Here is a 57,671-nt window from a genome sequence, read left to right as displayed (position 1 = left end):
TACATTGTGATAAACAGATTTAATAAGGTCTTCAAAATTTAGAATAGCTGTTATTTCTTGTCCTATTTCAGCTAATAATTGTACATTTTTATGTGCCTTTTCTACCTCTTCTTTTTGGATACTTAGACTTATATTTAATTCTTTTTGATTTTCATTTTGTGCTTCTATTTCTTCTTTTTGTTGATTTAGTTGAAAGTTTTGTTGAACAATCTCTTCATTGCTTTCCATAAGTTCGGCTGTGCGTTCTTTTACTGTATCTTCTAACCTTTGATTTGCTTTTTTAAGTCGCTGTGTATTTATCCAAATCAGTCCCCAAACACCCAAAGCTCCCACCACAACATAAATTAGATATGCCCACCATGCTCTAAACCACGGAGGAAGAATTTTGAACGAATAGGTTGTTATTTCACTTTCTACATTATAAATATTTTTTGTCTTTACTTTGAATGTATAATTTCCTTCATACAAATTAGTATACGATTTTTTAGATTCAGTTGTCCAATTCGAAAATTCTTTGTCATAACCTTCTAATTTGTAGCTATACTCAACCCCTTCTTGAAAAATAGTTGCAGCAAAATGAAAGGTCAATGAATTATTGTCATAAATAAAAGTTGGTTGTGCTTCTTTAGGTTGTGCTTCTAAAAACAACCCTTCTGAATTTGCATAATTTCCTCCAAAAAATAAAGAATCTTCTCCTAAAAATACTTTTCTGATAATTGGTTTAGAAATTTTGTTATACTTATAACTTTCTGCTTTTTGAGGATAGTATCGATATAACCCTTCGCTTCCCCCTATCCAAAGTGTATTCTCATCATCATAATAAATAGATTGTGTAGACATGACAGGCAATCTCAAAAATGGTGTTTGAATAAGTTGTCTTTTTCCATTTTCATCTGCTCCTATCAGATTTACTTTGTCATTCAAACTTGTGCCTACCAAATAAAATTCGTCATTGGGAGTATGGGTAAAACGAAAAACAGAATATTTTTTTGAAGTATTTTTTAAAGAAGAATGTAGCTCAAAGGTGTTTTTTTCTGAATTAAAGGTATAAAATCCTTTTGTACTCCCCACTAATAGGTCATTATTATAAACCCAAGCACTTAACTCGCTACTTTTATCAACTGTTGGAATGCTATCTACATGAAAAATATCAGTAGTATTCAAAGAATCTGAAGTATAAGAAACTTTATAGAGTCCTTCTTGAATTGTCCCCAACCACACTTCATTTTCTAAAATCGCAATTGTTCGCACTTGCGCTCCTTCTATAACTCCTTTTTGAATAAGCTGTGTTTTTGTGGGTTCTTCAAATTGCATTACTGTAAATCCTCCTCTGCCTGCTAAAATAGCTTTATTTGGACTTAATTGCTCAAAAACATTGGCTGAATTAGATTCAATAATAGGTAGGGCTTTTTGTGGTGTTACATGAAACAAATTATCTTGTGTAATCGCATAAAGATGTTTTTCGCCATTTATTTCTAGCGTTTTTATATCCCAACAAAAACCATTTAATCCTTCAATTTTGACAAAAATATTAGCTTCATTTTTATAAAAAAGCCCTTTTGTAGTTCCTATATACAGAATACCATTAAATTTTTTAATAGACAAAACAACACCTTCAAACCCTGCTTTTTCTTCTTCAAAAAATCGAAAGGGAGTTTTTAATTCTAATTTTGCTATTCCTGCATCTAAAGCAAGCCAAATATTTTCATTTTGGTCTTCAAAAGCATAAGGAATAGTTTGGGTGGGAAGTCCAATAGATTTGTCTATTTTTTTGATTAACTTTCCTTGTCTGTCTATCAAAAAAGCTCCTTTAAAAATGGTAGAAATAAGAATATTTCCATTTTTGAGTGTAATGGCATGATAAACAATAGTAGGAGGATTGTTTTGTATAAAAGTATCTATTTCTGTTGGAAAATAAGAAATGGATTGAGTAGATAAATCATATTTCCAAATTTCTCCAGGCTGACTCAAAAATAATAGTTCAGTAGGACTATAACTCAAAACTCCTGATAATGTAAATTTTTTTAGGGTATCTGTATTGGCTAATTGTTGAGTCTTTTGAATAGTTGGATTAATAAACCCTATACCTTCTGTATTATGAAAATAATAATTTCCTTGATGTAAAAGTCCTCTAAGAGTTGTTCCTAAAACAGGTGTATTAGTTAGTTTTTTGGTTTTGAGATTATAAATAAATACCTGTTTGGTAGTAAGAAAATAAACATGGCTATCATTGCCTTTAATGTCCCATACATCTCCAAACTCTTTTATAGAATCATTCAAATTTTGAGTTAGGCTAAAGTATTCCATTTCTGAGGTAGAATCAGAAGGAGCTAAATAACCAAAATCATTTCGTGTTCCGACATATATTTTTCCAGTAGCATCTCTCCCCAAAGTTCTGACCACTACTGAATTAGGTATTACAATACTTCGCCAAGCAACTCCATCATAGGTATAAACAATTTTCCCACCAAAATACATCATTCCATTATTGTCTTGTTCTATTGACCAAATTTGAGGGTGTCCATTATAATCCTTTGGAGAGAATAAATCGATAAAAGGAGTGCCAATATCTTGTAGTTCTTGACTCTGATCAAATTTTTGGGCAAAAGAAGAAATAACAAAACAATAAAATAAAATTATAAAGAAGAAGGGTTTCATTCTATTTTTAGAGAAAGTAAGGAAATAATTATAGAAAATTACAGAGGAATAATTTTCTAGTAGAATAATACGAAATTTCTGAGAATTAAAGAAGATATTTATATAATTATTTTATTTAACTAACTATTTTATCGTTTCTCATCAGAATTTTATCCAAAAAAGACCTACTACAAAAGAATAAATCGTATTTTCGTATCTTCAAATATAGATAACCAATTATATACTTCTAGTGGAAAAAACTACTTCTTTTACACCTCCAGCTTCTCATAATCTAAATGTTTCTGAAAAAGATAAAAAACGCTCTGCACAAGTTCCAATTTTACTTTCTTCAATTTTTATAATTGCTGTTTGTGGTATTTTGTATGAACTTTTGATAAGCAGTATTTCGACCTATTTTTTGGGAAGTAGTATTCTTCACTTTTCGATTACGATTGGGCTTTTTCTTTCTGCTATGGGTTTAGGCTCATTTTTGAGTAGATATGTTTATCGAAACCTGTTAGATTGGTTTGTAGTTATCGAAACTATTCTTGGTCTTGTTGGAGGATGTTCTACACTAATTTTATATTTTAGTTATACAGTTTTAGATAATTATTATGCTGTTGCACTTATTATTATTGTTTTTTTGGGAGCTTTTGTAGGTTTAGAAATCCCGATTGTTACACGTCTCTTAAAGCAACACGATAACTTAAAAGATACTATTTCCAATGTTTTGGCCTTTGATTACTTGGGTTCTTTGGTGGCTTCTGTTGCTTTTCCAATTTTACTTTTGCCTTATTTGGGACTGATGCGAACGGCTTTTTTTATTGGAATAATAAATCTTTTAATTGCCATTTTTAATGCTTGGGTTTTTAGAGCAGAGCTAAAACAAGCTGCTGCAAAACTTGCTTTTTCAGCAATTTCAATGGCTGTTTTATTAATTGGCTTTATTTATTCGTTTCAAATAAGTGATTTTTTTGAGCAAATGATGTATCAAGATGAAATTATTTATTCTGACCAAACACCTTATCAACGCATTGTAGTAACTAAATACAAGAAAAACACACAACTTTTCATTAATGGAAATTTACAGTTTTCTACTTTAGACGAATATCGTTATCACGAAACACTTGTACATGTTCCTGCACTTATGACAGGACATTTAGAAAACGTTTTGATATTGGGAGGTGGCGACGGTTTGGCTGTTCGTGAGCTTCTAAAATATGATGAAATTGAAAGTATTGACTTAGTGGATTTAGATAAAGCAATTACAAATTTAGCAAAGCACAACCGAATATTTAGAGAAGTAAATCAAAACTCACTCTCAAATCCGAAAGTGAAGATTCATAATGTAGATGCCTTTAAGTTTGTAGAAGAATCTGAAAAACAGTATTCATTGATTATTGTCGATTTGCCAGACCCTCATGAGGCTTCTTTGGGCAAACTCTATTCAGTAGAGTTTTATCGTTTGGCTAAGAAAATTTTGTCAAGAGATGGTGTTCTGATTACTCAATCTACTTCACCTTATTTTGCGCCAAAGCCGTTTTGGTGTATTCAAAAAACAATGCAAGAAGCCTTTCCTTCTGCATTGCCTCTCAATGTGTATGTTCCTGCTTTCGGAATGTGGGGATTTAGTATGGGAATAAATAATCCAAAGTTCAATCAGAATGACAGTACAACTATTGGATTGCCTTCTCAAAATCAGTTAGACAAAATTTATACATCACTTACTCAAAAAATGGAAAAACGAAAGCTAGATTTGAAATACCTAGCTCCCGAAGTTTTGCCTAAACTTTTTGTTTTCGATAAAGATATGTTTCTAGGAATAGATATTGAAGAACAGGGAGAAGGCGATTCTGTAAAAGTAAATCGCTTAGACAACCAAATTTTGATTCAATATTATGAGCAAAGTTGGAAGAGATGGGAATAAAACTCAAAGGCAGAATATTTTTTACGTAAGCTAAAACATACGATACAATTTACTCACTACATTATTTCAAAATCTGATTTGAAAGAATATATTCCATTTTCTCAAATGTTTTTTCATTATCAATTCCATTTAATTCTTCTCCAAAAATAAACTTTCCTTCTTTGCTCAAAATCAAAATAACAGGCTGGTTTGTCGTTGGAATATATAAATCTTCAAAAATAGAATTACTAGTTGGAATAATATCAGCATAGAAAGGAATTCCTATCAAAAACTCTTCTACTTCTTTTTTCTTATTTTCTGTAAAACCGTAAAAAGTAATATTATTTTCTGAATAGGTTTCAATCATTTCGTTTAGCTTTGGAATTGCTTCAATAGATGTTGTAGACGTTGGCGACCAAAAAACAAAAATAGTCAGTTTATTTTCTAAATTTTCTTTCACTATTTCATTTTCTGAAATGAGCTTAAAATTAAAATTGGGAAAGGCTTCAAAAAGATTTCTTTGCATTGTAAAACCCTCAAAAAGAGCTTGTTTTTCATTTCTGTTCATCTTTGAAAATGGATAAGCTGCACTAGGTTTCATGATTTGAGTAGTATCAATAATTTGTTTTTCCTTCTTAAACTCATCAAAACCATAACTTTCAAGCTGTGTAAATTTTGCACTCGTAAAATCACCATATCGAACGAACATATTCATAACAGAATCTTGTTTTATTTCTAATGTTGAATCAATCGAAATCTGATTCACTTGAAAATCATCTTGACTTTTTCTAAAAAACAAATAAATAGGTTTGGCAACTGTTTCATAAGACGTTGTTCCAACTCTCTTTTGTAGTCCATTTTTCACCAAAAAAGTATTGGGAGCAGTTTGATAAATAGGCGAAATATGTTGATAGTTTTTGAGCCATAATTTTCCTTCTTTAAAAATAATTTCTTTACCCAAACCATAATTTCCTAACAAGTCTTTTGCATTTTGTGGCAGATTATACGGATTTGGGATAGGTTTAGTAATTTCTTCAAACTGCTTAAAACGCTGTCCATATTTTTTGATATAACTAAAACTACTCTTCAAAACACTTTCTTCATACGCCATTTTATAGGCAATATCAAAAGCCTTATCTGTGCTTGTAGAATCATAAGAAGAAACAAAAACATCTGGTTTTACCTCACTTTTTTCTGTTGTTTTAATCTCCATATCTGGAATATTGAGCCAACTATACGCACTTGTCCCTATTCGCTTTGTAATTATTGGTTGTCCCTTTGTTGGCTCTCCTATCACAATAGCATTTCTATGCTTTTGCAAAACCTGTACAATCCATTCGGCAGCGTCAGAAGTATTTTTATCTGTCAGAATATAAATTGGACGCTCAAAATATCGAAGTGTATAGTATTTTTCATAATTTTTATCAACTTCTAAAGGATAACCTGAATGATACCAATAATTATCTCTCTTAAAAAATGGTTTTACTTCTTCTGTTTTGGTAGTTAATGAAACAGTAGGATTCTCATAACTTTTACGGCGTGGTTTTCCACTATCTTTTAAGTATTCTCTTGTATGAAAAACTTTTGCAGTTCCTAAATTGTAAGTAGTATCTGGTCGTAAAAAACGCTCTACAAACCAAATAGGAACACTCATCTCATTTACTTCTTTGTCTTTTGTAAAAAACTTACTTTCAGATTCTAATACAGAACTTCCTCTCAAGTCTAAAATCAATGCATCTGTAAATAAAAACTCTTCTATCAAATCTTTCATAAAACGCTCATTGATATAATTAGCAGAAGGCAAAAATGAACACTTTAAATAGCCAATATTTCCTTCTAAAATTTCTTTTTTATCAAAACCATTTCCTAAATAATCTAAATTGAGTTTTTTGTCATTATAAGCTCCTCTAGTCCAATTATAACTTACTTTTCGTCTTGCTCTTTTCAAACCTCTCTTTCTGCTTAAACTTTTACCTTGAGCCACCCTTTTATTAAATCTTTTCTCACTTCCCAAAAATCCATATCTCCAACGCCAGAATAAACCTCTATTATATACATAATGAATTTCTTCATCTGATTTGTATTTTTTTCGTTCATTTCTCCACCATCCCCAATGCCATTCGTGTTCTCGTCCACAATTACATAAGCTAGACTTTCTATGAAAACCAAATTTTCCATTATTTCCATCCATCATAAATCCCTCCTGTGGCGCAGTATTTTCTAAAGAAAGAACCGTGTTTTTATCCAACTCATACCAATAATGATTCAAGTAAAAAGCATATTCTTGCAAATTATATTCAATCAAAGAATCCAAAAAAGGATTATTTCCAATTTCTAAAATAGGTTTTCTATACAGTGAATCTGTCGTGTAAAGACAAAGAGCAGAATCTAGCGTAGTTTTGAATTTCTCAACCTCTTCTTTTTCTATAATTCGTTCGGGTTTGCGTTGTGCCAAAACAGAAGTAGAAAAAATGAATAAAAATAAAATGGAAAGCAGAAAAGATAACTTTGATTGAAAAGAATACATATATTTATTTTGTGAAAAGCATTTTTGAGTTGAATAATTCCACAAATCTAAGCAAAATAATTTAACAACTAAAAAAATAGTTGAATAAATTGTTTTTTTAGTTACTTTTCAATTAGACAAAAAAACTCCTCAAAACGAATATTTCATTTTGAGGAATTATATATTTTCTTCCAAGTAGTTAAGTAATTTCACTTACAACTAACCACTTATAATTTATCACTATTTTTAAAAGTGTTTTTTAAAGAATTTAGAATTTTTGACTTTAGAAGCTGTTGAGCTTACTGTATCTTCAAAACGAGATTCTACATTTGCCATTCTAGTTTTGAAACTTTCTTCTTCTAAAAATGATGGCTTTTCTTCTAAATCAATTTGTTCTTGAAGGCTTTTTGCTACTGGCATAGCAATCCAAAGAGCCAAATAAGCTAAAAGTCCGAATCCATCTAAAAATAAAGTTGCCACAAAAAGTAAACGTACAATAGTTTCGTCTATACCAAAATATTTTGCAATTCCAGAAGCAACACCAGCTACTTTCTTGTCCACCATACTACGCATAAAACGTTTTGTTCTGCCGACTAAAGAAGTAGATTGTTTTTCTTCTAGCATTCCTTCTTTTGGATCTTTAGGCATCGCAAGCCAAGAAGCTGCATACAAAGGAATTCCGAAGCCTCCAGCAAAAACACTGGCTACAAAGCCCAAACGCACAAAAGCAGGGTCAATATTGTAATAGGCTGCAATTCCAGAAGCAACACCAGCTACTTTTTTGTCTCTTTTCTGAAGCGTAAATTTCTTACCTACATTACGCAATTCACGTTTAGGTTCAGCTTTTTTGAGTGTTTGCCATTGGTCTTTTCTTTCAAAATATCCTAAATCTAAATCAATTCCTTCTGCAAGAGCAATTTCTTTTGCTGTTCCTACTTGCAAAACCATTAATTCAACATCATTTTTGTCGATTGTTCCTTTATCAATACTCAAACGCTCTAAAAGCACCTCTGCCATACGTGTTTCTATGTCTTCTATAGTAAGCGAATCTTCTGGAAAACAACGTTTCAAATCCATTAAATAGGCTTTCAAAGCAGGATAAGCTGTTTGTTCGACATGAAATGAAATAGAAGCAATATGAACTTCTAAAGTATTGTTGATAGACGAGTGGTTGTGTAGTGGAGGCATGATGGAATAAAGTTAGAATTTAGATTTCAAAATTTAGAACTAATAATTATTTTGAGAGTCTAAATTTTTGAATATGGTTGATTAATAGTTAGTTAGTAATAGGTAATGGCGAAAAATTACAGTTTTGAGTAAAATTATATTTTAGAGGTTGTTATAGTTGTATTACTTCTAAAATCTTAATTTTAACTTTTAAATTGGTTTTACCCTGCTTGTCTTTGTTCTTGTCTGTTCTGATTAGTATTTTCTAAAATAGTAGTGGCAGAAAAAACAAGTTGATGCCAAGAAAGAGTTAGTTCTTTGAGAAATTCGTGTCCATTATCAGTCAATCGGTAGTATTTTCGTGGTGGTCCTCCTGTGGATTCTTGCCAGGCATAAGTAACCAAACCTGATTTATTTAGACGATTTAGAAGTGGATAAAGTGTTCCTTCAACCACTAATAACTGTGCATCTTTCAAATGACGAAGTAAATCTGAAGCATATACTTCTCCATTAGCAATTACATTCAAGACACAGAGTTCTAAGATTCCTTTTCGCATCTGTACTTCAGCGTTTTCTAATGTAATCACATTTTATTGGGTTAAATTTTAATTTTTTTTAGTAGGAATTGAAAGAATTTGAAACACTAACAATGTCCGTATGTCTTCTTATACGAGAGAGTTGAAAAAAGGTTACTATGTTATGCAAGGTAGTAGGTAAAAGATTGTAAAAACCCAATTGCCAATGCCTAAATTACAGATGATTATTAAAGAAGTAAAAAGCAGGGAAATATTTTTTTGCTAAAATTAAACTGTATTTGCAAAAAATAATGTATATTTAGCTAACTTTGAGCAAACTAAATGAGAGTCATCATTTTATTGTTTATGAGTTGATAATTTTCAAAAAACTGAAGAAAATAGAGTTATGTCAAAATCAAATACACCTTTCGGATATATCAAAACATCTATCAATCAGCCTGTCAGCATTCTAAAATATGCTATCGGCGTGATTGCGATTGCTGCTTTGGTGGCTTTTATTTTTAATACAACTCAAGGTTCTGATAAAAAAGATGTAGAAAATACATTTTTATTAGAAGATATTCGCAAAACAAATGAAGAACATCTAAAGACAATTGCAGATTTACAAAAAGAATTAGACGAAGTAAATAAAAATGCTGCAAAAGTAAAGGAAGAGTTAATCCAAAAACAAGCTCAAATAGACTCAAAAGGCGCACAAATAGATGCTAAAGAAGGAAGTATCGGAACACTTCAAACACAACTTAGTGATTTGAAAAATGATAAAATGCGTTTGCACCAAATTATTGATGAACGAGGAAGGGAACTTGCACAAATGACTGAGCGAAACAAAGAACAAAATTCGCTTTTAGAAACTACTCAAAATAACCTTCAAAAATCACAAGAACAAACACGTCAAGACCAACAAGCCATCAAAAACCTTCAAGAAGAATTACGTGGACTGAATGAAAAAGTAAATATTGCTTATAACCACGAAAAAGACCTTCAAAGTCAAGTCAATAAATTGCTTACTGATTTGAATCAAACTAGAACAGAACTCAATCAGTCAAGAATGGATTTGAGTGATGCAAAAGCTGAATTACGTATTTTGAAAGAACTTCATCCAATGAACAATAATGTTCCTGTTCAGCAAATAACTGTTTCTCAACCTCAAGAAGAAAGTAGTGCCAATGCTCTCAAAATGGTAGCTATTGTTTCTGTAATCGTAATGTTTATTGTCTTTGTAGTTTATATGCTTAGAGACTAGATATTTTTCAAGTAATTATATGTAAAAAGCAACTTTAAAAATGGAGTTGTTTTTTTTGTGTCGCCATTTTTTAGCTATTATGAGCTTAGAAATAGCAAATCTTTTAAAAAATCAAGTTTTGCAACTCTTTTTTCATCTAAAAAAAATCAATCTTTACCGAGTAGAGTAATTTGTTCGTCGATTGCTCTTTAGTTGTTATGTATGATTTTTTGCAAATATAGGTTGCTTCTTTCTATCTTTATAAAAACACAAATTAGGCTTTCAACCCTATTTTATAGCTTATTATGAGTAAAACAGCTAGTTTTATCTAATAAACTATCTACCTATAGTCTCTTATTTGATTGATTATTTAATTCGTTGTTTGAGTTTTTAGGCTACTTAATGAGTGTAAGCATTATAATCAAAAAGGTATAGTTCTTGAAAGTTTGATAGTAGCTTATCTCTACTAGATAATGTGCTAATTTTAGATTTATTCTATACTCTAATTTGGAAGTAGGCTAACATTCTATAAACCTACTATTCTTATTCTATTCTCATTTGATATCAAGATTTTACGCATATGAATTATACTACTCCAACTAACGAAGAAAAAAATATAGAAAAAATACAGCAAGAACTAGAATTAGAGCTAGAATCTAATTCAATTCATGATGATTTGAATACAGAAAATTTGAACATAGATAATTCATCTATTACAAACAATAAAGTTGATTCTATTTCAGACTTGCCAAATGAAAGTCCGATTGCCTTTGATAAATCGGCTATTTTGCCTTTAGAAGAATTAGAAGTAAATTACGAATGGATTAGCACAAACGAGCAATTTAATCAAACCCACACACAATTACATGTCTCAGAAGATTTGGATGCAGAATCTGATTATCTTGATGAGTCATCTACCTTATCAAAAAAATCTTCCCTATCAGATATGAAATCCAAATCTAATTTATTTTTAGGAATTATACTCTCATTAGTTGGAGCATTAGGAGCAGCCTACACGTGGGGCAAAACGACTATGCTTATAGACGAATATATCGAACAACATCACTATGCTTTTATGGCTATCTTAGTTGGTCTTTTAGCAGCACTAGGAATGAGAATTGGAGGTAGGGGGCATCGTCCTATTTTTGGAATAATGGCTATTTTAGTTACCATTTTAGGATTCTTTATAGGCAATGTATTAGCAGCTGTCGAACCTATCGTACAAAGTTTTCAACTTTCTTATATAGAAACCTTTACTACTTTTGATATTTCTCATTTGTGGGGATTCTTAAAAGACCGTTTTGAATATGTAGATATTGCATTTTATGTTCTTGGATTATTTTTCGCTTATTATTTTTCTTTCAGTAAGCCAAAACATTTATTTAGATAAAATATATTCTCTCAATTGTAGCAATAAGCATTTTACTTTATAGAGGTAGAATGCTTTTTTTTGTAGCTTTGTTTTTTCATTTTAAAATAAAGAAAAAAGTAAGATACAACTTCAAAAATTTCCCTTCTCAACTCATTTTTTGTGATTTCTCATGTTATACTATCTATTTCGTTTTTTGCGTGAACAGTTCGAACTCTCTGGAGCAGGTCTTTTTCAGTATATTAGTTTTCGTGCTATGTTGGCAGCTTTTTTATCACTTTTGATTAGTGTTGTTTTTGGTAAAAAAATAATTCTCTTTCTCCAAAAACAGCAAATTGGAGAAACTGTCAGAGATTTAGGACTCAAGGGTGAAAACCTAAAAGCAGGAACGCCCACTATGGGGGGAGTAATTATTTTGGCTGCCACACTTATTCCTACACTCCTTTTGGCTCAACTCCATAATATCTATATTTTACTTCTCATTATTTCTACTATTTGGCTTGGGATAATTGGTTTTGTAGATGATTATATAAAAGTAATCCGTAAAAATAAAGCAGGACTTTCAGGAAAGTTTAAGATTTTAGGACAAGTAGGAATAGGAATTTTGATTGGTATAGCTATGTATTACCACCCTGATGTTTTGATGAGAGAATTCAGTACAGGTATAAATGCTGCTGATGATTATACTAGTTATGTAAACTCTAGTTATGAAGATATAAAGTCTCTGAAAACGACTATTCCATTTATTAAAAACAATGAATTGGATTACAGAACACTTGTTCCCGACTTTCTAGGAGAATATGGCGTAATAATTTTTTATATTCTTGTAGTTACTTTCATTATTACAGCCGTTTCGAATGGTGCAAACCTAACAGATGGCTTAGATGGACTAGCAGCAGGAACAACAGCCATTATTGCCACTGCTTTGAGTGTTTTTGCGTATGTTTCAGGAAATTTAATCTTTGCAGATTATCTCAATATTATGTATTTACCTAACACAGGTGAAGTTGTTATTTTTTGTGCTGCTTTTATGGGGGCGTGTATTGGATTTTTGTGGTATAACTCTTTTCCTGCACAAGTTTTTATGGGAGATACAGGAAGTCTTTCATTAGGTGGAATTATTGCTGTTTTGGCAATTACGCTTCGAAAAGAACTTATGATTCCGATTCTTTGTGGTGTATTTTTGATAGAAAATTTATCTGTAATGATGCAAGTAGCCTATTTTAAATATACAAAAAAGAAATTTGGAGAGGGCAGACGTATTTTCTTGATGTCGCCTCTTCATCACCACTATCAGAAAAAAGGATTGCACGAAGTAAAAATTGTTACTCGTTTCTGGATTGCAGGAATTTTACTTGTTATTATTGCTTTAGCAACTCTCAAGATTAGATAGTGATAAAAACAACAACTAGAAAAGATCATTAACTATTTTTGTAAGAATACTATTCTCAAAATAAGTAACTTTGAAGATAGCAGAATTGCTTTTGTTAATAACTAATAATTAAACACTAATAACTCAAAAAATGGTACTTGCTCTCTTTCGTTTTTTATTTCGTTTTCGTGGTTGGAAAATTGTTCATAGTGAAGAAGTGACAAAAGAAGTATTAGAACGTTGCGTAATTATTGCAGCTCCACATACCACTAACTGGGATGCCGTTTATACAATTGCATGGTTTGATATTGCAAATATAAACTGGCGTTTTACTATCAAGAAAGAATGGATAAAACCTCCTTTTGGCAATATGTTATTAAAAATGGGAGCAATAGGAATAGATAGAACTCCAAAAAAAATAGGAGAAGAGCGTCCATCAATGGTACAAGCAATGGCAAATCTTTTTACAGAAAATAAAAAACTAGCTGTTGTTTTTACACCTGAAGCGACACGCAATAAAGTAACAGAATGGAAAATGGGTTTTTATCATGCTGCTAAATTAGCCAATGTGCCAATTGCACTTGGTTACTTGGATTACAAAAAAAGAGAAGCAGGAGTTACAAAATTAGTCATGCCAACTGATGATATGGAAGCTGATTTGAAAATAATCATGGATTTTTACAAAGATAAAATAGGTAAGTTTCCAGAAAAATTTTCAGTTGATTTGAGGTATGTCTAATTTCTAAATTTACTCAAACTTGTATATAAAAAATCCTTATCAATGCTTTATAACTAAGAAGTTGTTTAAGAATGTTTTTTTCTAGTTCTGGCAAATATTAAAGTAAAGGCTAAATAGTGTAAACTTTGCCACGTATGAATTTTAGTTTCGTACCTCATAATTAAGGCTTTGAAAGCATCTAACCACGCATTAGTTCTTTCAATAACGAATCTCAATTCATACATTTCTTCATCTTTAAATGGTTGATTATCAAGGTCTTTTTTATTTCTTTTATTAAAATCTATATTATCTACAATATCTAAATGATTACAAAAAGAACGAAAGGCTTGTGTATCAAAGGCTGCATCAGCATTGAGAAAAATTCCTCCTTCTCTAATTTGAGAAGCATTCAAATCATCTATCATAGATTGCATATTTTTTTCAAGTTCAAAAGCATCGTGATGATTGCCTGCTCTTGGAACAGACATCGCTACTGGAATACCATTTTTATCCGTTAGAAAAAGTGCATTGGTTGTTTTTCCTGCTTTTCTTTTGGAATATCCAATACCTTCTCCTCCTCGTTTAGCTGAAGTGTGGCTGCCGTCTAGCTGACAAATAGAAAAATCTAATTCTCCACGATAATCTTCTAAATACTTGATCCATAATTTCTTCCAACTTCCTAATTTTGACCATTTATTATAATGGTAATATACTGTATTCCAGCGAATTGATAAGTTTCCGAAAAATTGTTTCATAGGAAGTTCTCGCCATTGACTCCCTGATTTTAAGCGATACACAATGGCTTGGATAATACGCCAAAGAGCTACTTTTATACGACGACCTTTTGTAAATTGATGTAAATAAGGTAAAATATTTTCGGTTATAAATTTTTTTGATAAGTTTACGTACATAGAGGGAAAAATAGTTAGATTGAAAATGTGATGATTTACAAGTATAACTATTTTGACCTCTTTTTAAAAAAATAAATAACCATTCTTAAACAAGTTCTAACTATTGATAAGGATTTGAAAAATTATTTTTTGTTTACCATCGCAGATTTAGCTTGGTCTGTGGGTAAAATCAAGACATCAGCAATATTGACGTGAGCAGGTCTGCTAACTACAAAATAAATTAGTTCTGCTATATCTTGTGCTGTGAGTGGCGTATAGTTTTGATACACTTTTTCAGCTCTTTTTTCATCGTTTTTGAAGCGAACCTTTGAAAATTCTGTTTCTACTAATCCCGGTTTTACTTCACTTACTTTGATATTTTCTTTTAGTAAATCGATTCTCATGCTTTCACTAAGCATTGCAACGGCTGATTTGGTGGCACAATACACATTTCCATTTGCATACGAATCAATACCAGCAATCGAACCGATATTTATAATCTGTCCTTTATTTTTTTCTGACCTTGTGTCATTTAATAATTTTGGTAAAATTGCTCTCGTTACGTACAAAAGTCCTTTTATGTTTAGGTCAATCATTGCATCCCAATCATCTAAATTTCCTTCCTGAATAGGAGAAAGTCCGTGTGCATTTCCTGCATTATTGATGAGAATATCTATATTTTGGAAATCTTTTCCAAGAGAATCAATAGCTTTTTTCACTTCTTCTCTATTACTGACATCAAAAGCAAGTGTATTTACTTTTACTTTTTGAGATAATTCTTTTTCTAGTTCTTGAAGCCTTTCGGTTCTTCTTCCACAAAGAATAAGGTCAATATTATTATCTGCAAAAATATGTGCTGTGGCAAGTCCAATTCCTGAAGTTGCGCCTGTGATGAATGCGAGCATAATGAAAATGGTAAATTGTGAGTGGTAAATGAATTGCTAACCAATGAAAGTAACTTGAGTTTTTAATTCTTTTCAAAACTAGTAACTGATTACTGCTAACTGCTAACTGATTTGGGTTTGATTTTTTCAGCCAAAAGATACAAAACAGCCATTCTGATAGCTACACCATTTTCTACTTGATTGAGAATAATAGAATGCTCAGAATCAGCTACATCGCTATCAATTTCGACACCTCTATTGATAGGACCTGGGTGCATAATGACAATTTCTTTATTGAGAGAATCTAATAACTCCTTATTTATGCCATAATAAAGCGAATATTCACGCAGAGAAGGAATATTTTTTACATCCTGTCTTTCTAGCTGAATACGCAAAACATTTGCAACATCACACCATTCTAAGGTTTCTCTGAGGTTATAACTCACTTTTACACCTAATTGATTTATAAATTTTGGAATAAGTGTAGGCATCCCACAAAGCATCACTTCTGCACCTAGTTTTTGAAGTGCAAAAATATTAGAAAGAGCTACTCTTGAATGCGAAATATCTCCGATAATGGCCACTTTTTTTCCTGCTACTTCTCCTAATTTTTCTCTAATCGAAAAGGTATCTAAGAGTGCTTGTGTTGGATGCTCATGTGTTCCATCTCCTGCATTTACGATAGCAGCCTTAATATGTTTGGATAAAAAGTGAGGCGCACCTGCACTAGAATGACGCATCACAATCATATCTACTTTCATTGCCAAAATATTATTGACTGTATCAAGAAGCGTTTCTCCTTTAGAAACAGAACTATTACTAGCTGAAAAATTAACAACATCAGCAGAAAGACGTTTTTGAGCTAGTTCGAAAGAAATACGAGTACGAGTAGAATTTTCAAAAAAAACATTAGCAATCGTAATATCACGTAAGGAAGGTACTTTTTTGATAGGACGATTAATGACTTCCTTAAACTGCTCTGCCATTTCAAAAATATGCAAAATATCAGCTTGGGTAAGGTCTTTTATTCCTAATAAATGATTGACACTCAGACTCATAAAAACAATTATAAATGATAAATTATGAATGATTAGATTCTTTATAAATTTTGTTACAACCTTCTATTTTAATTTGGTCTGTAGTGAATTTCTGACTAAATTTAAATAATCTCTCTTACCAACATCCCTCATTTGTGAAACTAAAATCATATAAAATCAAGGGCTAATTATTAATTATAATTAACCCTACAAAAGTATCACAAATTTATAAGCCTTAAAAATGAATCTATTAAAAAAATTAGATTCATCAAGTCAATTTTAGTGGATTTTTTCAATAGAAAAGTAAAAATTCAAAAAATAAAATGATTATTTTTTATTAAATTTAGAATTCTTTGTATAGTAATAATTTTATTACTAATTTATCAGAACAATCTTAACTATAAACTTTCTGTCAAAATCTGCCCCTAAATTAATGCAAACGCAAAAACCTATTCTATTTACAGGAGCTTTTTGTTCACAACAAGAATGGATAGACACTATTTTGTCTACTTTTCCTTCTATGCGTTATCTTCCTTATTTTTTTTCTCCTAAAAGTGAAACAAGAAGTGTTTTTTCTTTTGAAAGTGAATATCCCTATATAGACCCTGAAAAAGATAATTCCTATGCGTCTTTTATGACTGAATTTATAAGTCCTAAAAAAATAGAGCAAGAAAGTCCAAAAGGAGCATTTAGTAGTAGTTTTAAACAGCTTTATCATCGTTTTGTAGATAAATATCAAATCAGTAAAGAAACTAAAAAAGAAATTCGTCCACTTATTTATGATAAACATGGTTTTTTTTTAGCAGAATGGTTATACAAACATTATCAGACTGATGTAGTCATTTTGATTCAGCATCCATTAAGTTTTGTGTATAACTGGATAGAAAACAAGAAAAATACAGATATTGACACATTATTTTCCTCAAAAATTGTCTCCTATGCTCCAAATACTTTAGAACGTATTATTTTAGAAAAGCAAGAAAATAGATTTGCATCTCTTCAAGAATGGGAAAAAGCAGTAAGAGTGTGGCTTGTTTTTGCAGAAACTATATTATATTATCAACTCAATTATCCAGATTGGTTGTTTTTTAGATATGAAGATTTTAGAGAAACTCCAGAACGAACAGTTACAGATATTTGTGATATGTTGGATTTAGATTATACGACAGAGTTTCTGAATAAATTTGAAGCTACAAAACAAATTCGTAGTCAAGATGCAGAGCAAATAAATGCAGATTATATCAAGGCATTAATCAATGAAACACAAGAATATTTGACTCATTTTTATCCTAGAAATATCATAGGCAAAAGTATGTTTAGATAGCTAGAATTAAAAAACATAGTTGATTAGATTTCAGGCTAATAAAAAAGCAGCTTAATTATTATCAAGCTGCTTTTTTATTTTATAATCTAAATTGGGCAGAAACACGAATTCCCCATTTACTGACATCATCTTTATCTAAATAAGTAAGACGATGAACGGCTTGTACTCTAACAAACCTAAAAATATTGCTAACTCCATAACTTACCTCTGCGTAAGGTGTTGCTCCCAAACTTCCAAACTTAGGAACAGGAACTCCATCTGAATCTGTATCAGGTATCAAATCAATGTTTTTCTGACTTACATTTCCAACTAACATATTTCCTTCTACAAAAGTTCTCCATTTGAGTCTTCTCATCAATGGAATTCTATTCAATAAAAATCCATTAAAATCGTGGATAACATTGATTGAAGCATATTTATCACTTACAAACTCAAAGTAGTTCATCAAATTGAATGAAAGTTGATTATAAAAAGGTGTTTCATTGCCCAAATGTGACTCTAAAAGTGGATAAGGAAGTGTAGAAGGCGTAAAACCAGCACTAATAAAATAGTCTGTACGTCCAAAAATACCCAAACGAAATGAGTGTTCTAAACGAGTAGAAAACTTATGGTATTCCAAATCTCCTCCCAAAAAGTCTCCTAAACCTCTAATATAACGAAATTTAAAAACAGGATAATTGCTATTAATCACAACTCTAGCCATTTCACCATTGATATAACGCTCTTTAAAACCAATTCTAACTTCAGCCATTACTTCAGAAACTCTAAAATCTTTACGTCGGATTTCTGAATTTTCTGGGTCAAAAAACTCAAAGTTAAACAAAGGGTCATAGTCTTGATTGCGATAAGTTACTTTTGAAGTAACACCTTTAATAATGTCTGTCTGAAAATCAATACTACTTTGTCTATGATAAAAAGGACGATTTCTATCTAAACTTCCCCAACGACTAAAAGCCAAAAACAGATAATTATCACTAGAACGAAAATCTTCATTAAATAGAGCAACTTGTTGGAGATCATATTGATGAGATACACTAATAACTGTCCAAGGATTTCGATTAGCAATATATCTTATTTTACCTCTATACTTCCATTTTTCGTCTCCAAAACCGTATGCTATTCCAGTAGAAAACTGAAATTTATTGCTAAAATCTACATTTGTTCGTACATTAATCATGGCACGGCTTCCTTCAATATTATTATTTGAATAAAGTGTAAGTAGTGTTCCTACATCTACTTTTCCAATATCTTTATAGCCATTGATAAGTAAATCAGCAATTTCAATATAACTTTTTACCATTGGTAAATTACTGATTGTATCAATCATTGCATAAACTGTCTGTTCACTTGCTGTAAGCGAATCGTGTCTGTTTTTTTGCCAAAAATCATCTGTAGAATTATTGACTTCTTCATCTACAACAATAGCATCTTTATAAAACTTGAGATCTCTAGGTTTATTGATTACAATATTTTCTGCTGAACTATATGACTTTAAAAGCATTCCAGCCCATTGATCATTTATCTGACCTACATCAACTAAAATACGTGTTTTGACAGGAAGCCAAGCTGTTTCTTTGTCTTCTTCAATTCGCTTTAAATCTTGTTGAATTTTTATTTTTTCAATAAAGTTGAGGTTTGCTGCCTTTGGAACAGTTACATCAATGCGCTTTAAAGCAAAAGTAGAGTCATCTGTTATCCACATTGTACCTGTAAAGGCTAAATCTTCTTTTCGTTTAGGTTGAAAATCAATACGATAACACCAAATATCATCAATTTCGGTGCGTTCTTGTAATTCATAATCATAAAACAATCTCCAACTTTCAGAAATGGGAGAAACAAAATCTTTTCCTGCAATCTGAATCCAACTTTCATAAAAATTATAATCTTGAAAAGAAGAACCTACAAGTTGTGAGACAATACTTCCGTCATCTACACCCACGCCTTTAATACGTGTTTTTTCTATTTCTTCTTTTCTTTTAATTGGACTATCTCTATAATAATATTTAGAAATAGTTTCTGAAATAAATAGTGGCAAAATTGGTTTTCCATCTTCTCCTGCCAAATTTTCAACACTATCAACTACTCCAATAATTTGTTTAACCAGTTTTTTTTCTTTGAATTTATCAGAAATATTATCTACATCAAGTTCTACTTTCGAATAAGCATCATATTCATAAGCAGAAAGACGACGTTTGTCATTTTCAGATTTATGGTCTAATAAACCTCTTAAATATTCCCAAGCAGGATTTTCTCGTTTCCCAGAAGTAACCACAATTGCTTTTAGAGTTTCTTCAGAAGAAGCAAGCTGATAATCAATATTTTGAGTAGCTCCTTTTTTAACTGCTTTTTTTCTAGTTTGATAACTTACATACGAAACCACAAGCGAATCAGTAGCTTTATCGGTTTCTATTTTATAAAATCCATCAAAATCTGTGGTTGTTCCTATGGTTGTTCCATCAAAATAAACATTTGCAAAAGGAACTCCATCACCTGTTTCGGCATCAGTAACTTTTCCTGTAACAACCGTTTTTTGAGAAAAAGCAGAAAAACCAATTAATAATAAACTAAAAAGCAAGAAAGTTCTAAGTAAGAAAACCTTGGGGAATAAATTTCTTTTTTCAGAAAAAACAAAGTAAAAAACAGTATTCATAAGATAGTAGAGAGAAAAGGTAAAATAAGATTGCAAAAATACAATTTCTTTTTTTAATTAAGATAAAGTAATTTTATATTGAATTTAGATTTTAGAGTGCAATGTTTGAGTGTGATAAGAGTTATAGAACGATAAAGTGATTTTAGTAGTTTTTGATAATGTCATTTATTTTTTCTAGTAACTTAGTTTGCATTAAATTTGTCTTAACGAATCTATTACAAATTTAGATATAGATAAAAACACTAAATCTGTATTTACATTGTTAAATGTATAAAACTAATTTTGTATTAGGTAAAAAATCTGATAAATAATAGTTATATTCATATAAACTGATAGTTTATATTTTCGGCTGTTGAATTAGGAAAAATTATGAACTACCAAAGCAGCGAAGCCAATTACGATTGTAATCTATTCAAATGACTATCTTAATTAACTCCTATTACTAAAAAGTCAAAATACTATTATTTTTAGAATATCTGTTCAAAATTAGACGTATTTTTTTTAATAAACACCTATCCAATTTCTAAAAGACCTAGCAAGGTTATTTTAGATACTACTTACTATTTCAACCAAAATGAAAACTTTTATTCTCAAAACAACTTTTTTATTCTCCTTTACATTTCTTGTCGTCATTAATTTTGCTTTTGCTCAAAATGATTCTACTAATTTAGAAATTGTAATTACAGAAGATAATTATGAGCAAGATTCAATAATAGATGTACAAGATTTGAATGAAGCAATTGTAATTGCAGACTCTACCATTTCGCCTACAGACTCTACTCGTAAGCTCATTCGCCCTACTAAAAGTTTAGCACAGCTTGAATCTGAATACGCACCTTATGCTGTAACTGCTGCAAATGTTAGTAATTTTGAACCTGATGAATTAGAACAACGTTTTTTAGCCATCAAAGATATTCGTGCTCATTTACGCTTGAATATCCGTTGGAGGTCAGCTTATGGTGCAACGGAAGAAGATTTAAAAGGAGAAAATGAACTCATGAATAAAATGCGTATAGCTATGGCTTTTGCAGAAATCAATGCGAAAGAAGAACGAAAACGACGTTCTGATTCAGCTATAAAAAATTTATTGAATACTGACCCAGAAGATATGTATGATAAAGAAACCTTGAAATTCAATAATCCAGATTTAATAAATACACTAAAAGAAAATATTTTTTATAGCTCTAGAATGCCCGATTTTAACTCTGTTGCACTTGGAACAGTTCTTCCCAACTGCCAAAAGTTTGGTTTTCCTCCTCATACACGAGCAACAGGCTACCGTTTAGGAATTGGCGACCATACAGACAAATACAACTTACTCATTTTGAGGTTGCATACAGGAGAAATAAAAGCTTTTTTATGGGATGATGTATATGCTAAAATTGTTGATGTGATGTAAATTAGTGAAAATATACAGGACATTCATGAAAAACATGAATTTGTCTTTGTATGTTCATTTCCTCAGAAACGAACTTTTATACTTTCTCAGAAGTGTGATTCATAAAAATATTATGCTTCTGAGAAAGCCTTTTATTCAGTTCTAGAGGAACTGAATAGACAAAGATGTGTACTTATAAAAACAGAATTCGTAATTCGTAATTTGTAATTCGTAATTCGTAATTCTAAAAAGCTATTTCTTACGAAAAACAAATCCTACAAAACTTCTATCATTTGCCCAAAATTCTTGTATTTTATCAAACTTTTGAGGATTTTCTAAGAAAAATTTATAATTAAGCATTGCTTTATTTTGCTCTGGACGATATGAATAATGAGAATCCCAAAAGATAAGACCATTTTTTGGAAGCTCTGCAACTGTCGTAGAGTCTATTGACTTTGGCGTAATCTCAAAAGTTTCAGGTGTTTCATCTAAATAATAATAGAAAAGTTGATGATTTACCAAAATAGGTATTTGTCCATATTGTTTAGTAAAATTCTCATACCATTTTGCCATACTTTTCACATTCGAATCTTCTTCAGAAAGTGGTTTTGGTTTGAGGGTAATGAGTGCCATAAAAATTGCAAAAACAGCAAAAGCAATTCTGGCTTGAGAAAATGAAAGTCCAATAATAAGAATGATAATTGTTCCCACAACGGCGATTAAAGGTGCCAAATAGCGTTCGACTTGGAACTCTCTTCCTGCTTGTGCCATTCGTGCAGCGTAATCAGCATCCAAAAGCATAATCTGATTATCAGGATAAGTCATATAAATTCCCACCAACAGAGCCATCGGAATAAGCGAATAAATTACCTTCCAAGCGTCTTTCGTATTTCTGTATTCTTCCACAGCCAAGGCAGCCAAAACACTAAAAAGAGGTGCAACAATAATCAAATAACGCAAGTTTCCAGCCGTTGCAGGTCCAATAGGAACAGATTGAATATTAAAAACACAATACATCAAAAAGTAAAGTGTTGGTAAAATGGCTACTGTAATATGTGGTATTTTCTTTTGAAATGCTTTTAAAGTAAAATAAGCTACAATCAATGTAATAATAATTCCTCCATACACAGTTGCAGACATCAAGAAATAATGTTCAAAACCTTGTCTTGGATATTGATCACCTATTTCACTACTTGTTTTCAAAACTTGATTTAATAAATAAAGAAAATCGCCTGTAATAGCAAAACCCCAAAAATTATGAACAAGTGGAAAAACTCCTGTCAGAAGTGCAGGAAGCCATTGCTTTTTATAAAGCAAGAAGAAAAAATAAAGAGCTAAAAAGGGATAAAATTCTTGTCGGATAAAGACGATATAGGAAGCAGCCAAAGCAGCAAACGCATATTTTTTATCTTCATTGAGATAAACAGCCAAAATCAAAATAAAGGCAGCTAGAAGTTCAGAGTAGTTACGAAAAGAAAGACCAATCCAAAACGGTTGAGTAAGCAAGAAAATAAGAGCCAAAGCAGGAATCTTGATATTGATTTTTTGAGCTAATTTGAAAGCAAAGAATCCAGAAAAAGCAGCCAAAAGACAATTAAAAAAAGTAACAAAATGAACACCCAAAAGGGAAGGCAAGGCATAAACGAGTTTAAACCCAGGTTTTTCCCAGTTGCTAAGAATTCGGTTTGGATTAAACCAAAAACGCTTCATAGAAACATAATGAACAGCTTCATCTTGCTGATAAAATCCTTCTGAAACAAACGAAAAAGCAAAATACAGACATGCTGCAACAAGCGTTAGAATAAGAGCTAGTTTTGTAGAAATAGGAGAAAAAAGAACATTACTATCATCTATTGTAGCTTCTGATTGTCTGTTTTGAGTTGTTTTTTTTGAATTTAGATTTGAAACAGGTTGAGTTTCTTTATTAGAAATTATTTTTGCCTTAGATTTTTTCTTTGCCATTTTCTGCTAATTATTTTGTGATATACTTCTTACAAAGGTCTGTATTCTGTTTCAAAATTACTATAAAAAATAACTTTAATTTTATTTTACATAAAAAAACACATCTTTAAAAATCAACACAAATCACTGAATTACAGCAACATAAACTTACAAAAATATCATAAATTAAAGATTAATTAAAAAAATACTGAATCACTAAGCAGCATAATTATAGAAGGTTCACTCTTTATAGATAGAACATCAAACCTTTTAATTTTTTAAATTATGCAAACATTCAGAAAAATTCATTCAAAGCTCTCTTTAGTAGCTTTATTATTTTTAAGTATAACACTTATCAGTTCTTGTGATACTTCTAAAGATGACATCTTACCAGAAGATAAACCTCAAAAAATTGATAAAGAGAAAAAAATCTATACAGGTTCAGACTTATCTTCTTATACAGTAGATTTGCCTCATGTTCTTGGTATATCTCAAGTAAGTGATTTAAAACTCACAACTCCTCCTAGTTTTGGTAGTGTCTCAATCATAAAAGAAGGCATTGTGTTATACAAAGCTAATGAGAGAAACAACCCTAGAAGTGACCAATTTGGCTACCAAATCAATGGACAAGACGGAATTCTCAAAATTGAATATAATCCAGACTCTACTGGCTGTGAAACTAAATCAGATTATTATGTAATAACAGAAAATACATCTATCGATGCTTATTTTTTAAATAATGACTTTGAGTGCATGTATGATAGCTTGGGAGGAGATAGCAGTACTATACAAATCACATCTATTGAAGTAGATAACCAAGATTTACGCAATCCAAATCAAACAGTAGATTTTGTATTTTACTCTAGCAATAGATACTTAACCTATACACCTCCTACCAACTTTACAGGCTTTCAAGAGTGTTTATATACTGTTTATACAGATGATAATCGTGTGTTCACAAGTACAATTACTTTTGAGGTAGTAGCAGATATAGATTCTACTGGAGGAGGAGATACAACTTGTATATTTCTTGCTGACGACATTTATAATATATCAAACCTTCCATATTTTGAAGCTCAAAATAATACTCAAATAGTATGGGTCAATACAAATCCAGACAGAACAGTACAACCTCTTGATGAGTTTTATTCAATAGATAGTCTAAATCAAGAATTTATAGAAGGGCAAACATACCTTTATGTTCCTTATATAGAAAATGACGTTTTATGTAATCCTTCAGAATGGGATTTAACAATCAATTGGAACAATGTAGAAGCAGGAGTATCAATTTCAGAAAGTAATTATAACCCTGTGTTCTTTGTACCTATGTTCAATTTACAACAAAGTTCTGAAATAAAGTTTTTCTATACATTTAGAAATCGAATAACTGGACAAGAACAGACAGCCGAAATCATTATTAGGCAGTAAATAAAATATTATCTCAATCAAAACAGCATTACTTTGTAGTGCTGTTATTGTCGTTTGTAATGGTTTGATGTTCTAGCTTACCATTATATAGCAAATACTATTTAATATCTATGTCAGAGAAAGAAATATTTTCAGGTTGTTTGAAAGGTTCTCGCCCTGCTCAAGAAGCTCTATATAGGCTTTATGCAGGAAAGGTCATGACAACTTGTATGCGTTATGCTAAAAGCAGAGAAGAAGCAGAAGACATGTTACAAGAAGTTTTTTTAATCATTTTCAAGAAAATCAATCAAGTCAAAAAATTTGAAGCTCTTGGAGGTTGGATAAGGCAAGTAGCTGTACATAAAGCTATTGATATTTATCATAAACAAAAAAAGCATTTTGGACACCTCTCTAATGAAGCACTTATATATGAGTCTGACACACAAGATACTGTGCTTGATATGCTTTCTGCTGAAGAACTTATCAGCTTGATTAGAGAATTACCTCAAGGCTATCAAATAGTGTTCAATTTGTATATCATAGAAGGATACAAACATGAAGATATTGCCAAATTATTAGGCATATCAGAAAGCACTTCACGTTCACAGCTTACAAAAGCCAAACAAACATTACGAAAAATGTTGGCAACCAACTATAAAATCACTCAATATATACGCTAAAAACATTTTTGTTTTATGGACAACAATATACACAACTCTCAAAATGATTCTGAATGGAAAAACAGCTTTTCCAAACTCAATGAATGGGAATCTCTACCTCCTCGTGATGGCTGGGACAAAATTTCTGAGCAATTAGATAAACCATCAAGACCAAAATTTCTCTACTGGTTTTTAGCTTTAGGTTTGATTGTAGTTTCAAGTATTGGCATTGGATTTTATTTTATTTCATCTGAAAATAATATATTTTCTTCTGACTTGGCTTTCAATACTCCCAACCAAACAGTAGAAAAAGAAATAAACAAATTTTCTGACATAGAAAAATCAGATACTAATTTCCCCACAGAAAACTCAATCATTCAGTCTGATATAAATAAAAATACAAATTCTAATTTATCAGAAAATAAGATTAATAATTCTATATCTGATACAAAAAAATCATTATCAAATGAAACTACTTCATCTAAAGTTATTACAAAGTCTTCTCGCTTTTCTCAAAAAGCAACTACAAAAGAAAAAGTCAATAATAATATTGCTTTGACAACTGACTTAAATAATGATGATGAAAATAACGAGGTAGTAAACATAACTCAAGAAAATTCGCAAGAAACACAAGCAGAAATGACTGTCGTTACTCAAGAGGATAAAAAAATGATATTTGTATTAGAAGAAAAGTCTCTTGGAGAAATCAAAATAAATGCAGACCCATTTTTTGAAATGCAAATAGACTCTATCAAAATTGTCTCAAATGATAATAAAAAAGATAGTTTGAACAAAGAATCAAATATGGTTTCAAAATGGAAAATTGCGTCTTATACAGGTTTCGGACTGACGTACAAACATTTTACAGCAAATCCAAATGACAAACATTACGTAAGAATGCTTAATGAAAAACAAACTATCAGTGAGCGTCAGAGTCTTACATTTGGTTTTATGGCAGAAAGAAAATTATCTCAAAAATGGAATTTACATACTGATATAGGTATTTTGAAATGGAAAAATACAGTTAAACATCAATTTGGAGGAAATTATTATTCTCCACCAACTAACTATATAGCCACCAAAATTTCTACAAATCATGTATCTATACAGCCTATTTATGGAAATAGAGATAGCCTACAAACACAAACTATAAATTATGAAAGCACTTATTTTAAAGTAGATTTAGGAATCTCTTATTCTTTGTTCCAATCTAAAAAATGGAAACATCAAATAGGAGTAAAAACAGGGCTTTTGTTACTTACAAATGAAACTACCAATTATGAGATTTATGAAAATACAGCTCAATTTCCAAGTGCAAAACAGATAATTCCATTCTTTGCAGGTTTCCATCAAAGTCATTATCAACTAACTAATCATTGGGGAATTTTTGGAGAAAGCTCATTGAAATATTTGCCTAATTCAGTTGGAGATAAAAATACAATTTGGCAAATGCGTTTTTATCAAATAAATCTGCATCTAGGAGTTTCTTATAAATTCTGATAGTCGTGACAACGGCTATAACCTGCCCTTGTTGGTCTCCCACAACAACAGAGTGCAAAAATTGTCAGAGAAACTTTAAAAACTCACCATAAAAAAAGCCTTTTTCGTTTGAAAAAGGCTTTTTTAGTCTAAAATCTAAATGAGAGGGGGCTTTCTAACAAGATTTATTTTTTTATTCTCTGCTAAAGTCTAATGTATCAATTCTATAACCATTAGCTGTTGATTTAACCAAAATATAAACTCTAAATGTATTTCCATTTGTTGCTGTATATTTTCCTATTACATATTTTAGTCCTTCTTTTGAAGCTCCTTTATGAATATATTCAAATTGTTTGGCTGGATTTTTTGTAAAGAAATCTTTCAATACAAACTCAGCTTGAGACTGACTGTATGTAGCTTTTTGGTCACCAAGTCCTATTTCGATAGCCTCATGGCAAAGTTTTACTAATTCTTTAGTTGAGCCTGCACCAATAGCCGTTTTGGCTGTATTTATGACTTCATCTTCTGTTTGTGCAAAAGTTGGAGAAGCTGAAAAAACTCCCCAAACCAATCCAAAAGTTATCCAAAGAAAAAATAATGATTTCATAATTGTAAATGTTTTGTAGAGTTTTTTGATAGAATAGTTTGTATAATTATTTTAAGTTCTTTTTTTGTGTAAGAGTTACAAAGATACTATTTATAAATTCTAATGTAATAATTGTTTTTTTGAGTAGAAAGAGAGAAGTAACCTAACTATTCTACTCTTAATACAAAGATTTGCCAAAATAGTGCCAACAAAAAGAATATCTTATATTCTTACTATTTATTCCTACTTCCATAAAAAGTATTTCTGCTTTACCATATATTTATTTTTTAGTTAAAAAACAACATTTCATTTTTAACGCCTTTTATTAGTTTATTGTTCTTGTATAAGTCTAAGTTTTGTGTAAATTAGCCACTTCAAAATCCTATTATTTTTTTTAGATATTCAGAAAGTCTATATTATTTTTCCAATTTACTTATTGCCATTATGAAAAAAATCTCTATTGCTTTGTTTGCTCTTGTATTGATAGCTATGGGTGTTTTTGTTGTTTATTATTTTATCAATCAAGAAGAAGATGTACAAGAAGATGTAGAATTAGTTTCTCCAAAGATGGATTCGATTATCAAAAAAACAGTGGCTACAGGCGCAATTGTACCACTTAAAGAAGTAGCTGTAAAACCTGCCGTTTCTGGAATTATAGACAAATTATTTTTTGAAGCAGGGCAAGAAGTAAAAGTAGGTGATGTAATTGCTAAAATAAAAGTAATTCCAAACATGACTAATCTTACCAATGTTCAGAATAATTTGGAACAAGCTCGGCTTACTTTGGATATGCGTGAGCGTGAAATGAAAAGACAAAAGCAGCTTTTTGATGATGGTGTAATTGCAGAACGTGAATACATGAGTGCAAAAGATGATTATGATTTGGCAAAAAATCAAGTAAGCGCAGCTTCTGAAAGTTTGATTATTGTCAGAGAAGGAACTTCTAGCCGTTCTTCTAGCACTACAACACTCGTAAAAGCAACTACAAGTGGAATTATTTTAGATGTTCCTGTAAAAGAAGGCGCAAATGTAATTGAAAGTAATACTTTTAACGAAGGAACAACAATTGCAACAATTGCAGATTTGACTGATATGATTTTTGAAGGAAAAGTAGATGAAGCTGAAGTAGGAAAGCTCAAAAAAGGAATGGATTTGGTCTTGACAATTGGGGCGATAGACAATGAGAAATTTGATGCAAAACTAGATTTTATTGCACCAAAAGGTATAGAAGAAGAGGGCGCAATCAAGTTTCCTATAAAAGCAGATGTTCAGCTCAAAGAAAATCAATTTGTACGTGCAGGATATAGTGCAAATGCTGATATTGTTTTAGAAAGAAAAGATAATGTTTTGGTTATTGAAGAAGCATGGTTACAGTCGGCTGAAAAAAATAAAGAAAAAGAAGAAAGCAAAAATAAAGCGAATGGCAAAAAGTCTGATAAAAAAGAGGTAAAACAAGATTCTACTAAAACAGAAAGCAAATCTTCAAAGCCAAAATCAGATGCACTTTATGTAGAAATTCAGACAGGTGACAATGTTTTTGAGAAACGTTATCTAACTTTAGGACTTTCTGACGGAATAAATATTGAGGTTTTGAAAGGACTTAAACTAGAAGATAAGATTAAAAAGCCAAATTAATTTTAAGAAAAATAGATTTTTTACCTACTTCTATTTTTGTAGTTAATGATTAACCATTTTTTTATAGTAATTTGGTGCTTTAATGGTTTTTTGAGAGTGTTATCACAAATACTCAACAATTCTTTTTTATTTTGTACTTTTTATTTTGACTTTTTATTTTGAAGAGAGTAGCCATACACAGTAAAGACATTGCAGAGAGTAAACTTTTTTTTGTAAAACAAATTTTTACAGAATTAGAAAACTATGGAGTAGAGATTGTCATTTCAAAAGATTTTGATAGGCTACTTCATTCTATTAATTTCCGTCCCAATATTGTCGGTACTTTTTCAGCTCCTCATCACCTTTCTGGTGTAGATTTAATGCTAAGTGTGGGTGGTGACGGTACTTTTTTGGAAGCTGCCACTATCGTACAACATCAAAACGTTCCCATTTTAGGAATAAATACAGGACGTTTGGGATTTTTGGCAACGACTTCAAAAGAGCAAATTCATAGTGCATTAGAAAGCCTAATGGCAGGACATTATACACTAGATGAACGCATTTTATTAGAATTAGAAGCTGACCGAGATTTATTTAAAGGTGTAAATATTGCTCTTAATGAATTTGCAATTATGAAGCGAGATTCTTCTTCTATGATTGTAGTTCATACCTATATTGATGGCGAATACCTGAATTCTTATTGGGCAGATGGTTTGATTGTCGCTACGCCTACAGGCTCAACAGGTTATTCTTTGAGTGTTGGAGGTCCTGTGGTTGTTCCTCAGTCAAATAATTTTGTAATTGCTCCTGTTAGTCCTCATAATTTGAATGTACGTCCTCTGATTGTTCCAACAGAAAGTGTAATTGCTTTTGAAATAGAAGGAAGAAGTAAAAACTTTTTGGTTTCTTTAGATTCTCGTTCAAGAAAAGTAGATAATACGATCCAAATGGCAGTCCGAAAATGCAATTATACATGCAAAATGATTCGTTTGGATGGCGATAGTTTTCTCAAAACACTTCGTGAAAAACTCAACTGGGGAATGGATATTCGAAATTATTTAAACCGTTATTAACGAAAATTATGAATAGTAAATGGTTTTTAGCTATCTATAAAAATTAATGCTTGAATTTTTCAACATGTAAATTTATTCATTTTATATTCATTACAGATATAAATCACTATTTACTCCCTGCCGTTGTCGGTGTCTCACCGACGACCTACAAACAACCAACTGCAATATTTAAAATTTACTTGCAAACTCAATTACGTTTTCCAAAATCTGTTTTCCTTCATTCAAATCTACTTTATTTTTTCTCAAATATTTTAAAGCAAGTTCTAAAAATGATTTTTGATTTATTTGAAAACTCTTGATTTTATCAAAATCTAAGTCTGTTTCAGACTGTAAAAAAGTAGTTTTGTCGTACCAAATGGTATTTTCTTTCACAAACCAAGTTTTAGAAAATTGCTTAGTTTTACTTATTTTTTCTTCAAAAACCTCTACAATCTCAAACTCAATTTTGTTACTAGTTGGAGTTAGGTATTTTTGTAAAAGAAACTCTCCTTGATTGGCAAAATGATGAAAATCTTTATAAATCGGAATCCGTGGAGCTTCATTTTTTAGCTCTTCTTTGTATTTAGATTTGAAAATATCACGCTGCCAAACGGCAAAAATGTAACCTAAAATGAGTTTACTAGTGATATTTTCTTCTGTAGGAACTACAAAATTATTGGCTTCTTCTGCTTCTAGTTTTTCCCAATAATCTTCTATAAAATCAATGGCTTTTTCTGATTCTTGAAAATAATTTCTTAGTGTTTCGAAACTTTCTTTATTTCGTGCTGCTTTATTTTCTAATCTTTCAAAAGTTCGTTTTGTGTTTGTAAAAACTCGTGTGATTTGCTCAAATTGTATGTACGTATTTGTTTCTGGATGATGCAAATTTTCCTTCAACTCTTTTGTCATTTTGCTTTCATCTTTATCTATTATACTAGACAAAGCCCGTAATTCAAAGGCTAATTCTTGATTGACTTGCAAAAATTCAAATTCGGATAAGTCAAATAAAGTTTGGATAGCTTCTTCTACTTTTTCAACTCGTTTTTCAAAAGCTACTGCATATCCTCTTCTGAATTTATGAAGTGTATTTTTTGAAAAATTGATTTTTTTCTTGATTCCATTTTCAGTTTTTTCATAAAAATAAAAAGGGAAAATATACGCATTTGGTAAAATATCATTCAAAAAACTAGGTGGAATTGGCTTATCAGTTGCCCAAACTTCACCTCCATTTGAAGTATTTGTCCAAAAAATAAGGATATTTTCACCTTGCTTTCGGTTTGGAAAAATTTTATCCAAACTATAAAAGTTTTCAAAGACACTTTTTTCATAATACCAAACACCTTCATCAAAAACAGAAAGTTGTGTTTCAACTAAATTCTTCTCATCAAATTCTAATAGCTTACTTTCTGTTTTATGATTTATTTTTCCTTCAACTTTTTTCTCAATCTTTTCTTCAATCACTTTTATAGTATCTTTTTCAAAAAGTGTATTTGCAGCTAATTTAGAAACTAAAATGGTTTTCTTTTTTTCTAATTTACTCTTTTCCTGTTCTTCTGACTTTATAATTTGCTGATTGTAATTTTGAATAAATTCTTTTACTTTGATTTTCAGATTATTTTCTTTTTTAGAAAAAACCTCAGAATTTAATTGAATAAAATCTTCGATTTTCTGTGTTGGAATAGCTCTAAAATATATCTTAAAAAGAGAATTTTTGTTTTCTTTTGAAGCAATGACAGGAATAAGTTTTTGATACTCTGACAAAATTGGTTTCGGTTTCCAGCTACCAAGCAGAAAATTAGTCGTAAAATGAATTTTGTCTTTACTTAGTTCTGAATAGAAAACTCCTTTTTCTAGCTCTGTTTTATTATAAAAAAATAGTCCTAAAGTAGTTTCATTTTTAGTTCTAGTTTCATAAATTTCAATTCTTTCAAACCACTCTTGTAACAAACGACGAAGAGAAGAAAGTGACTTTTTCGCTATAAAATCATTCTGATTTTCATTCAAACAAACAAATAAAATTCCCTTTTCTGAAAGAGATTTAAAGGCATTTTGAATGGAAGCAAAAAGCTGTTTTTCTTTTTTGGTTAGAGACTGGAAAAGTAAAATTTCTTTTATAGAATGAAAATTTTGAGTATCAGCATTCAAGATAATTAACTCATAATCAATTATTTCTATTCTATTTATAAGTTCTGAATTTTTCGAAAGACCAAAAATGCCCACTTGTGAAATTGGTTTCTTTGCTTCAAATCCAAATTGAGAAGTTTCATTTTGAGTAGAAAAAGACAAAAGCAAATCGAAAAAACTTTCATAAGTTCCGAAGAGTGTTTTCTTTTTAAACTCTTCACTATTAAACTCTAATGACTTTAAAATTTCATTATCATTGAGCAAAATCCTTTTAGGCTTAATTTGATTTATTTTTTGTTGAATAATTGGAATAAAATCTAGTTTTGCCTTCTGACTTTCAAGATTATGATTCAAAAATTCATTTCGTATTCCATTAAAAATTCCATACAACAAAACTTCGCTTTCCTTTATCTTATTTTTTTGAGAAAAATCATTTACAAAACGCTCTATTTCAAGATAAGAAGCAGGAATTTTTAGTTTATGAGAATTGTTAGAAAATCTAGTTAGAAAATTATTTATTGATTTTAAAATTTCCTGTCTTTGAAAGAATGATTTTTTAAAATTACTTTTTGCATAAATGGTTTTCCAAAACTCAAAAATTGTAATCCATTCAGAAAGTAAATAAATTGAATGTCCACCTTCTTCCAAAAGCTGAATAATAGGCTGTAAATCTTCTTTTTGTTTTGTAGAAAAACCTTTTCGAAACTGATTTTCAATTTCTTTTTTTCGTTCTATAAAATCCTTTTTAACTTGTCCTAAAAGTGGACTTATTTTTTGATAAAACTCTATTGACAAATTATGAACATCTTCTAAAAATTGTATTTCTTCTTTATTAAGTTGTTTATAATCAGTTATCAAAATTGATTTCTGTTGAATAGACGTAATTTTGAAACTCTCTTTTTCTAAATTTTCATTTACTTCAATTTTTGCCCAAATTACATGCTGATTGTCCCAAATTTGAAAGTGTGTAGCTGAAAACTGCACTAAATTTAGCGAAGGGAAATAAGTTTTAAAGAAAGGAAATAGAGGAAAATTCATTTTAAAATTTTAACAAAAGAAAAACAAAAACACTGCTTTTTGTAATAAACTTATCGCTTGTAAAAGTGTTTAATATCCAAATAAAATTGCAGATTTAGTAAAAAAATCAAACAAAATTAACTTTTTTTTCTTATAACTGTCTATTTGTCAGTTAGTGAAACAACGGCTTTATTTTAGTAAAAATAAGCATAAACAACAAGACAAATCAAGAAATTATTTACTTAATATACAAAACCATTTTTATATGTTTGATTACAAGAAATTTCATAATACAGACTTTTATCAGCACGCTCACAAAGCACAGGGTATTCCTACAACTACTTTAGAGGGTTATGCCAAACAAAGTATCACAAACTTTACTCCTTATATCATCGAAGAGCGTCAGTTAAATGTTGCTCAAATGGACGTTTTCTCTCGTTTGATGATGGACAGAATTATCTTTTTGGGAGTGCCTATTGATGACCAAGTTGCAAATATTGTAACAGCTCAACTTTTATTTTTAGAGTCTGCTGACCACGAAAAAGACGTTTTGATGTACTTAAATAGCCCTGGTGGTTCTGTTTATGCAGGTTTGGGTATTTATGACACAATGCAATATATTCGTCCTGATGTAGCTACACTTTGTACTGGTTTAGCTGCTTCTATGGGAGCTGTGTTATTGACGGCTGGACAAAAAGGAAAGCGTACAGCTCTTCCTCATGCTCGTGTAATGATTCACCAACCATTGGGAGGAATTCAGGGACAAGCATCTGATATTGAGATTACAGCAAAACAAATTTTGATTGTTAAGAAAGAACTAACTCAAATTTTGGCTGATGCAAGTGGAAAAGATTATGAAACAGTTGAAAGAGATGCTGACCGTGATTATTGGATGATTGCACCAGAAGCAAAAGAATACGGCTTAATTGACGAAGTTTTGGAGCGTAAGAAAGACAAATAGTGATTAGTTATTAACTTTTAATGATTAGTTAGGAAAGGCATTATATTCTATTTTCTTTAGAATGTAATGTCTTTTTGCTTTATAGAAAATTTTCATCTTGTTTTTTTAAACAAAACTCTCCCAAAGTTGGTAGTATTTAAAAAAAGCAAAATACCTAAAAAATATTTAGAAACATACTTTCAATTATGCAAACTACAAAAGAAAATCCTGCAATTCCTTCTGCCGTTTTTGGTGTCTCTACCAATGATATTTCCCTGTTTTATAAAAACCTACATTCAAAATTCATAAAGACTAGACAAAGAACGCTTTCACTTTGTCAAGATTTAGAACCAGAAGATTTTGTAGTTCAGCCAATGGCAGATGTAAGCCCTACAAAATGGCATTTAGCACATACAACGTGGTTTTTCGAAACTTTTTTGCTTGTTCCTTATCTCAAAGATTATAAAGTTTTTCACCAAGACTATAACTATTTGTTCAATAGCTATTATGAAACAGTTGGCAAAAGAGTATTCAGAACCGATAGAGGAAACCTTACTCGTCCGACAACAAAGCAAATTTATGAATATAGAAAGTATGTAAATGCTTCAATTTCACTATTTTTTGAAGAACTCATTAAAAATAATCAGAAAGATAATGAGAAAAATAATTTTGATGATAAAACCGAGTTAGAAATAAAGAAACGTCTTTTCATTGGTCTTAATCACGAAGAACAGCATCAAGAATTATTGGTTACTGATATAAAATATGTTTTGGGAAATAACCCACTTTTTCCTGCTGTAAAGATGCCAATTGAAGATTTTACAGTATTTGAAGCAAAAGAAGAAAATAGCAATAAAGATTTTATCAAAATAAAAGAGGGAATTTATCAAATTGGTTTCCAATCAAAAAATGAAACTGATAATAATTTAGAAAATGAATTTTATTTTGATAACGAATTTTATTTTGATAATGAAAAAGGTGTTCATCGTGTTTTTGTAGAACAATTTGAAATTTCTAAAACTCTAGTAACCAATGGAGAATATTTAGAATTTATAGATGCAGGAGGGTATCAAAATTTTAACTTCTGGCTTGCAGAAGGTTGGGACTTTGTCAATCAAAATAAATTAAATTCGCCTTTATATTGGTTTAAAGAAGATACAGATAATAATAATGAGTGGTTGTATTATGATTTTAATCAGTCAGAAAATGGATTGCAACAACTAGATTTAGATGCGCCTTTATGTCATATCAGTTTTTATGAAGCTGAAGCCTACGCACAGTTTAGAAATATGCGACTTCCAACAGAACATGAGTGGGAAATTGCAAATGAGTTTTTTGAGTGGGGCAAACGTTGGGAATGGACACGCTCTGCCTACCAACCCTATCCAAATTTTGAAAAGGATGAAGGAGCATTAGGCGAATACAATGGAAAATTTATGATAAATCAGCTTGTTTTGCGTGGAAGTTCAGAAGCAACTGCTCCAAATCATTCAAGGTATTCGTATCGTAATTTTTTCCATGCTGACAAACGTTGGCAATACACAGGAATACGTTTGGTAAAGTAATTATTTTAAAAAATTATCAAAAAACCCAAAAAACTACTTTCATAATCGTTTTATCTAAGCTAAATTTGTAGATTGTATAATCAAATTGTTTGGGCATTTTAAATAAAAATTTAGAATATCTTCAATTTAGATTTACTTTTCTCTAATAAAAGAGAAATAATCTTGACCATTACGACTCAACAAAATCATTTTTTACGATTAATTTTAACAAATTATTTCAAAAAAATAAAAATGATTTTCTATATATAGCAAAATAAAGCGATTCTGAATTTTAATATAATTAATTGATTTACAGAAATTAATACATAAAATTAATTTAAAGTTTTTACTATACATAAAAATAAAAACTAATTTTGAGCATTTTAGTCTCTCAAAACCCGTAGGGTTTCGAACCATTTTGCGTATGTGACTTTATCTATAAACTTTTTATAGACTTTTGTTTTTGTATTAGTAGTATTGATTATTTATTCTTTTTTAGAGAAATGAATATGTTTTTTTATTTACTTAAAAAATCATTTTAATCATTCATTCAATCTAAAGAAAATATATATAATGTATCTTGAAATCACAATTACGGCTATTGTAGCTTTGGTTGTAGGAATTTTGATAGGGCGTTTTTTGCTCATTAAAGTTTTGACAAGCCTAAAAGAAAAAGCAGAAAACGAAGCCAAATCAATCTTGCAAACTGCAAAAGCAGATGCTGCAAATCTTTTAAAAGAAAAAGAATTATCTGCAAAAGATCACTTTTTGAAACTTCAAGCAGAACATCAAAGAGAGTCTAACAAACGACAAAAAAATGTAGCTTCTCAAGAAGCCAAACTCAAAAAACAAGAGCAGCGTTTCCAACAAATCGAATTAAAATTAAAAGAAAAAGAAGTTTCTCTAAATAAGGAACAAGAACTTTTAGGCAAAGAAATCAATAAGCACCAACAGCGAAAAGATGATTTGTATAAAAAAATGGAAGCCGTCGAAACCAAGTTTGAAGAAGCTAATCGTTTAGAAAAGGAACAAATTGTTTTATTAGAAAAAGTGTCAGGACTTTCTGCCGAAGAAGCCAAAACTCAACTCATTGAGTCTTTAGAAAAAGAAGCACATACATTGGCTACTGCCAAAATTCGTCAAATAATGAGCGATGCAGAACTTACAGCCACTAAAGATGCCAAAAGAATTGTTCTTTCTACTATCCAAAGAACAGCAACTGAACATGCTATCGAAAATTGTGTGTCTATTTTCCATTTAGAAAGTGATGACATAAAAGGGAAAATTATTGGTAGAGAAGGAAGAAATATCAGAGCTTTAGAAGCTGCAACAGGAGTAGAAATTATTGTTGATGATACGCCAGAAGCAATCACTATTTCAGGTTTTGACCCAGTTCGTAGAGAAATAGCTCGCCTTTCTTTGCATCGTTTGGTAGCTGATGGAAGAGTTCACCCAGCAAGAATTGAAGAAGTTGTTGCCAAAACAACAGAACAATTAGAAGAGCAAATCATCGAATTAGGAGAAAGAGCTGTTATCGAATTAGGAATTCACGGACTTCATTTAGAACTAATAAAATTGGTTGGAAAGATGCGTTTTCGTTCTTCGTATGGACAAAATTTATTACAACACTCTAAGGAAGTTACTCGTCTTTGTGCCACTATGGCAACTGAAATGGGCTTAAATGTAAAACTTGCCAAACGTGCAGGACTTTTACATGATATTGGAAAAGTTTGTACTGAAGATCCAGACAAACCACATGCTATTTTGGGAATGGAACTCGCTCAGCGTTATGGAGAACACCCAGAAGTCTGTAATGCAATCGGAGCGCACCACGATGAAATAGAAATGACTTCGATGCTTTCACCTGTTATTCAAGCCTGTGATGCTATTTCGGGTTCAAGACCAGGGGCAAGACGTGAAACAATGGAATCATATATTAAACGTTTGCAAGATTTAGAAAGCCTAGCTACTTCGTATGATGGCGTAAATAAGTGTTATGCTATTCAAGCAGGACGAGAATTGCGTGTTATTGTTGATGCTGAAAATGTAATGGACGATAAAGCCGATGAAATTGCATTCAAAATTTCACAACAGATTCAAACTGAAATGCAGTACCCAGGGCAGGTAAAAGTTACAGTTATTCGTGAAAAACGAGCTGTACATTATGCTAAATAAATTTAGAAATTAGATTTTAGAAGTTTAATTTCTAAATTTGTATTACTTCTAATTTCATACTTCTAAAATCTAACTTTATTTATGCTTCTCGCTCCTTCTATTCTCGCTTCTGATTTTGCTAACCTTCAAAACGAGGTTGAAATGCTCAATAAAAGTCAAGCTGACTGGATTCATATCGATATCATGGACGGTGTTTTTGTGCCAAATATCTCGTTTGGTATTCCTGTTTGTGAAGCGATTGCAAAACACGCAAAAAAACATTTAGATGTTCATTTGATGATTGTCAATCCTGAAAAATATGTAGATAATTTTGCTCGTGCAGGAGCAAATACAATTTCTGTTCATATTGAAGCCTGTCAACATTTACATAGAAACCTTCAACAAATTCGTAATTTAGGATGTAAAGCAGGAATTGCAGTAAATCCTCATACTTCTATTTCTCAATTAGAAAATGTGATTGAAGAAACAGATTTAGTTTGTTTGATGTCTGTAAATCCAGGTTTTGGTGGGCAAAAATTTATCGAACAGACTTATAAAAAAGTAAGTCAGTTAAAAGAATTAATCTTAAAAACAGGCTCAAAAGCTCTTATCGAAATCGATGGAGGTGTAAATGCACAAAATGCAAAAAAACTTGTCGATGCAGGTGCAGACGTATTGGTGGCAGGTAATTTTGTATTTTCTTCTCCTGACCCAATGGAAACAATCAGTAGAATAAAATCATTAGTTTAGATTTGTAATGAACTGTAAGTCAGCGAAGCTAAAATGGCTTGCATACTGTACCCTACTATTTTTTTAAATAACAGTAGTATGGCTTGCCTTTTCCTAGTAAGTAGTTTTATTTCAAAAAATTCTAACAAATACAATAATTTTGATTATTTTTAATTGAAAATGAAATTTCTATGCGCTTCTCTCAACTAACTTTCTGAAAACGTTTGTAGCATTTCTTTCGTTACTATTGAAATTATATCAATTTATTGCTTATTTATATTAAACTACCTCTGCCGTTGTTGGTGTCTCCACCAACAACATCATTTTAAAATAAAAAACTATGCTCTTTGACAGATTAAAAAATATTATTCGCTCTACTACTAATGATTTCTTAGAGAAAAATGGACTTTCAGATGATGATTATATGAAAGCTATTGAAGATGAATATGAAAAAGAATTTGGTTCTTTAGGAAATAATGATTCTACTTCTTATTCTAGTGAATTTGATACAGAGTATGAGTTTACTGCGCCTAAAGCCAATCCAAAAGAAAGAATTTATTATCATACTTTGGGTCTTTCAGAAGGAGCTTCTTATGAGCAAGTCAAGACAGCTTATAAAAAACTAATGAAAGCATATCATCCAGACCGTCACCAAGCAGATCCAAAAAAACAACGTTGGGCAGTTGAGCAATCTCAAAAAGTAAATGAAGCCTATTCTTATTTTAAAAAGAAATATGAGAAATAAAATGATTATTTAAACTAGAAAATAAGTTGATAAGTTAAAGCCCTTCAAAAATTTATTCTGTAAAGATTGTAAGGATTAAAAATTAATCAAAAACTATTGCTACTTTTATAACGTTTGCAAAAGGATAAGACCTTTTTTATGGATTAGAATGAAGTAGGATATCAAAATTAAATAAGTTACTATTAGTTAAAATCATGATTGACCTACACCATCTTTCAATTCATAATTTTTAATTTGTAATTCTTCCAAGGTCATTTTCCCTATTCTAAATTATTATTATTTGTTATTTTATATGTGGATATTTTTTAAACGTCTTTTTAATGTTGGAAAAGCTAAAGCACACGCCAAACTTGATAAAGTAGAAGATCCTGTTGCGCTCACAGAACAATCTATAAAGGATTTGAAACAAGACCTTGCTGAAAGCATGAAAAGTCTTGCTGAAATGAAAGCATTAGCTATTCGTACAAAAAGAGATGTCCAGCAAGCACACCGAGCAGCAGACCAATACGAACAGAGAGCGATGCAATTTATAGGCAAAGCAGAACAAGGTGATATTACTATGGATGAAGCTGATCGTTATGCTCTGAAAGCACTTGGGCAAAAAGACCAAATTTTGAGAGTTTCTTCTGCAAACGAGCAAAACTTACGTGCTTATGAAAACATGATTCGTAAGCTAGAGATTGATATTCAAAAAATCCGTACCCAGATAAATACGTGGGAAGGCGAACTTAAAACCCTTAAAGTTCGCTCACGCCTTTCTGAAACGAGCCGTCGTCTTAACGAACGCATGTCTTCACTTAGCAAAAACAGTATGAGTGATATGTTAGACGATATGAAAATGAAAGTAGAAGAGCAGGAAGCATTAGCTCAATCCTATGAAGATATTGCCATTAATGATAGCGATGTAGATAAAGAAGTAGATAAAGTATTGGGTAAAAATGCAGCAGCATTGCCTGAATTACCTACTCCACAAGACGCTCTAGCACAATTAAAAGCTAAAATGAAAGCATCACCTAAAACGACAGAGGAATTGATAGAAGAGGCTAATACAACTACTGTCACAAAAAAAATAGGTTCTTATTCAGAAAATGAGCAAGAAAATAATGCTACAAGCACAGAAGAAAAGAAAAATATTACTTTCAATAAAGTTGAAAAAAGTATTCCTCCAAAACGTCCACGTTTGCGTATTAGAAAAGAAGGTTTTGATGACTAAAATAGAATCAATGTCTTAAAATATTTGACTAACTAAACAATTATTTGTATCTTGGATTTTTACAATACTATCTTTTTATTGTGAAATTAGTTCAAGTAAAATTATTATCAAATATTATCCTAGCCTACTTATTTTATTATGAAAAAACTATTTTTACTCCGTCATGCACAAACGGAAGGCTATAGTCTTTCAAACCCAGATTTAAAACGAAAACTGACCGAACATGGTATTCAAGATGCTATGCGTTTGGGACAACTTTTACGTGAAGAAAATTTTGAAGTAGATAAGATTGTTAGTAGTGTTGCTGTTAGAGCGCAAACTACGGCTCGTCTTATTGCCAACGGAATGCACTATGCTCCTTCTCAAATACAAATAGAAGAAGATTTATATCAATGTTCAGAAGTAGATTTGCTACGTTTTATCAATCAAATTGATGATAACTATATCAATAATTTGTTTTTGGTCAATCACAACCCCGCTGTTTCTGCCCTAATTTATTTACTTTCAGAAAAAGATTATGGATTTCTAAGTCCTTGTAGTTTAGTTATTTTTTCTTTTGATGTAGAAAATTGGACAGAAATAACACGAGGAAGTGGCAAAATAGAAGAAATTCGTGTTCCAGAAAATGGCTTTGAAGTAGTTACTCTCTAAATTAATCAAACATAATTCGTTTGGCAATACTTCTTCCCAATGTAATTTCATCGGTATATTCAAGTTCACTTCCAATAGGAACACCACGAGCAATTCCACTGACTTTTACCCCTTGTTTTCTTAGCTTTTTAGTGAGATAAAAAGCTGTTGTATCCCCTTCCATTGTAGCATTAAGAGCTAAAATAACCTCTTTCACGCCATTTTGTGTGCGTTCTAGTAAAGAATCAATATTCAAATCTGACGGACTAATTCCCTCAATAGGCGAAATAACTCCCCCTAAAACGTGGTACAATCCATTATATTGAGCCGTATTTTCAATAGCCAGCAAATCAGGAACTTCTTCTACTACACAAATCAGTGTTTCATCTCGCTTCGGACTTTTACAAATACTACAAATATCTGTATCTGAAATAGTATGACATTTTTTGCAATACACTGTTTTTTCACGAAGAGCAATTAATGATTTAGTGAGTTCTTCTACGTCTTGCATTTCTTGTCTAAGCAAGTGCAGAGCCAAACGCAAAGCTGATTTTTTACCAATACCTGGCAAACGAGAAATTTCGTTTACAGCATCTTCTACTAATTTGGAGGGATAATTCATAGTTCAGTTATCAGTTTTTCAGTTACTAGTAAACAGTCATCATTTAAAAACAATAGAATATTTTGACTGCAAAAAACGTAATCTCTATAGCTTTAGTTATATTTTAAAAGACTTTTTTTAATACTCTCATAGCAAAAATAGCTTACAAAAATACATAAAATAGAGCAGCTTTGAAAGCTGTTTTAGTGGGTGTATATAGATGAATTATAAAATCTCTACCCAAATATTTTTATCACAAACAGCTTTCCGAAGTGGTTTGAGTTCATTGAATGTACCTGTTGTAATAGTTGAGTGTCCTTTTGCATTTGCCTCTGTGACTACATCAAAAGCATCTCCAGAAGAGAGTTTACAAACTTGAATAAGTGTTTTGATAATATAGTCTAGCTCATTTTTTTCATCTTTGAAAAGAACTAACTCACGTTCTAAAGAAGCATCTAGTTGTTCTTCCGACTCAGTAAGTGTTTCAATTAATGTTTCTGTTAGTTGTTTCCTTTGAGGAGTAGATTTTTGATTGGCGTATATGGTTTTCATAATAACGATTTATTTTAATTCTGTATGTGAATAGAAATTCTATTCATAAATAATGTTTGAGATAGAATAAAGTTTAAGCTATTTTTGTAAAAAGCAAAGAAAGTAATAGTATTTTAGTTCGTAACTTTTAATTCGCAATTGAATATGATAAGCGTCGTAATGCCTGTTTTTAATGGAGAAAAATTTCTCAAAATGGCTATTGAAAGCATTTTAAATCAAACTTATACTGATTTTGAATTAGTCATTATAAATGATGGCTCAACCGATAAAAGTGCAGAAATCGTAAAATCGTATCCAGATACTCGTATTCATTTTTTAGAGAACGATGGAAATAAAGGTATTTTTTATACTCGTAATCGTCTTTTTGATGAAGCCAAAGGAAAGTATATTGCCATTTTGGATTGTGATGATTATGCAGAACCAACACGATTAGAAAAACAAGTTGATTTTTTAGATAAAAATAATGAATTTGGTTTGGTAGGTTCTTGGATTACACTTATTGACGAGGAAAATACAATCAAAGGAGCTTGGCAACTAGAACATCGTCCAGAAAGAATTCCTGCAAAACTGCTCTTTTTTAATCAATTTGCTCAGTCTTCTATCATGATGAGAAAAGAATTTGCAGATTTAAAATATAGAGAAAACTATCCACCAACAGAAGATTACGACCTTTGGATACGTATTTCACAAAAAACTAGAGTTATAAATTTGGCTGAATCTCTAGTAAAATACAGAATTCACGAAAATAATATTAGTCAAACCCAAAAAGAAACAGCAAGTAGAAATATATTGAAAATTTATAAAAATCAATTAGAAGAATTAGGAATTTATGCCAATCAAGATGAATTAATCATTCATAAAAAAATAGGAAATATGGATTTTGAGCAAAATAATATTTCTTTTTTTGAAAAAGTACAGCATTGGTTAGAACTGCTTCATTCTAAAAATCAAGAAATAGAAATTTATAATAAACTCGTTTTTAATGACCTTTTAGGAGAATATTGGGCAGAGCTTTTATCTAAAAACATTGACCTTCCTATTTCTAAGAAAGAATTTCATAATTCTGTTTTGTCTTCTTACCTAAGTTCCACAAAAAAAAGTAGCCTTTCAAAAGCCTTTAGATTGCGTTCTTTCCCTTTTAACTCAACAGTAAAGCCTATTTTGAACCGTTGGCAATCTTGGAAAAACAGAAAAAAATAAATTTAATTGTTTTAGCTTCTGTAACTTCTGTTACCAAATTGATAAAAAGAAGACACTAACTTTGTTGTATTCAATTTATTTTTATACACTCTAAAATTATATATAATTATGTTAGACACACTTAAAAATTTATTTAGTTCATCAACTCCAACAGATTACAAAGCTCTTTTAAAAGAAGGAGCGATTATTATTGATGTTCGTTCGAAAGGTGAATATACAGGAGGACACATTCAAAATTCTAAAAATATTCCTTTAGATACTTTAGCAAATCAACTTGGACAGTTTAAAGACAAAAATCAAATTATTATTACCTGTTGTGCATCTGGAATGCGTAGTGGAAGTGCAAAAAGTTTATTACAATCAAAAGGTTATACCAATGTCTATAATGGTGGTGGCTGGTCTAGTTTGAACGGAAAGATTTGAAGAAAGAAGGTATATAAAAGACAATCATAATTAAAAATAAAAACGGTATTTGATTTTTGAATTCAAATACCGTTTTTTTAATTATTTCTTTTTGATTAAAATTTCTCCTTCATCAGTTATTTCAATGATTCCTTCTGGAATATCTGTTTTATTGAGATTTTGAATAATTGGAATTACTCTTTTCTGTTTGTCAAGTGTAACTCCTCCACGCCCAAGCTGAATAATAGGTGTAATCTGTCCAGAAATAAATTTACCTTCATTATCAACTTTCAAATTCACAATTGGTGCAAGTCCACTTTCTCCACGCAAACTAAAACGGTCATACGTACAAAAGTTTCCCAAACTATAAGCTATAAATCTATCTTTATACACTTCCATAGCACGAGTAACGTGAGGCCCATGTCCGAAAATAATATCTGCTCCTGCATCAATCATTGTGTGTGAGAAAGCATACACATTTCCTCTATTCTCGCCATAAAAAGTTTCTGTTTTTCGTGTAATATGCTGTTTACTTCTACCTTCTGCTCCCCCATGAAAAGAAACAATAACGACATCACAAGAATCATTTAATTTTTTTACAATTGCTTCAGCTGCTTTTATATCTCTAATATCCATTGTTCCAGAATTAGGAGCAAAGGCTGCAAAGCCATACTTTATTCCTTCTTTTTCAAACATTGTATAAGGAGACGAAGTAAGACCTGCATATTCTACATCAATACTTTCTAAGAATTTTTTACCATTTTCTCGTCCTTCATTGCCAAAATCGCCTACATGATTATTTGCAATACTGACTACATCAAATCCACCTTGTTTCAATACATCTTCAACTAACTTTTCAGGCATACGAAAAGCATAACAAACAGCAGGATTTGAACAGTGTTTTACTTGTCCTCCTTTATCTAAAACAACACCTTCCAAATTTCCGAAAGTAATATCTGCACTTTTTAGGATTGAGTCTACTTCTGCAATCAAATTTTTACCTTCGTTGGGTGGTAAATGGGCAGCAGAAGGAAAATTTGTTCCAAACATCATATCTCCCACTCCAATAATTTGAAGAGTTTGTTTTTTTGAATTATCAGCTACAGAGGAAAGCAGGCTATCTTTCAGTTTTAGCTTTAAGGAATCAGTCAAGTCATTAATAAGAGCTAAAGAATCATTTGTGCTATTTAAATTTTGAGTTGCTTTATAATCTGTTTGGCTACAACCAAAATGAGAAATACTAATAGCAGGAAGGAAAAAAATGAGAAAGAGAATTTTTTGAATTTTCATAAAAACTAGGGGAATGATTTTTTATAGTGAGTATAAATAATAATATTTTAAATATAAAATTAGTCAGAAATAATTGATTAATAAAAATCAAAAAACGTTAATTATACATTAATAAAAATTTAATTTGGTTATAGCTTGTAAAAACAAATAAAATTTCGTATATTGACTGTGTCAGTAATTTAACTGACAAGAAGTAAGAATTTATGTCTGTCTTTATAAAAGATATAACTACTTACTCATTTGTGCTTCAATTTTTCTAAAACACTAATTAAATGATTTTTATTGCCACAGAAGACCAAAAAGGGAAAATAACTGCATTTTTTTCAAAAAACAAGAAACAACTTAAAGAAAAAGGATTCAAATGGATTCGCAAATTTGACGACGAACACCGTGCTATTTTATGGGTAAATGAAAGCTATTTACTCAATCAAAAAGAATTTCTTTATTAAATTAAATATAATTATATATAAATGTTAAGCGAATTAAAATGAAGAGAACAAAAAGTAATTATTCATTCGTAATTCAACATTAATAATTATTCAAAATAGTCTTTCGCTATTATTTCTAAATACTCGTGATACGGACTTAGTTTGGGGAGCGCATTTTTTACTTTTAGATACAATTGCTCTGCATAGAGCTTGTCATTTTTCCCAATAGCTTGTGATAATTCAGTCAGATAATCATCCATAATAGGCGAAATTTCGGTTACACTTCCTAAAAGACGAGCCAAAATTTCGCTGATTGTCCAAGCCCACGGCATTCCTTCCATCAAAAGAGGGTGAGCAATAATTCGCTCATCTTCCCATTCTAAAGAAATAACATTATTAGCAGACATTGATTGAATCATAAATGGACTTTGTGTGCCTACCAAAAACTGTGTATTAGGAAAAACCTCTGAAAGACGAGGAATAAGTGTGCGCTGCAAATTAGGACTTAAATGCACATCAATTTCATCAATCAAAACAATTGCTTGTATACTTTCTGGATGTTGTAAATCAAAAGGATGTTGAATGGCTCGTACACATAAATCCAAAATCCAACTAAAGACAGTTTGAAAACCGTCTGACATAGCCGAAATAAGAGCTTCTCCAGCAGAAGTTTGAAAAATAAAATCTCCATCTTTATTCAATCCTAAAAGTCCTTGCTCTAACTTTTCATCTTGGTCACTCTCTGCAATATTTTGAGGAGGAGAAAGCAAACGATTAACTATTTTTCGAATGGCTTCAATGTTATTTTCTATATAAAAATAGGTACTATGGTCGTCTTCACTCTTTAAAAAGCCATTTTCACCAAATAAAGAAGCAATAGGTGCAAAAGTACGATGTTGAAAATCATAATTTTTCATTCCTCTTTTTCCAGTACTGTATCCTAGAATCAATAAGTTTTCACGTATTATTTCAAAATAACGGCGATGACTTCCTGTATTCATCACTCCATTTTTATCAATCTTAAACTTAATATTTACTTCTTCTCCAAAACCTTGTAGACGCAATACTAAATGTCCTGCGTCTTTATTGCCATGAACGACATTTTCCCAGCCATAATTAATTGGAGGTTTAGGAATATTGGAAAGACCTAATGCAATAAGTTGCAAAATTGTAGATTTTCCTGTTCCATTTGTTCCTACAATAAGTGTAATATTCTCTTTTGTATGAATATGAGGCAAATCAATAGATAGTTTGTCAAAACAGCGTATATTTTTGATAAACATAGACTCCAAAATAAGCGTATTGTCTTCACTTGCTCGCTGCTCTTCTGGAAAATCAATATTCAAGAAAGGTGTAATTGTTTCTATAAAATGAACTTGAACTTGCTCCAAAACACGCATCACTTCAAAATCTTCACACTCTTCAATAAAAAAATATTCAAAATTGAAAAGCATATTTTTACCCAACATAGCATGTGGCGTTCGTTGTGCAGCCATTGCATTTAATTCTGTCAAAACAGGCTCAAAATGCTCTCGTAATAGTGAAAGTGGTGCTGGATAACGAACTGTTTTTTCTAAAAGGTCAGTAGCAGCTTGATAGAGTTTTTGAGTAATTTCACGTATAATTCGATGACGAGCTACTGCTGACGAACCCATATTTATTTTATAGGCTGTAATAGTAGAAGCTGCACGCAAATTTCTTTTTATAGGCTGTAAATTTCCTTCTCTATCAATGGCAATATATTTTTCAGGAACATCTAATTCGGGATTGATAATAAGAGGATCTTCTGCCAAATGAATATCTGAACTGGCACGCCAAAGAGTTCTATCTTCTGGTGGAGTTTTTACTCGTTTGTGCTTATTCATTATTGGAAACTGACTATCTTCATAGAGTTTGCATTCTTCACAAACAGGTAAAAGATTTGTCCATTCATAAATTAACCAATAATACAGTTCTGGTGGACGATAATGAGTCAGAAAAGCAGTTGATTCTTCAATAGAAATTCCTACTTCACAAAAGGCACATTTGTTATAATGAATTTCAAGAAGCTTGCCCAAAACATCTTCATGCATCAGAATATCCAGACGAGGATACCCCACAAACTTTCCTATCTCCAAAACTGTCTGAATAACTTTTTCAGTTGCTGGAGATTGTAAAATAGCAGGAACATCATTTGGATTTTTTCGTACTGAAATCATAAAATTAATTTAGTTGTTGGTGTCGGCTGTGCTACAACACCAACAACGGCATTGGAGTTTATTACGTTTACGTATTTTGTTGGCTTTCTTTCAAGTAAAGAGCTAATTTTTCACAAAGTTGATGAATTTCTTGTGCCATATACTCGTCATTGGTAGCTCGCAGAAGCGTATCTGCCATTCCACCCAAAATATTAATACTAAAACCTTTCATTTCTTCGACAGGCATGTCTTTTGTCCACAGGTCTAGGCGAAGACAATTTTTTTCATGACCATCCCAAATAGCTAAAGCAATCGCTTTTGCTTCTTCAAGTTGCTGTCCAGAATCACTTGCTTTCCAAAATATCTTTTCTGGAAGGTCTTTGTCATCTAATTCTATACTAAAACGGATTTCAGATTGTTTCATTTTGTTGTTTTATATGATGTTGCTCATGAATACACAAGCAACGGCGAATAATGAAGACAAATTTACGAAAAAATAAACTCTATTATAATCAACCTGATTACTAATTTAATTTTCATATAATTCCTTAAAACTACAAAAAGCAGCCAATTTATTATATTTCATTTTTGTAACTTTGATTTATGGAAAAAACAATGAATATTGACGATTTTTATAAGTGTACTTCATATCCGATTCCACCTTCTTTGCGTTATGAAGTCGGACATTTTAATGTATTCAAAATAGATGAATTTTCAGGGAAAAATTCAAAACCTATTCCCTATAATAGAAGAAATTATTACAAAATCAGTGTAATTATAGGAAAAAATAGAGTACATTATGCTGATAAGACCTTTGAAGCTGAACATAATACTTTACTTTTTGCTAGTCCTCACATTCCTTATGACTGGAATCCTCTAACAGAAAATTTGAGTGGTTTTTTTTGTGTTTTTACAGAAGAGTTTTTTCATAATTATGGAAATATAAAAGATTATCCTGTTTTTAATCCAAGTGGAAATTCTGTTTTTTCTATTTCTGATGAAGATGTTAAAGCTTTTTCATTGATTTATGATAAAATGTTTAAAGAAATAAATTCAAATTACGAATACAAATATGATGTATTGAGAAGTTTAGTTTTAGAAATTGTTCATAAGGCTATCAGAATGTATCCTGCTCAAAAAACAGAAGTACATACAAATGCAGCTATGCGAATTTCGAATTTATTTTTAGAACTTTTAGAACGACAATTTCCTATTGAAGATACATTTCAGAAAATTAATTTCAAAACACCTTCTGATTTTGCCAATCAATTAGCTATTCATGTCAATTATTTGAATAAAACATTGAAAGAAACTACACAGATGACTACTTCTGAGCTAATTGCAAAACGTGTTTTGCAAGAAGCCAAAATAATATTAAAACATACAAAATGGAATATTTCAGAAATTGCTTTTTCATTAGGTTTTGAAGAAACAACTCATTTTAATAATTTTTTCAAAAAACATCTTCATCAAACTCCTACTCAATTTAGAAATAGTTAATAGAGATTTGATTTTCGTAACTTTTGGTTTGATTTGTAATAACCACTAGCTCTTTTTTCCTGCTACTTTTGTAAGGTAATTTATTCAAAACCATTTATAAAAAATCAAACACATGGAAAATCAAACAAAAATCGCAGTAGTAACAGGTGGAAGTCGTGGATTAGGAAAAGATATGGCAATAAATATTGCTAAAAAAGGAATTGATGTTATTCTGACCTACAATAGCAACAAAGAAGAAGCTCAAAAAGTAGTAAAACAAATTGAAGAAATCGGACAAAAAGCTGTTGCACTTCAATTAAATGTAGCAGAAATTAAAAGTTTTGATTCTTTTACAGAGAATGTAAAAACAGCTCTAAAAAATGACTTTAATTCTTCAAAAATAGATTTTTTAATCAATAATGCAGGCATAGGAATTCATACTGCTTTCACTCAAACTACTGAAGAACAATTTGATATTTTATCAACTATTCATCTCAAAGGAGTCGTTTTTCTTACTCAAAAAATGTTGCTAATTATGAATGATGGAGGAGGAGTTGTTAATATCTCTTCAGGATTGACACGTATTGCTTTAGCAGGATATTCTATTTATGCTACTATGAAAGGAGCTATCGAAACTCTTACTAAATATCAAGCAAAAGAATTGGGGGAAAGAAAAATTAGAGTAAATGTAGTTGCCCTGGAGCAATAGAAACAGATTTTGGTAATGGAACTGTACGAGATAATGCTGATGTAAATGCTTTTATTGCTGCTAATACAGCTCTAGGACGTGTAGGTTTACCTGATGATATTGGAAGTGTGGTTGCTTTTTTGTGTACACAGGATGCAAAATGGGTAAATGCACAACGTATTGAAGTTTCGGGTGGACAAATGATTTAGTTTTGTTTTTGATAAAGATACAAAAGTCTTCATTCTACTAGAATGAAGACTTTTGTATCTTTAAATTTGAATTTCGGTTTTTACCCAAGGATTCAATGAGCTATTCTTTTTTTTAAAATTGCTTGATAATATTTTACTCGTTCTTCCTTTTCCCAATTTGTATAAATTTCAATAATTTTATTTAATTCATCTGAACTAATATCAGTTTCATCTTTTTTTAGAATATCAGACAGCATAGTATTTTCAAGTTTTAATTGTCTGATTTTTTTTCTACAAATTATACAATGAACAGGTACTGAATCAATCCAAAACTTTAAACTTTCAAACCAATATTTCTTTTCCTCTTTAGAAAAAATAAAATCTGAATTGCAATTTCTACATTTAAGATGGGAGTCATAATAGGCATAATTCGGATTCCAAGAGTAATTTTGCAAACTAGGGTTTGCTTTAATTGCTTTTTTATCTTCTAAACAAATATCACAAGCCCAATCAAAATTACTATCTATAAAACTATTATATGTATCAATTTTTAAATCCTTATAGTGATTGTATTGAATTTTATCTACTTTTTCCATTTCAGAAATTGCCATCTTCATTTCTGTTTACTAAGTTCTTGCTTTGATTTTTCTCTTTCTTGGTAAATGTCATCTATAAATTGCTCTACATCAAAGTTCTCGTTTTCTACTAAATTTTCTTGCGTTTGACAAGAAACAAACTCTACAAACTCCATTCTTTTGAGAAGTTCTAAAAGAAACTCCATTTTGCTATTATCCGTAATTTGAAGTGTTAATTGTGTCATAATTTTATTATTTAAACGAAATATAGTATTATTTTTAATAAAACGTAATAATGTAATTTTTAGTTTTCTATATAAATGGCTATTCCTCCATCTCCCTCAAAACCTCCACAGTTTCCACACTTACTCTACAAACTTTCCTCAAAAGCTCAATGAGTTGTTCTTTTTGATTATCAAAGGAATACGTAGTAAAAACATCTTCTTCAACAGCTTTTTTTACAGTTTTATCTCTTAATTTTCGTTCGCTGTGATGTTCCAAAACCCATTCTAAAGCACTTCTAACACCCAAACGATAGTGCCATGCTTCTTCTGGAATGTTTTTCAGATAGGTAGTTTCATCAATCCAAACTAAGCTGCGAACTCTATCAGCTTTCAAAATAGCCTTTTTCTTAGATTTATTCTCTGTTTGTTCTTCCTCATTATCTTCTTTTTCTTCTCGCTCTAAAGGATAAATTGTAACATCTTCATAATTGAGATGCAGATTTAATAGTTTTTCGCCCCAAGTTGCCCACTTCCAAAAATCTTCATACATCGGAATTCGTGGCAGTTCGGTATGAAGTATTTTTTGATACTTTTTACGGTATTCTGGTGAGTGCAAAACGGCATAGATATAAGCAAAAATAGTGTCTTTGGTTAGTGTTCTTGCCTCTTCTTGATTGTCTTTCATAGACTGCAAACTCTTTTTCAACTCCTTAAAATTCTTTGCTTTAAATTTTACAGGTTTGGAAGAATAATGGTGACGAAACTGCTCTAATGCCCAATCAGTAATATTTTCTTTAAACTCTTTTGTTTCTTCATCAAAAAAGTATTTTGCAAATGTATGTGTTGCTCTTGCACCATAGCCATTATCAGGAATAAAATTGGTTGCATGAACTACTAAAGGAACTTGCTTATGAACTGTTACACAAATAGTCGGATTTGGTGTTTGTTCTTTTTGAAGTGGAAAAAAACGAAATTGTTGATACGGACGATGCGTAATTACCTCATCTACATAAACAAACTGCTTTACAAAAGGACGATAAGAAGCCTCACGAATCTTAAATGAATCATAATTGGTGCTTTCATTTCTTTTTAGACGTTGCATTAGTTCGGCATTCCATTTTATCTTAGTTTTATCTGTCGGATTGGTTGTGCTTTTCACACCTAAGAAATTTTGCAAGAGTTCGCTTTGGTCAGAATTATGCCACTTTTGACGCTCTTCTTCATAATTCTGACTAAAATAATTTGCTTTTTTTTCTAAATTAGTTTTATCAAAATCATACATCCACTCATCTCTAGCTGTCAGAAGTGCAGGAGATGCCCATTTGAAAAGAGCCGTTTCTTCATCTGCAAACTGTGCTGTTTGGGTAACTTTATGAGAAAGAGGCATAAAACCCAAAAAATCATCTTCGGGAAGTGCAATCCAATAATTTACAGCCTGACTTACTTTTTTGAACGATAAATTTTGAAATTGTGTGCGAGAAAGAGCTTCTCCAAAGTTTTTTAAAGATTTGTAAGGCTTAGTAGATTTCCAATAAAACACAGGACATTGAGAACGCAAATGTGCCAAACGAAAACCATTTGAATAATTATTTTTATTCTTACGAACCAAAAAAAGCAAAGCCGATTCGTTTTCTTTTGCACTAAAGTCTTTCGTACTGTCTTTTGATAACTCTGTTTTTTCTTCTACAATATTGCTAGGGTTTTCTTTTTCTACATTTTTGTATTCCAAATCCATCACATAAATACTATCAAATTCTGCCTGCACTCGCCTTCTAAAACCCTCATAGGTAGGCGCATGCAAGACAACTGATGGAAGCCAAACAGCAATAACACCTTTGTCAGTAAGTCTGTCAGTTGCCCAACGCACAAAACGCAAAGGCACAGGAGAAAAGGCATTTTTTTCATAAATAGGTGTATAAGCTGCCATGACACGGTTATCAATGGCTGCAAAATTTACTTCGTCATTATTTTTATTTTTTTCAGAACAAATTAACTGATTTTGTTGACTAGTTTTGAAAGAGTTTCCGACAATAATATGATAACTAGAATCAATTGAACGGTAAAAATCTTGAGCTTCACTTTCTTGAGAACCAAAAAGTAGAGTTTGTTTTGGAACATCTACAAAATAAGCTGCGTTTGCCCAAAAAATAGGAGGTGTATTATAATTACTTCCATTTTTACCTCCATTATTTAGACTTGTTTTCCATAAATAATACGACCAAATAGAAAGCGTACACGTATAAGATTGACCCACAGAAGGCTGAATATCTTGAAAAAAAGTACCTTGATAGAGTGAAGGAGCTTCAAGATTGGCGATAGATTGCTGAATAAAATTTGAAAATTCTAAAGGAGCAACACCAACCTCAAATTTGCGTTGCCAATAGACAATAATTTGTTCTTTTTCGGCTTTAGAAAAATTAAATGAAACTTCTTTTAATGACAAACAATATTTTTTCCATTGCTCTAAAAAACCATTCTTAAAGAAAACAGAAAAAGCATCTAATTTTTGAAAAACAACATCTGATTTTATAAAAAAATTAGGGTCTGAACTAGTAGAATCTTCCGTAAAAAATAAATTTTCTAATAAAGGAAATACAATTTGATGTGACAGAATAGCCGTTTTGAGTAAATTCTCATCAGGAAGACTATGAAACTCAGAAGCAAAAGCACCTAAAGTACGATAAGCAACCTGCTGACGAATTTTATTTTTATCAAATTCGTTTTGCAAAGATTCTGTTAAGTTATCAACTGCAAAAAACTTAGGGAGTTCAGTATTTTTATTCTCCGTATTCATCAAAAAACGCTTCCTTTAATTCTATCTTATTTTTGTAGTAAAGTTTAAAGACAAAACTACAAAACATTTAGCTATTTTTAGTGAATTTTGTGGTTAGTTTGTCGAAGAGCGTAGAGTTTTATTTTTATCAACCTAATTTTCTGAATACAAAAAGTAAAAACCAATCCTAAAAGTAGAACAGGATAAATTATACAAAAAATAAAAAAGTTAATTTCGTAATACGATAAATCTAAAATATTGGCAAGATTGATAATAAAATCAGTACAATAGAAATAAAGTTTTGCTATAAAATCAGTTAGAAAACTGTTTATAGAATTATTCATCAAGATAAAAAAGAGTGTATTTTCTTGTCTTAAAGATTGAGCTTTTTTGATTTGGCTTGGTAAAGACAATGATTTGATTAGCAAAAAATACATCAAGAGAGGAATCAAAATCACCAAAACTATGATATTTGCACCTCTATATTTTCCAGTAGATTGTAAAAAACGAATTACTCCAAAATAAATTGGGTCAGTAAATGGAAAGTAATTTTGAAGAATTTTGACGTGATTTTCTTTGCAATAATTTTCTATGTTATGACACGCCCACGAACATTTTTTAGGGGATTTTATGACTGAATTAATAGCTATAATTCCTTTTTCTTGAAACGATTTTTCTGTTATGGTTGGTCTGACAGCTTCATTTATGAGTATCATTAGCAAAAAAGGGAAAACTAATAAAGTTATATTTCTGAGCAGAATGAAAAATGATTTCATATAAATTTATGTTTAACCGTCAACGAGGCATAAAGCCATCGTTGAGGTTTTTTTTCGTAAAAGTCACAATTTTCTACCCAAAAACCAAGTCAAAAACACGCCCATTCCTACTACCGTAATCGAAGACAAAGGCATCAAAATAGCAGCCACGATAGGCGAAAGTGTTCCACTTACAGCAAAACTAAGTCCAACCAAATTATAACAAAGCGAAATCAAAAGACCAAAACGAACTACCCAAATTGTCTGGCGAGCATAACACATAAATTTGGCAAGTTTTGGTAAAGATTCGGCTCTCAAAATGGCATCACAGGCAGGCGAAAACTGTTCTTGATTTTCACTAATGGCAATTCCGAAATCAGACTGTTTTAATGCTCCTGCATCATTAAGTCCGTCGCCAATCATAAAAATAGATTGATTTTCGTCTGTTTTAGTTGTCTTTAAATTTTTCAAAAACTCTAGTTTGTCTATTGGTTTTTGATTGAAGTGAATGTTTTTTTCTCCAAAAATATCCACAAAACGCATTTTTTCACGCTCTGTATCGCCTGAGAGCAAAGAAAGTTCGAAATTTTGGTTCTTAAATTCTTGTAAGAGATTCAAACTATTTTCTCGCAATGGATTCAGAAGTTCGAAATAACCTTTTACTTCATCGTTTTTACTTACAAAAACAACTGATTTTTGGTTCTCGTTAATACTGTTCAACTCTGAGGAATTGAACACACGATTATTCATTCCTACAAAATTAGCATTTCCAATTTTCCAAGTATCAAAACCTATTTTATTTTTAGGATTCTGAATTTTGGCTTGCGTTCCTGCTCCTATTTTTTCTTCAAAATCATAAATAATTCCTTCTCCAAACTCTGAAATGGCTGCATAAATTGCCTTACTAATTGGGTGCAAAGAATAAGAAGCCAAAGCAGCTAAAGCCTGTTTGTCTTCGATAGTTAATTCTTCATTTTTCTGAATACTTTTCCAAATTGCACTCGGAGTTGAGGTCGTAAGAGTTCCTGTTTTATCAAAAATAAGATGCGCTTTTTGAGAAGCCAACATTTCAATAGAATCTGTATTTTTCAAGAAAAACAACTTTTTCGCCAAAATCTGTCTAGCATTTCCAAAAGCAAAAGGCGCATTGAGAGCCAAAGCACACGGACAAGCCACAATCAAAACTGAAGTAAAAACATTAATAGCAATCTGCCAACCTTCGGCATACAACCAATACGAAGCACTTCCAAAAGCAACCAACAAAACAAAAATCGTAAAGTTTCTGCCCCAACGCTGCGTTAAATTTTTTAGAAGTTTTGAGTTGTCTTTATCAAATGTATCACTGTTCCAAAGCTGCATCAAATAACTTTGAGAAACTGTTTTGAGTAATTTTATACGCAACGGTTCGCCCCATTGCCTTCCTCCTGCATACAAACGCTGCCCTTTTTTGCATTTTATAGGTTCAGATTCGCCACTTACAAAACTATAATCAATTTGAGCTTTTCCTTCCAAAAGCTCGCCATCAGCAGGAATAAGTTGTCCATTTTTTACAATTACAATATCATTAATTTTTAAATCAGACAATGAAATTGATTTTGTAGTTTTATTATTCGTATCATTTTCTAGATCATTATTAACTTCCAAAAGAGCAGCCAAAGGAAAATAAGATTGATAATCTCTTTCAAAAGAAATGCTATCAAAAGTACGACGTTGAAACCATTGTCCAACCAAAAGAAGGAAAATCAAGGCAGCCAAAGAATCCAAATATCCTGCACCTGTTTGACTTATAATTTCGAAAATACTTCTACCAAAAAGAGCTGTTATTCCTAGCGCAATTGGAATATCAAAATTAAGAGTTTTATGTTTGATGGCATAAAAAGCATCTTTGAAATAATTAGCACCACTAAAAAGCAAAACTGGAAGTGATAATAAAATATTAAGATACCCAAAAAAACGAGGAAAATCATCTTCTACAATCGGTAAACCCAAATATTCGGGAAAACTAAGCAACATCAAGTTACCAAAACAAAAACCTGCAACTCCCAAACGAAGCAGAAAATTAGGAGGCAAATTATCCGTTTTTTTCTTGTTTTTAGATTCTAGTTTTAGGTCTGGCGAATAACCTAATTTTGTCAGATTTTCTACCAAAATACGAAGCGAAATGGTCTTACTATAAAAACTAACGCTTGCCTCTCTACGCAAATAATTGACCTTTGAATCTTGCACACCTTCAAATAAATTAGGTAGTTTTTCCAAAAGCCAAACACAAGAAGCGCAATGAATTTGAGGTAATTTGAAGGTAATGCGTGTAAAATTTCCGTCTGTAAAATCGACAAGTTGGCGCATCAATTCCTCATTATCCAAATAAGTAAACTGTTCTGGATTTTCTATAATTGAACTAGGCGCAATTCCTGTTTTTTCAAGGTTATAATAATTATCTAATCCATTTTTTGTCAGAATATCGTATACCGTTTGGCAGCCTGTACAACAAAAATCATGTTCATCAAACTCAATTGGATTTGAAGGACAATCATCGCCACAATGATAACAAGGGGTTTTTTCAGACTTTTTTATTTTTTTATTTGCTTGTGTATGTTCCTGTATCGGATTTTCTAGTAAGGTAGCCATAATTGGTAGAGATATATTTTGATTTTACTCTACAAAATTACCTTTTAAAAAGGGCTTAAAAAATGAAGTTTATCAGCTTTTTGGGTGGTTTTTAGTTGGTTTTGAGGGTATTTCCAAACCAAATAGTAACTATACCGTTTTGTAAGAATATTTTATATTACCTAATTTTAGGTTACAAATAATCTAATATACCCTACTATTTCTATTTTTGTACCTCAACGACGGCTTCATTTGAGCCTCGTTGACGGTTTAAAAGTAGAGCTAACTAACCGTCGTTGAGG

Annotated in this window: 46 protein-coding genes (1 of these 46 only partly in view); 25 read left to right on the top strand and 21 right to left on the bottom strand. The window is 31.0% G+C overall.

The features are described 5' to 3' along the window. Window positions 1–2,658, bottom strand: the 5' portion of a protein-coding gene (locus tag V9L05_RS13375; RefSeq protein ID WP_338812388.1) for a SpoIIE family protein phosphatase. The gene continues 1,203 nt to the left of window position 1, outside the view; only the first 2,658 of its 3,861 coding nucleotides appear in the window; it begins with the start codon at window positions 2,656–2,658; the stop codon falls past the left edge of the window. Window positions 2,659–2,887: 229 nt separating this feature from the next. Here V9L05_RS13375 and V9L05_RS13370 point away from each other — a divergent pair, with 229 nt between their 5' ends. Further along, window positions 2,888–4,564, top strand: coding sequence for a polyamine aminopropyltransferase (locus V9L05_RS13370; RefSeq protein ID WP_338812387.1), 1,677 nt, complete (start codon window positions 2,888–2,890; stop codon window positions 4,562–4,564). Window positions 4,565–4,625: 61 nt separating this feature from the next. Here the strand turns inward: V9L05_RS13370 and V9L05_RS13365 are convergent, their stop codons facing one another. The 3 genes from V9L05_RS13365 to V9L05_RS13355 all read right to left on the bottom strand — a co-directional run bounded on the left by V9L05_RS13365 (window position 4,626) and on the right by V9L05_RS13355 (window position 8,800). After that, the gene (locus V9L05_RS13365) at window positions 4,626–7,070 is read right to left on the bottom strand and encodes a S41 family peptidase (protein WP_338812386.1); all 2,445 of its coding nucleotides are present in this window, start codon (window positions 7,068–7,070) and stop codon (window positions 4,626–4,628) included. A gap of 225 nt (window positions 7,071–7,295) precedes the next feature. Next, entirely contained in the window at window positions 7,296–8,237 is a 942-nt protein-coding gene (locus V9L05_RS13360) for a PspC domain-containing protein (RefSeq protein ID WP_338812385.1), read from the bottom strand. 200 nt (window positions 8,238–8,437) lie between these two features. Then, the gene (locus V9L05_RS13355; protein ID WP_338794184.1) at window positions 8,438–8,800 is read right to left on the bottom strand and encodes a PadR family transcriptional regulator; all 363 of its coding nucleotides are present in this window, start codon (window positions 8,798–8,800) and stop codon (window positions 8,438–8,440) included. A 337-nt stretch (window positions 8,801–9,137) separates the two neighbouring features. Here V9L05_RS13355 and V9L05_RS13350 point away from each other — a divergent pair, with 337 nt between their 5' ends. From V9L05_RS13350 to V9L05_RS13335, 4 genes are all read left to right on the top strand, one after another. Beyond that, a complete protein-coding gene (locus V9L05_RS13350) occupies window positions 9,138–9,995 on the top strand; it encodes a hypothetical protein (RefSeq protein WP_338812384.1) in 858 nt (285 codons plus the stop codon). Between the two features lie 559 nt (window positions 9,996–10,554). Beyond that, window positions 10,555–11,364 carry a hypothetical protein gene (locus V9L05_RS13345; RefSeq protein ID WP_338812383.1) on the top strand — a complete coding sequence of 270 codons (810 nt, stop codon included), beginning with the start codon at window positions 10,555–10,557 and terminating at the stop codon, window positions 11,362–11,364. Between the two features lie 151 nt (window positions 11,365–11,515). Continuing rightward, window positions 11,516–12,736: a phospho-N-acetylmuramoyl-pentapeptide-transferase gene (mraY, locus tag V9L05_RS13340; RefSeq protein ID WP_338812382.1), complete on the top strand. Its 1,221-nt coding sequence runs from the start codon at window positions 11,516–11,518 to the stop codon at window positions 12,734–12,736. A gap of 130 nt (window positions 12,737–12,866) precedes the next feature. Continuing rightward, window positions 12,867–13,454 carry a 1-acyl-sn-glycerol-3-phosphate acyltransferase gene (locus V9L05_RS13335; protein WP_338792757.1) on the top strand — a complete coding sequence of 196 codons (588 nt, stop codon included), beginning with the start codon at window positions 12,867–12,869 and terminating at the stop codon, window positions 13,452–13,454. Between the two features lie 65 nt (window positions 13,455–13,519). On the opposite strand, the gene V9L05_RS13330 is transcribed toward V9L05_RS13335, so the two are convergent. From V9L05_RS13330 to V9L05_RS13320, 3 genes are all read right to left on the bottom strand, one after another. Further along, a complete protein-coding gene (locus V9L05_RS13330; protein WP_338812380.1) occupies window positions 13,520–14,344 on the bottom strand; it encodes an IS5 family transposase in 825 nt (274 codons plus the stop codon). Between the two features lie 122 nt (window positions 14,345–14,466). Further along, window positions 14,467–15,228, bottom strand: coding sequence for an SDR family NAD(P)-dependent oxidoreductase (locus V9L05_RS13325; protein WP_338792758.1), 762 nt, complete (start codon window positions 15,226–15,228; stop codon window positions 14,467–14,469). A gap of 95 nt (window positions 15,229–15,323) precedes the next feature. Next, window positions 15,324–16,265, bottom strand: coding sequence for an aspartate carbamoyltransferase catalytic subunit (locus V9L05_RS13320; protein WP_338792759.1), 942 nt, complete (start codon window positions 16,263–16,265; stop codon window positions 15,324–15,326). Between the two features lie 412 nt (window positions 16,266–16,677). On the opposite strand from V9L05_RS13320, the gene V9L05_RS13315 reads away from it, so the two are divergent. Then, window positions 16,678–17,568 carry a hypothetical protein gene (locus V9L05_RS13315; protein ID WP_338812378.1) on the top strand — a complete coding sequence of 297 codons (891 nt, stop codon included), beginning with the start codon at window positions 16,678–16,680 and terminating at the stop codon, window positions 17,566–17,568. Between the two features lie 79 nt (window positions 17,569–17,647). Here V9L05_RS13315 and V9L05_RS13310 read toward each other — a convergent pair whose 3' ends face one another. Further along, on the bottom strand, window positions 17,648–20,218 hold the full coding sequence (locus V9L05_RS13310; protein WP_338812377.1) for a DUF5686 family protein: 2,571 nt from the start codon (window positions 20,216–20,218) through the stop codon (window positions 17,648–17,650). 574 nt (window positions 20,219–20,792) lie between these two features. Here V9L05_RS13310 and V9L05_RS13305 point away from each other — a divergent pair. Beyond that, entirely contained in the window at window positions 20,793–21,617 is an 825-nt protein-coding gene (locus V9L05_RS13305) for a hypothetical protein (RefSeq protein ID WP_338812376.1), read from the top strand. A gap of 231 nt (window positions 21,618–21,848) precedes the next feature. Here V9L05_RS13305 and V9L05_RS13300 read toward each other — a convergent pair whose 3' ends face one another. Then, a complete protein-coding gene (locus V9L05_RS13300; protein ID WP_338812375.1) occupies window positions 21,849–23,558 on the bottom strand; it encodes a hypothetical protein in 1,710 nt (569 codons plus the stop codon). Between the two features lie 264 nt (window positions 23,559–23,822). On the opposite strand from V9L05_RS13300, the gene V9L05_RS13295 reads away from it, so the two are divergent. The 3 genes from V9L05_RS13295 (at window position 23,823) to V9L05_RS13285 (ending at window position 27,103) form a co-directional block, all read left to right on the top strand. Continuing rightward, the gene (locus V9L05_RS13295) at window positions 23,823–24,965 is read left to right on the top strand and encodes a hypothetical protein (protein ID WP_338812374.1); all 1,143 of its coding nucleotides are present in this window, start codon (window positions 23,823–23,825) and stop codon (window positions 24,963–24,965) included. A 110-nt stretch (window positions 24,966–25,075) separates the two neighbouring features. Further along, window positions 25,076–25,624, top strand: coding sequence for a sigma-70 family RNA polymerase sigma factor (locus V9L05_RS13290; protein ID WP_338812373.1), 549 nt, complete (start codon window positions 25,076–25,078; stop codon window positions 25,622–25,624). A gap of 15 nt (window positions 25,625–25,639) precedes the next feature. Beyond that, window positions 25,640–27,103, top strand: coding sequence for a hypothetical protein (locus tag V9L05_RS13285; protein ID WP_338812372.1), 1,464 nt, complete (start codon window positions 25,640–25,642; stop codon window positions 27,101–27,103). 172 nt (window positions 27,104–27,275) lie between these two features. On the opposite strand, the gene V9L05_RS13280 is transcribed toward V9L05_RS13285, so the two are convergent. Beyond that, window positions 27,276–27,689, bottom strand: a complete 414-nt coding sequence (locus V9L05_RS13280; protein ID WP_338792767.1) for a DUF4783 domain-containing protein — start codon at window positions 27,687–27,689, stop codon at window positions 27,276–27,278. Window positions 27,690–28,112: 423 nt separating this feature from the next. Here V9L05_RS13280 and V9L05_RS13275 point away from each other — a divergent pair, with 423 nt between their 5' ends. Together V9L05_RS13275 and V9L05_RS13270 are read left to right on the top strand one after the other, a co-directional pair. Further along, window positions 28,113–29,303, top strand: a complete 1,191-nt coding sequence (locus V9L05_RS13275; protein WP_338792768.1) for an efflux RND transporter periplasmic adaptor subunit — start codon at window positions 28,113–28,115, stop codon at window positions 29,301–29,303. Window positions 29,304–29,461: 158 nt separating this feature from the next. Beyond that, entirely contained in the window at window positions 29,462–30,355 is an 894-nt protein-coding gene (locus V9L05_RS13270) for an NAD kinase (protein ID WP_338812371.1), read from the top strand. Between the two features lie 168 nt (window positions 30,356–30,523). On the opposite strand, the gene V9L05_RS13265 is transcribed toward V9L05_RS13270, so the two are convergent. Further along, window positions 30,524–33,496 carry a type ISP restriction/modification enzyme gene (locus V9L05_RS13265; protein WP_338812369.1) on the bottom strand — a complete coding sequence of 991 codons (2,973 nt, stop codon included), beginning with the start codon at window positions 33,494–33,496 and terminating at the stop codon, window positions 30,524–30,526. A 244-nt stretch (window positions 33,497–33,740) separates the two neighbouring features. Between V9L05_RS13265 and V9L05_RS13260 the strand changes: the two genes are divergently transcribed. From V9L05_RS13260 to V9L05_RS13230, 7 genes are all read left to right on the top strand, one after another. Continuing rightward, a complete protein-coding gene (locus V9L05_RS13260; protein ID WP_338792771.1) occupies window positions 33,741–34,436 on the top strand; it encodes an ATP-dependent Clp protease proteolytic subunit in 696 nt (231 codons plus the stop codon). Window positions 34,437–34,621: 185 nt separating this feature from the next. Beyond that, window positions 34,622–35,980 carry an ergothioneine biosynthesis protein EgtB gene (locus V9L05_RS13255; protein WP_338812366.1) on the top strand — a complete coding sequence of 453 codons (1,359 nt, stop codon included), beginning with the start codon at window positions 34,622–34,624 and terminating at the stop codon, window positions 35,978–35,980. Between the two features lie 552 nt (window positions 35,981–36,532). Then, complete coding sequence (gene rny / locus V9L05_RS13250) at window positions 36,533–38,134, top strand: ribonuclease Y (protein WP_338812364.1); 1,602 nt, start codon at window positions 36,533–36,535, stop codon at window positions 38,132–38,134. 81 nt (window positions 38,135–38,215) lie between these two features. Beyond that, the gene (gene rpe / locus V9L05_RS13245; RefSeq protein ID WP_338792775.1) at window positions 38,216–38,863 is read left to right on the top strand and encodes a ribulose-phosphate 3-epimerase; all 648 of its coding nucleotides are present in this window, start codon (window positions 38,216–38,218) and stop codon (window positions 38,861–38,863) included. 319 nt (window positions 38,864–39,182) lie between these two features. Further along, window positions 39,183–39,587, top strand: a complete 405-nt coding sequence (locus V9L05_RS13240) for a J domain-containing protein (RefSeq protein ID WP_338792776.1) — start codon at window positions 39,183–39,185, stop codon at window positions 39,585–39,587. Between the two features lie 292 nt (window positions 39,588–39,879). Then, window positions 39,880–40,800: a PspA/IM30 family protein gene (locus V9L05_RS13235; protein WP_338792777.1), complete on the top strand. Its 921-nt coding sequence runs from the start codon at window positions 39,880–39,882 to the stop codon at window positions 40,798–40,800. Between the two features lie 138 nt (window positions 40,801–40,938). Beyond that, window positions 40,939–41,451, top strand: coding sequence for a histidine phosphatase family protein (locus V9L05_RS13230; RefSeq protein WP_338812361.1), 513 nt, complete (start codon window positions 40,939–40,941; stop codon window positions 41,449–41,451). 1 nt (window position 41,452) lies between these two features. Here V9L05_RS13230 and recR read toward each other — a convergent pair whose 3' ends face one another. Further along, window positions 41,453–42,052, bottom strand: coding sequence for a recombination mediator RecR (gene recR, locus V9L05_RS13225; RefSeq protein ID WP_338812359.1), 600 nt, complete (start codon window positions 42,050–42,052; stop codon window positions 41,453–41,455). Window positions 42,053–42,256: 204 nt separating this feature from the next. Continuing rightward, on the bottom strand, window positions 42,257–42,583 hold the full coding sequence (locus V9L05_RS13220; RefSeq protein ID WP_338812358.1) for an ATP-dependent Clp protease adaptor ClpS: 327 nt from the start codon (window positions 42,581–42,583) through the stop codon (window positions 42,257–42,259). 144 nt (window positions 42,584–42,727) lie between these two features. Here V9L05_RS13220 and V9L05_RS13215 point away from each other — a divergent pair, with 144 nt between their 5' ends. Both V9L05_RS13215 and V9L05_RS13210 read left to right on the top strand, forming a co-directional pair. Next, window positions 42,728–43,783 (top strand): glycosyltransferase, encoded by a 1,056-nt coding sequence (locus V9L05_RS13215; RefSeq protein ID WP_338812357.1) that lies wholly within the window; start codon window positions 42,728–42,730, stop codon window positions 43,781–43,783. A 108-nt stretch (window positions 43,784–43,891) separates the two neighbouring features. Continuing rightward, the gene (locus tag V9L05_RS13210; RefSeq protein ID WP_338812356.1) at window positions 43,892–44,206 is read left to right on the top strand and encodes a rhodanese-like domain-containing protein; all 315 of its coding nucleotides are present in this window, start codon (window positions 43,892–43,894) and stop codon (window positions 44,204–44,206) included. 81 nt (window positions 44,207–44,287) lie between these two features. On the opposite strand, the gene V9L05_RS13205 is transcribed toward V9L05_RS13210, so the two are convergent. Beyond that, on the bottom strand, window positions 44,288–45,475 hold the full coding sequence (locus V9L05_RS13205) for a CapA family protein (protein WP_338812354.1): 1,188 nt from the start codon (window positions 45,473–45,475) through the stop codon (window positions 44,288–44,290). 272 nt (window positions 45,476–45,747) lie between these two features. Here V9L05_RS13205 and V9L05_RS13200 point away from each other — a divergent pair, with 272 nt between their 5' ends. After that, window positions 45,748–45,924: a hypothetical protein gene (locus V9L05_RS13200; protein ID WP_338792784.1), complete on the top strand. Its 177-nt coding sequence runs from the start codon at window positions 45,748–45,750 to the stop codon at window positions 45,922–45,924. A gap of 86 nt (window positions 45,925–46,010) precedes the next feature. On the opposite strand, the gene V9L05_RS13195 is transcribed toward V9L05_RS13200, so the two are convergent. Together V9L05_RS13195 and gldC are read right to left on the bottom strand one after the other, a co-directional pair. Then, window positions 46,011–48,101 carry an AAA family ATPase gene (locus V9L05_RS13195; protein WP_338792785.1) on the bottom strand — a complete coding sequence of 697 codons (2,091 nt, stop codon included), beginning with the start codon at window positions 48,099–48,101 and terminating at the stop codon, window positions 46,011–46,013. 67 nt (window positions 48,102–48,168) lie between these two features. Continuing rightward, complete coding sequence (gene gldC / locus V9L05_RS13190; protein WP_338792786.1) at window positions 48,169–48,504, bottom strand: gliding motility protein GldC; 336 nt, start codon at window positions 48,502–48,504, stop codon at window positions 48,169–48,171. A gap of 179 nt (window positions 48,505–48,683) precedes the next feature. Between gldC and V9L05_RS13185 the strand changes: the two genes are divergently transcribed. From V9L05_RS13185 to V9L05_RS13175, 3 genes are all read left to right on the top strand, one after another. Next, window positions 48,684–49,580, top strand: a complete 897-nt coding sequence (locus V9L05_RS13185) for a helix-turn-helix transcriptional regulator (protein WP_338812353.1) — start codon at window positions 48,684–48,686, stop codon at window positions 49,578–49,580. Window positions 49,581–49,692: 112 nt separating this feature from the next. Further along, window positions 49,693–50,268, top strand: coding sequence for an SDR family NAD(P)-dependent oxidoreductase (locus V9L05_RS13180; protein WP_338812352.1), 576 nt, complete (start codon window positions 49,693–49,695; stop codon window positions 50,266–50,268). Next, a complete protein-coding gene (locus tag V9L05_RS13175; RefSeq protein ID WP_338815422.1) occupies window positions 50,265–50,456 on the top strand; it encodes an SDR family oxidoreductase in 192 nt (63 codons plus the stop codon). The genes V9L05_RS13180 and V9L05_RS13175 overlap by 4 nt, the downstream gene beginning before the upstream one ends. A gap of 92 nt (window positions 50,457–50,548) precedes the next feature. Here V9L05_RS13175 and V9L05_RS13170 read toward each other — a convergent pair whose 3' ends face one another. The 5 genes from V9L05_RS13170 to V9L05_RS13150 all read right to left on the bottom strand — a co-directional run bounded on the left by V9L05_RS13170 (window position 50,549) and on the right by V9L05_RS13150 (window position 57,390). Further along, complete coding sequence (locus tag V9L05_RS13170; RefSeq protein WP_338812351.1) at window positions 50,549–51,046, bottom strand: zinc-ribbon domain containing protein; 498 nt, start codon at window positions 51,044–51,046, stop codon at window positions 50,549–50,551. 2 nt (window positions 51,047–51,048) lie between these two features. Beyond that, complete coding sequence (locus tag V9L05_RS13165) at window positions 51,049–51,255, bottom strand: hypothetical protein (RefSeq protein WP_338812350.1); 207 nt, start codon at window positions 51,253–51,255, stop codon at window positions 51,049–51,051. A gap of 79 nt (window positions 51,256–51,334) precedes the next feature. After that, the gene (locus V9L05_RS13160) at window positions 51,335–54,028 is read right to left on the bottom strand and encodes a type ISP restriction/modification enzyme (protein ID WP_338812349.1); all 2,694 of its coding nucleotides are present in this window, start codon (window positions 54,026–54,028) and stop codon (window positions 51,335–51,337) included. A gap of 77 nt (window positions 54,029–54,105) precedes the next feature. Continuing rightward, a complete protein-coding gene (locus tag V9L05_RS13155; protein ID WP_338812348.1) occupies window positions 54,106–54,783 on the bottom strand; it encodes a hypothetical protein in 678 nt (225 codons plus the stop codon). Window positions 54,784–54,846: 63 nt separating this feature from the next. After that, window positions 54,847–57,390 (bottom strand): heavy metal translocating P-type ATPase metal-binding domain-containing protein, encoded by a 2,544-nt coding sequence (locus V9L05_RS13150; RefSeq protein WP_338812347.1) that lies wholly within the window; start codon window positions 57,388–57,390, stop codon window positions 54,847–54,849. Between the last annotated feature and the right edge of the window lie 281 nt (window positions 57,391–57,671).

Origin of the sequence: Bernardetia sp. Wsw4-3y2 (assembly GCF_037126295.1) — a bacterium.
GTDB lineage: Bacteria > Bacteroidota > Bacteroidia > Cytophagales > Bernardetiaceae > Bernardetia.
This window is presented reverse-complemented; position numbering and strand designations above follow the sequence as displayed.

Bases quoted from the DNA above. Each gene is read 5' to 3' on its own strand.
- V9L05_RS13230 (WP_338812361.1), top strand. From the start codon at position 40,939: ATGAAAAAACTATTTTTACTCCGTCATGCACAAACGGAAGGCTATAGT.
- V9L05_RS13160 (WP_338812349.1), bottom strand. From the start codon at position 54,028: ATGAATACGGAGAATAAAAATACTGAACTCCCTAAGTTTTTTGCAGTT.
- V9L05_RS13255 (WP_338812366.1), top strand. From the start codon at position 34,622: ATGCAAACTACAAAAGAAAATCCTGCAATTCCTTCTGCCGTTTTTGGT.
- V9L05_RS13180 (WP_338812352.1), top strand. From the start codon at position 49,693: ATGGAAAATCAAACAAAAATCGCAGTAGTAACAGGTGGAAGTCGTGGA.
- V9L05_RS13325 (WP_338792758.1), bottom strand. From the start codon at position 15,228: ATGCTCGCATTCATCACAGGCGCAACTTCAGGAATTGGACTTGCCACA.
- V9L05_RS13345 (WP_338812383.1), top strand. From the start codon at position 10,555: ATGAATTATACTACTCCAACTAACGAAGAAAAAAATATAGAAAAAATA.
- V9L05_RS13290 (WP_338812373.1), top strand. From the start codon at position 25,076: ATGTCAGAGAAAGAAATATTTTCAGGTTGTTTGAAAGGTTCTCGCCCT.
- V9L05_RS13360 (WP_338812385.1), bottom strand. From the start codon at position 8,237: ATGCCTCCACTACACAACCACTCGTCTATCAACAATACTTTAGAAGTT.
- gldC (WP_338792786.1), bottom strand. From the start codon at position 48,504: ATGAAACAATCTGAAATCCGTTTTAGTATAGAATTAGATGACAAAGAC.
- V9L05_RS13240 (WP_338792776.1), top strand. From the start codon at position 39,183: ATGCTCTTTGACAGATTAAAAAATATTATTCGCTCTACTACTAATGAT.
- V9L05_RS13295 (WP_338812374.1), top strand. From the start codon at position 23,823: ATGCAAACATTCAGAAAAATTCATTCAAAGCTCTCTTTAGTAGCTTTA.
- recR (WP_338812359.1), bottom strand. From the start codon at position 42,052: ATGAATTATCCCTCCAAATTAGTAGAAGATGCTGTAAACGAAATTTCT.
- V9L05_RS13220 (WP_338812358.1), bottom strand. From the start codon at position 42,583: ATGAAAACCATATACGCCAATCAAAAATCTACTCCTCAAAGGAAACAA.
- V9L05_RS13320 (WP_338792759.1), bottom strand. From the start codon at position 16,265: ATGAGTCTGAGTGTCAATCATTTATTAGGAATAAAAGACCTTACCCAA.
- V9L05_RS13315 (WP_338812378.1), top strand. From the start codon at position 16,678: ATGCAAACGCAAAAACCTATTCTATTTACAGGAGCTTTTTGTTCACAA.
- V9L05_RS13335 (WP_338792757.1), top strand. From the start codon at position 12,867: ATGGTACTTGCTCTCTTTCGTTTTTTATTTCGTTTTCGTGGTTGGAAA.
- V9L05_RS13150 (WP_338812347.1), bottom strand. From the start codon at position 57,390: ATGGCTACCTTACTAGAAAATCCGATACAGGAACATACACAAGCAAAT.
- V9L05_RS13210 (WP_338812356.1), top strand. From the start codon at position 43,892: ATGTTAGACACACTTAAAAATTTATTTAGTTCATCAACTCCAACAGAT.
- V9L05_RS13350 (WP_338812384.1), top strand. From the start codon at position 9,138: ATGTCAAAATCAAATACACCTTTCGGATATATCAAAACATCTATCAAT.
- V9L05_RS13155 (WP_338812348.1), bottom strand. From the start codon at position 54,783: ATGAAATCATTTTTCATTCTGCTCAGAAATATAACTTTATTAGTTTTC.
- V9L05_RS13285 (WP_338812372.1), top strand. From the start codon at position 25,640: ATGGACAACAATATACACAACTCTCAAAATGATTCTGAATGGAAAAAC.
- V9L05_RS13365 (WP_338812386.1), bottom strand. From the start codon at position 7,070: ATGTATTCTTTTCAATCAAAGTTATCTTTTCTGCTTTCCATTTTATTT.
- V9L05_RS13305 (WP_338812376.1), top strand. From the start codon at position 20,793: ATGAAAACTTTTATTCTCAAAACAACTTTTTTATTCTCCTTTACATTT.
- V9L05_RS13170 (WP_338812351.1), bottom strand. From the start codon at position 51,046: ATGGCAATTTCTGAAATGGAAAAAGTAGATAAAATTCAATACAATCAC.
- rpe (WP_338792775.1), top strand. From the start codon at position 38,216: ATGCTTCTCGCTCCTTCTATTCTCGCTTCTGATTTTGCTAACCTTCAA.
- V9L05_RS13215 (WP_338812357.1), top strand. From the start codon at position 42,728: ATGATAAGCGTCGTAATGCCTGTTTTTAATGGAGAAAAATTTCTCAAA.
- V9L05_RS13310 (WP_338812377.1), bottom strand. From the start codon at position 20,218: ATGAATACTGTTTTTTACTTTGTTTTTTCTGAAAAAAGAAATTTATTC.
- V9L05_RS13330 (WP_338812380.1), bottom strand. From the start codon at position 14,344: ATGTACGTAAACTTATCAAAAAAATTTATAACCGAAAATATTTTACCT.
- V9L05_RS13300 (WP_338812375.1), bottom strand. From the start codon at position 23,558: ATGGCAAAGAAAAAATCTAAGGCAAAAATAATTTCTAATAAAGAAACT.
- V9L05_RS13275 (WP_338792768.1), top strand. From the start codon at position 28,113: ATGAAAAAAATCTCTATTGCTTTGTTTGCTCTTGTATTGATAGCTATG.
- V9L05_RS13235 (WP_338792777.1), top strand. From the start codon at position 39,880: ATGTGGATATTTTTTAAACGTCTTTTTAATGTTGGAAAAGCTAAAGCA.
- V9L05_RS13280 (WP_338792767.1), bottom strand. From the start codon at position 27,689: ATGAAATCATTATTTTTTCTTTGGATAACTTTTGGATTGGTTTGGGGA.
- V9L05_RS13165 (WP_338812350.1), bottom strand. From the start codon at position 51,255: ATGACACAATTAACACTTCAAATTACGGATAATAGCAAAATGGAGTTT.
- V9L05_RS13265 (WP_338812369.1), bottom strand. From the start codon at position 33,496: ATGAATTTTCCTCTATTTCCTTTCTTTAAAACTTATTTCCCTTCGCTA.
- rny (WP_338812364.1), top strand. From the start codon at position 36,533: ATGTATCTTGAAATCACAATTACGGCTATTGTAGCTTTGGTTGTAGGA.
- V9L05_RS13195 (WP_338792785.1), bottom strand. From the start codon at position 48,101: ATGATTTCAGTACGAAAAAATCCAAATGATGTTCCTGCTATTTTACAA.
- V9L05_RS13200 (WP_338792784.1), top strand. From the start codon at position 45,748: ATGATTTTTATTGCCACAGAAGACCAAAAAGGGAAAATAACTGCATTT.
- V9L05_RS13185 (WP_338812353.1), top strand. From the start codon at position 48,684: ATGGAAAAAACAATGAATATTGACGATTTTTATAAGTGTACTTCATAT.
- V9L05_RS13205 (WP_338812354.1), bottom strand. From the start codon at position 45,475: ATGAAAATTCAAAAAATTCTCTTTCTCATTTTTTTCCTTCCTGCTATT.
- mraY (WP_338812382.1), top strand. From the start codon at position 11,516: ATGTTATACTATCTATTTCGTTTTTTGCGTGAACAGTTCGAACTCTCT.
- V9L05_RS13260 (WP_338792771.1), top strand. From the start codon at position 33,741: ATGTTTGATTACAAGAAATTTCATAATACAGACTTTTATCAGCACGCT.